The organism is Actinoplanes philippinensis (assembly GCF_900113015.1).
GTDB lineage: Bacteria > Actinomycetota > Actinomycetes > Mycobacteriales > Micromonosporaceae > Actinoplanes > Actinoplanes philippinensis.
The window spans coordinates 626,894-684,564 of sequence record NZ_FONV01000001.1 but is presented as its reverse complement, the minus strand read 5'-3'; the positions used below and the strand labels follow the sequence as shown (position 1 = coordinate 684,564).

Sequence of the window (57,671 nt, the reverse complement as noted above, 5' to 3'; positions counted from 1 at the left end):
TGCCTCATCGGCCCATCGCGCGACCACGGCGACCGGCCCGAAGCACTCCTCGGTCGCCTCGGGCGGCAGCGCCGCGGCGGATGCGGTGAACAACAGAGGCGTGGCCCGACCCGGCTGCTCCTCTGCGGTTGCGCCAGGGGCGCTCGCTGTCTCGGGTCCCGAATCGCCGCCGACGCCCGTGAGTGCGGATCCGCCGGTCTCGGCCGCGAACGGGGAGGCTCCGGCTGCCGACAACTCCCCGGCGGCTGCGAGTGTGGAGGTTCCTCGCTGGTAGGCGGCGGCGATACCCGAGTTCAGCATCACCATGGGGTCCAGGCCGGCGATTGCCTGCTGGACGGCGGTGACCAGGCGGTCGCCGTCGGCCCCGGCCGGGACGAAGAGCAGGCCCGGCTTGGTGCAGAACTGGCCGGCGCCCAGGGTGAACGATGCCGCGAACTCGGCACCGATCTTCTCGGCCCGGTCGGCGGCGGCCCCGGGAGTGATGACGACCGGGTTGAGGCTGCTCAGTTCCCCGTAGAAGGGAATGGGCTCGGGACGCTGTTCGATGATCGCGAGCAGGGCACGGCCACCGGTGACCGAGCCGGTGAAGCCGACCGCACGGATCGCCGGGTGGGCGACCAGGTCGGCGCCTGCCTGGAGACCGTGCACGATGCCGAACGTGCCGTCGGGGGCGCCCGCTTTCCGGGCGGCCTCGGCGAGGATCTCGTAGCAGAGCTGCGACGTCGCCGGATGTGAGTGGTGGGCCTTGAGGACGACCGGGCTGCCCGCGGCGATGGCCGACGCGGTGTCACCGCCGGGAACCGAGAAGGCGAGCGGGAAGTTGCTGGCGCCGAAGACCGCGACCGGCCCGATCGGCACGAGCATCCGCCGCAGGTCAGGGCGCGGCCCCATCGGAGTGTCCCCGGGACGGTCGATCGTCGCTTCCAGGTAACCGCCGTCGCGCAGCACGTCGCCGAAGAGTCGCAGCTGATAGCAGGTCCGGCTCAGTTCCCCGTTGAGCCGGGCGGTCCCGAGCGCGGTCTCCCGGTCGGCGATCTCGACGATGCGGTCCCGGTGCGACTCCAGCGCTGCCGCCAGGTCGTCGAGCAGGGCCGCCCGCCCGTCGCGGCCCAGATCCTCGAGTGGCCCGGCGGCGGTCAGAGCGGCCGAGCAGATCGCGTCGACCTGTTCGGCCGTCGTCTCCTCGGTGACGATCTCCACGGTCGCGCCGCTGCGCGGATCGATGCTGGGAACACCGGTCATTCTGTGCCCTCCATTAACTGGGGTTCGAGGCCGGGCCCGGTGCCCCGACACGTCGGAGTTGCCGTTGCTCGCACCAGTCTCGTCCGAAGACGGTGCCATGCGCCACGCGAGCACCTGGCCACCGGGCAGCAGGGTCCGCGATCGGTGGGCTTGCGGGTGGCTTCGGTGCACGGATCGGTTGTCACCACAGCATCGAGGACAGCCCCGCGAGGTGCGGTGATGGGTGACGGCCCGGCGGTCATACCGGGGCGCCGAGGTCGGCCCGGTCGACGGTCCACTTGCGGGCCTGGTCGCTGATGGTCACGCCGAGGCCGGGACGGTCGGAGAGGTGAATACGGCCGTCGCGGATCTCCAGACGCTCGTCGAAGAGCGGGTGCAGCCAGTCGAAGTGCTCGATCCACGGCTCGTGTGGGTAGGCGGCGGCCAGATGGGCGTGGATCTCCATGGCGAAGTGTGGCGCCATGATGAGGTTGGCGTGCTCGGCCAGGCCGGCCAGCCGCAGGAACTGGGTGATCCCACCGATCCGCGGCGCGTCGGGCTGGATGATGTCGACGGCGCCGTGCCGGATCAGCTCGTGATGCTCGGCCACGCTGGTCAGCATCTCACCGGACGCGATCGCGGTGTCCAGGCTGCGGGCCAGTGCCGCGTGGCCCTCCGCGTCATACGCGTCCAGCGGCTCCTCGATCCAGACCAGCCCGAACTCCTCCAGCGCCCGCCCGATCCGCTGGGCCGTCGGCCGGTCCCACTGCTGATTGGCGTCGACCATGAGCGGTGTCTCGGCGCCGATGTGCTCGCGGACCGCTCGTACCCGGGCCAGGTCGACGGCCGCCGAGGGATGACCCACCTTGATCTTGATGCCGCCGATGCCGGACGCCAGGGACGCGGTGGCGTTGGCCAGCACCTGCTCGATCGGCTCGTGCAGGAACCCGCCCGACGTGTCGTAGCACCGCACCGAGTCGCGATGGGCGCCGAGCAGCTTGGCCAGGGAAAGCCCGGCCCGTTTCGCCTTGAGGTCCCACAGGGCCACGTCGATCGCCGCGATGGCCTGGGTGGACGCGCCGCTCCGGCCGACCGAGGCGCCTGCCCAGACGAGTTTGGTCCAGAGACGCTGGATGTCGTTCGGGTCCTCGCCGATCAGGTCGGGTGCGACCTCGCGGGCGTGCGCGAACTGGGCCGGCCCGCCGGCGCGCTTGCTGTAGCCGAACCCGACACCCTCCAGACCGGACTCGGTACGGACCTCGGCGAACAGGAAGGCGACCTCGGTCATCGGTCGTTGCCGCCCGGTGAACACCTTGGCGTCACTGATCGCGTGCTTCAGCGGCAGCGTGACGGAGGAGAGCGTGAGACCGGTGATTCGGTCAGTCATGGGTCACCGCACCAGACAGGGGCGCTTGGGGTCGAAGCGCCAACCGGGAAGGAGATACTGCATGGCCGTCGCGTCGTCACGCCCGCCGAGCCCGTGCTCGCGGAAGAGCTCATGGGCGGCGGCGAGGGCGTCACGGTCGAGCTCGACACCGAGGCCGGGCGCGGACGGCACGGTGATGGCGCCGTCCCGGATCGGGAACGGCTCGCGGGTGAGCCGCTGACCGTCCTGCCAGATCCAGTGCGTGTCGAGGGCGGTGATCTCGCCGGGCGCGGCCGCACCGACGTGCGTGAACATCGCCAGCGAGATGTCGAAGTGGTTGTTGGAGTGCGAGCCCCAGGTGAGGCCGAAGTCGTGGCACAGCTGCGCGACCCGGACCGAACCCCGCATCGTCCAGAAATGCGGGTCGGCGAGCGGGATGTCGACGGCGTGGGCGCGCACCGCGTGGGCCATCTGCCGCCAGTCGGTCGCGATCATGTTCGTCGCTGTCCGCAACCCGGTGGCGCGCCGGAACTCGGCCATCGTCTCCCGCCCGGACAGGTCGCCCTCGGCGCCGACCGGGTCCTCGGCGTAGGCGAGCACCCCCTGCAGGTCACGGCAGAGCGCGATGGCGTCGTCGAGAAGCCAGCCACCGTTCGGATCGAGGGTGATCCGGGCGTCGGGGAATCGCCCGGCCAGCGCATGCACCGCCTCGATCTCCCGCTCGCCGGCGAACACACCACCCTTGAGCTTGAAGTCGCGGAAACCGTAACGGGCCTGGGCCGCCTCGGCGAGCGCGACGATCGACGACGGAGTCAGAGCGGGCGCGCGGCGCAACCGCTCCCAGTCGTCGGCCGGGGCGGCCTCGTGCCGGTAGGGCAGCTCGGTGCGGGCGGTGTCACCGACGTAGAAGAGGTATCCGAGCACGGGCACGCTGTCCCGCTGCTTCCCCTCGCCGAGCAACTCGGCGACCGGCACCCCGAGCTGCTGGCCGAGCAGGTCGAGCAGCGCCGACTCCAGAGCGGTCACCGCGTGGACCGTGACGCGCAGATCGTACGTCTGAAGGCCCCGGCCCCCGGAATCCTGGCCGGCATGGATCTCGGCGAAGCTGCGCAGCAGCGAGGCGAACTCCGCGACCGGCCTGCCGAGCAGCAGCTCACCGGCGCTCTCGAGAGTCTGGCGGATCGCTGCGCTCCCGGGCGCCTCGCCGAGGCCGGTGCGGCCCTCGCTGTCAGTGAGGACCACGACGGTACGGGTGAAGAACGGCCCATGAGCACCACTGAGGTTGAGCAGCATGCTGTCGTGGCCGGCGACCGGCACCACCTCGACGCGCTCGACGGTGGGCTTCATGGCCGCACCTTGTCGATCAGCCGCCCGAGATCGGAGCGCTCGTCCGCGGTGAGGTCGGTGAGCGGTGGCCGGACCCGCCCGCCGTCACGCCCGACCGCTGTCAGCCCGGCCTTGATGATCGACACGGCGTAACCGCGGGCCCGGTCGCGGATGTCGAGGTAGGGGATCACGAAGTCGTTGAGCATCCCGTAGACGGCGGCCCGGTCCTGGGCGCGCACCGCCGCATAGAAGCGCAGCGCGAACTCGGGCAGGAAGTTGTAGAGCGCCGACGAGTAGGTGCTGACCCCGAGCTGCAGCAGCGGCAGCGCGAACGTCTCCGCCGTGGGCAGCCCGCCCACGTAGATCAGCCGGTCACCCACCTTGGCGTAGGTGCGGGTCATCCGCTCGATGTCGCCGACGCCGTCCTTGAGGCCGATGAGTGTCGGGTTGCGGTCGGCGAGCTCGGCGACCGTCACGTCCTCCAGGACGGCGTTGGCCCGGCTGTAGACGATCACGCCCAGGCCGGTGGCGCGGCACACCGCGTCGACGTGCGCGATCAGGCCCGATTGGCTGGCCTCGGTCAGGTAGGGCGGGAAGAGCAGCAGACCGGCGGCGCCCGCGGCCTCGGCGGCCTGCGCCTGCGCGACCGCCTGCGCGGTGCTGCCGGTGGCCGGGGCGATGACCGGAACACGTGCCCCGACCTCGTCCACCGCAGCCCGGACCACGGTGTCGATCTCGGAGCTGGTGAGCGAGAAGCCCTCGCCGGTGCCGCCGGCGGCGAACAGGCCGGCGACGCCGAAACTCGCCTGCCACGCCAGATGCTCGCGGTAGCGGCTCTCGTCGAAGGCGAGGCGGTCGTCGAAGTGGGTGACGGGGAACGACAGCAGGCCCGAGGCCAGGCGGGCGGCCAGGTCGAGAGGGGGAATCGCGTTCACGAAGCAACCGTAGGAAGCGACGACGATGCCTGTCCAAGATTGTTTCGGCATCGATTGATACTGTCAGTGCATCATGAAGCTGAGGGCGGAGATCGCTCGCGGTAGCGCCGGGTTGTCGGACTTCCGCGGCCAGAGCACGTGCAGCTCGACCGGCTCGGGGATGGGTGTGTCGATCCGCAGGTACTCGACGTGCGGCACCGCGATCATGCCCGCGGACTCGGGCACGAAGGCCACCCCCCGGCCGCGGGACACCAGCCAGAGCATGGTCATCACCTGGCTGACGGTGTGGATGATCCGCTCCTGCGCCAGCGGCACCATGCTGACGACCAGGTCGTAGAAGTACCGCGCCTTCTGCTGGGAGTGGAAGATCAGCGGCTCACGCACCAGGTCGGCGGGCACCACGGCACGGCGCAGATCGGCCAGCGGATGATCCTCGTGCACCGCCAGGAGCAGCGCCTCCCGGTGCAGCAGCCGGGACTCGAAGAGCTCGGGGTCGAACGGCGGCCGGGCCAGGCCCAGATCGATGTCCCCGGCGGTCAGCGCGTCGATCTGCTCCCGGGTGACCATCTCGAACAGCTCGATGTGCACCTCCGGCAGCTCCAGATTGAGATAGTCGAGGATCCGGCCCAGGTGACCGAACGTCGAGGCCGAGGTGAAGCCCAGTTTGAGCACGCCGCGCATGCCCGACGAGACCCGCTGGGCCAGGGCGGGAGCGGCCTCGGCGATCGCCAGGATCCGGCGGGCCTCGTTGAGGAACGCGTGGCCGGCCGGCGTGAGGCGGACCCGCCGGTTGTCCCGCTCCAGCAACTGCACCCCGACGGCCGCCTCCAGTTTCTGGATCTGCCTGCTCAGCGGGGGCTGCGTCATCCGCAGCCGGACGGCTGCCCGGCCGAAGTGCAGTTCCTCCGCGACCGCGATGAAACCCCGAAGCTGTTCGAGGGAGTACGTCATGCCGCCAAGGTATCAATCGATGCACTAATTGGCTTGGACATGCATTACTGCAGGGTCATAGGCTCGCGGCACCAGTGACCCCCCTCACAAGCGGGAGATTCCCGATGAAAATAACGCTCCCCGCACTCGGCCTGGCCGGCCTGCTCGTGCTCGCCGGCTGCGGCGGCAACCTCGGCTCCGACGGCGACAGCGGCTCCACCGCCGCCTACCCGGAACGTGCCGTCACCCTGCTGATCGGCCAGGACGCCGGCGGCAGCACCGACCTCATCGGCCGCGCCCTCGCCGATCCCGCGAGCAAGGACCTCGGCAAGCCGATCACCGTGCAGAACCGGCCCGGCGCCAACGGGGCGGTCGCCGCCAAGGAGCTCGCCGCCGCCAAACCCGACGGGTACACGATCATGGTCTTCGTCGGGTCGCTCGCCTACATCACGCCCCTGGCGGTGCCCGCCGACCAGGCCGTCGACGTCAACAACTACGAGGTCGTCACCGGGATCTCCCAGGACGACTTCGTCCTCGTCGCCAACCCCCGGACCGGGTTCAAGACCGTTCAGGGCATCGTCGCCGCGAAACGGCCGATCACCTTCGCCACCACCGGCGTCGGCACCGGCAGCCAGCTCACCCAGACCCTGCTGTTCGCTCAGGCCGGTGTGCAGGCCACCGCCGTGCCGTTCAACGGCGGCGCCCCAGCCCTGACCGCCGTCCTCGGCGGGCAGGTCGACGTGGCGGCGGTGCAACTCGGCGAGGCCAAGGAGCAGATCGAGGCCGGCAAGGCGGTCCCGCTGGTCACCTTCGCGACCCAGCGGCCCAGCTACATGCCGGACATCCCGACCGCCACCGAGGCCGGGTTCAACGTGCCGGTCCAGCAGTCCCGAGCCGTCGTCGCGCCGAAGGGCACCCCCAAGGAGGTGGTGGACCGGCTGCGGACGGCCTTCCAGAAGGGGTTCGCGGATCAGGCCTACAAAGACTTCAACGCCAAGCGGCTGCTCACCGCCAACGAGGTGGACGGAGCCGCGCTGCTCCAGCAGTGGAACGGCTCGCTCCAGACATACCGTGGCCTCGTCGCCCAGCACAAGATCGATCTGAGCGCCAAGTGACCACCGAGCCCGCCGACGACCGGCCGCCCGCGGCCGGTCCGTCCGCGAACCTGATCGCCGCCGGCGTCGTGATCGCCCTCGGCGCCGTGGCGGTCACCGGCGCCGCCGGCCTCGGGTCCGGCCCCGGCACCTGGCCGATGGTCATCGGTGTCGCCCTCGTGATCCTCGGCCTGATCCTCGCCGTGCAGTCCCGTCGCGCCGAGCCCCCCGAGCGGTTCACCCGCAGCAGCCTCCTGGTCGTCGCCGCCGTCGCCAGCATGATCGCCTACGTCGCGGTGATCGCCACCATCGGCTTCGAGATCCCCACCCTGCTGCTCGCCTTCGTCTGGCTGCGTTTCCTCGGCCGGGAGAGCTGGCGTACGTCCATCGCCGTCAGCGCCGGCATCGTCGTCGTCTTCTACGCGCTGTTCGTCGGCGCGCTCGACGTCACCATCCCCCACCTGTTCTGATCCTCTGGAGGACCGTTGTCCTCGGTCATCGACGGCTTCGCGGTCGTCCTCGAACCGACGAACCTGCTCTACTGCCTCGTCGGCGTCGTCATCGGCATGCTCATCGGCGTCCTGCCCGGCCTCGGCCCGGCCGCCACCATCGCGATCCTGCTCCCCGTCACCTTCGGCCTCGAACCGGTCACCGCCGTGATCATGCTGGCCGGCATCTTCTACGGTGCCCAGTACGGCGGCACCATCACCTCGGTCCTGCTGCGACTGCCCGGCGAGGCCTCCTCCGTCGTCACCGTCTTCGACGGCCACGCCCTCGCCCGCCAGGGCAGAGCCGGCGCCGCCCTCGGCATCGCCGCCATCGGCTCCTTCGTCGGCGGCACCCTTTCGATCATCGCGCTCACCCTCGTCGCTCCGGTCGTCGCCGGGTTCGCCCTCGACTTCGGCCCACCCGAGTACACCGTGCTCGCCCTGCTCGGCATCATGCTGGTCAGCACGATCAGCAGCGGCGGCCGGATCCGCGCGCTCACCGCCGCCGCGATCGGCCTGCTGCTCGCCACCGTCGGCCGCGACGACTTCACCAGCGCCGAACGCTTCACCTTCGGCAACCTCTCCCTGGCCGACGGCATCGACTTCGTACCCATCGCGATGGGCCTTTTCGGTCTCGGTGAGATCCTTTACAACCTGGAGGAGCGCCATCGCGCCGTTCAGGCGCCGACCAAGGTCACCAACGTCTGGCCCAGCCGCGCCGACCTCAGGCAGTCGTCCGGCGCGATCGGGCGGGGCTCGGTCATCGGCTTCGTTCTCGGCATCCTGCCCGGCGGCGGCGCGGTCCTCTCCTCCCTGGCCGCCTACGCCCTGGAGAAACGCCGTTCCAAGCACCCGGAACGCTTCGGCCAGGGCGCCATCGAGGGCGTCGCCGCACCGGAGACCGCCAACAACGCGGCCGCCACCTCGTCGTTCATCCCCCTGCTGTCGCTCGGCATCCCGGCCAACGCGACCATGGCGGTGATCTTCGGGGCGCTGCTCATCCAGGGCGTCACCCCCGGGCCGCAACTGGTCACCGAGCACCCGGAGCTCTTCTGGGGCGTGGTCAACTCGATGTACCTCGGCAACGTCCTGCTGCTGATCATGAGCATCCCGCTGCTCGGCGTCTTCGTGCGAATCCTGCGGGTTCGCGCCGCCGTCCTGGCGCCGATCACCGTGCTGATCACCCTGGTCGGCGCGTACACGGTCAACAACAGCGTCTTCGACATCGGCCTGGTGATCGGATTCGGCGTGCTCGGCTACCTGATGAAGAAAGCCGGCTTCGACCCGGGTCCGATGGTGCTGGCGTTCGTCCTGGGCAGCCTGCTGGAGACGTCCCTGCGACGCTCACTGCTCCTGTTCGACGGCGACCTCACCGGCTTCCTGAGCCGCCCGATCTCCGGCGTCCTCGCCGCCGCCTTCCTCGCCGTGATCCTGCTTCCCCTGGCTCGAACCCTGCTACGCCGACGTCACCCCGACCCAGCCGGTTCTGCCGTGACCGAGCCAGGTGACCCTGCAGTCACGGCAGTTGCTTCCCGCCCGTCGGCCTCGGCCGAGATCGTCGGCTCAGGAGCCGCCGCAGACCCGTTCGGTCCAGCGTCGCCTGAGGCCGGTGACACGGGAGCCGCAGTCGCCCCCGGTCCTTCGGCTGCGACGTCAGGCGAGCGGCAGGGGCCTGGAACAGCCTCAGCTGAGTCGCCTGGAACAGCCTCAGCTGAGTCGTCGGGCGAGGCGGCCGGGGAACACGCCGTTCGCGACAAGACCGCCACCACGAGCACGGAGGCGGCCGGTCGTCCTCATGACGAGCCGGGGCAGTCCGGTGCTCCCGTCACCCAGCCCGTCCACCGTGACCGCCATACTGAGGAGCCGGAATGACCGTCCTGGTCGGATATCTCCCTACCCCGGAAGGCGACGCGGCCTTCGCTGCCGCTCTCGATGAGGCGGTTCGCCGATCCGAGTCGCTACTGCTGATCAACTCACCACGCGGCGGCGCGCCGATCAGCGCGGACGTCGCCGCGCCCGACGACCTCGCCCACCTCAGCGCCAAGGCGGTCGAAGCGGGCGTGCCGCTGGAGATCCGCCAGATCTCACACAGCGGGGAGTTCTCGGACACCCTGCTGGCCGCCGCGGACGAAGCCGGGGCCTCGGTGATCGTCATCGGTCTCCGCCGCCGGAGTCCGGTGGGCAAGCTGTTCCTCGGCAGCACCGCACAGCAGATCCTGCTCAACGCCGGCCGCCCGGTCCTGGCGGTCAAGCCACCACATCGCTGACGAATCGGCCGATGAAGAACGGACAACCCCGGCCTCCCGGCGGAGAGGACAGTTCATTCGGTACGGCTGGAAGCAATCCCCATCACTGTCACGCAGGCGGATGTCCCGACTTCGCCGAAGCGGGCGCCCGGGGGAGTTGAAGAGGCCAGCCGAAAGTCGACGTGAAGCCGGCTGGCTTCGACGGGGCGACGCGGATTTGAACTCGAGGCAAAAGGCCGAAGCGTGGGCGGGCTTCGGGAGTCGGGTGTGGCCTGTTTGCGGGGGTGAAGGTGTAACTCGGTTCGTGGGCCCGATTCGGCACGGTTCGCAGTGGGCCGATCCGAATGCAGGGCTGTGCGGACCGGCGGCGCAACCGCTTCCTGCCGCGCCAGGCGCCCACCCGGCGATGGCGGGAGATTCCGGGCGCGGCAGGAGACCCGAACTCAAGGGAGGAAGAGCGGCATCGCCTTGGTGAGCATGCCGCGCCATTCCGGAAGCGGCGCCACACCCGTGCCGGCCCAGCGGTCATGGCCGAGCACACTGTAGGCCGGCCGCCGGGCAGGTCGCGGGAAACGGTCGCTCGTCGTGGGCCGGACCCGGTCGGGATCGAGGCCGGCCTCGATGAACACGGCCCGCGCCAGACCGAACCAGCTCGTCGACCCGGCCGCGGTGCCGTGGTAGGCGCCCGGAGCCGCCCGTCCCGCGATCGATGCGTGGGACAGGTCGACCAGGAGTTGGGCGAGGGCGTACGACCAGGTGGGTGGGCCGATCTGGTCGTCGACGACGTCGAGGGTGTCGCGATCGGCGGCCAGGCGCAGCATGGTGCGGACGAAGTTGGGTCCGTGTTCGCCGTAGAGCCACGCGGTCCGGACGATGTAGCCGCCGGTGGCCAGCACCGCCCGCTCGCCGATCGCCTTGCCCCGGCCGTAGGCGTTGAGCGGGGCGTGCGGGGTGTCCTCGGGGTACGGCGTGGTAGCGGCGCCGTCGAAGACGTAGTCGGTGGAGACGTGGATGAGACGGCGTCCGGCCTCGGCGGCGAGCACGCTCACACCGTGACCGTTGATGGCGGTGGCCGCCTCCTCGTCGCTCTCCGCGCCGTCCACGTTCGTCCAGGCGGCCGCGTTCAGGACGATGTCGGCGCCGGCGACCGCCTCACGAACCTGTGCCGGTGAGGTGATGTCGAGGTCGCCCCGGGTGGCGGCGACCACGTCGGTCTCACCGTTCTCAGCGAGAACGCGCTGCAGATCCCGCCCCAGCATTCCCCCGGCCCCGGTGATGAGCCAGCGCAGCCGCCCGGAAGCCGCCGAGGCGGGCGCCGCCGAGGAGGCGGGCGAGAGGAGGACGGAAGGCGACGAGGACGGCGATGGAGCGGAAGCGGAGGACGGGGAGGTCATCAAAGGCCGGCCCGGGACTTCAGCGGCTCCCACCAGGCGCGGTTGTCGCGGTACCACGCGACGGTCGACGCGAGTCCCTGGTCGAGGGTGACCTGTGGCGCGTACCCCAGCTCCTCGCTGATTTTGGTTATGTCGAGCGAATAGCGGCGATCGTGGCCTTTGCGGTCGGTGACCGGCCGCACCATGTCCCAGCCGGCCCCGCATGCCTCGAGGAGGCGCTCGGTGAGTTCCCGGTTGGTGAGCTCGGTCCCGCCGCCGATGTTGTAGACCTCGCCGGCCCGGCCCTTCTCGAGGACCGCCTGGATGCCGCGGCAGTGATCGGACACGTGCAGCCAGTCACGGATGTTGCCGCCGTCGCCGTAGAGCGGGATCTGCTTGCCGTCCATCAGGTTCGTCACGAAGAGGGGGATCACCTTCTCCGGGAACTGGTGCGGACCGTAGTTGTTGGAGCACCGGGTGACGACGACGTCCATGCCGTGGGTGCGGTGCGCGGCCAGTGCCATCAGGTCGGAGCCGGCCTTGGAGGCGGCGTACGGCGAGTTCGGCGCGAGCGGCCACGTCTCGGTCCACGAGCCGGAGTCGATGGAGCCGTACACCTCGTCGGTGGAGACGTGCACGAATCGCCCGACTCCCGCGAATCGGGCCGCGTCGAGAAGGGCCTGGGTGCCCAGCACATTCGTGGTGACGAACGGCATAGCGCCCGAAATGGACCGGTCCACGTGTGATTCGGCCGCGAAATGCACCACGGCGTCGTGTCCCGGAAGTAGTTCCCGCAACAGGTCGGAATCGGAAATGTCGCCCTGCACGAATCGCAGTCGGGGATCGGACAGTGGGAGGTTGTCACGATTCCCCGAATAGGACAACAGATCCAGAACGGTCACCGAGGCACCCGCCGCACCTGCGTACTCGTCCTGCAAGAGGGCCCTGACGTAGGCCGATCCGATGAACCCGGCACCACCGGTTACGAAAATCTGCACGGGTGGCGAGTGTAGACGTAGGCGGCGACTGTTTAGGGTCAGCCGGTGCGCGGAATTCTTCTCGCCGGTGGTACCGGTTCCCGGCTCTGGCCGATCACCATGGCCATGTCCAAACAGCTCATGCCCATCTTCGACAAGCCGATGGTGTACTACCCGTTGACCACGCTGGTGTCCGCCGGGATCAGGGAGATCCTGGTGATCACCACGCCGGAGGATCAGCCGCACTTCGAGCGGCTGCTCGGCGACGGAAGCCGGTTCGGGCTCGACCTTCAGTACGCGGTGCAGCCCAAGCCCGACGGGATCGCCCAGGCATTCCGGATCGGTGCCGACTTCATCGGCGATGAGCCGGTTGCCCTGATTCTCGGCGACAACATCTTCCACGGGGTGGGCCTGGGCCGGCAGCTCGCGCGGTTCGGCGACGTGGACGGCGGGCGGGTCTTCGCGTACCCGGTGGCCGACCCGGAGCGGTACGGCGTCGTCGAGTTCGACGAATCGGGCAAAGTGCTCTCGATCGAGGAGAAGCCGGAGCATCCCAAGTCGACGTACGTGGTCCCCGGCCTGTACTTCTATGATGCCGACGTGGTGAAGATCGCCGAGAATCTCGAGCCCAGCGCCCGGGGCGAGCTGGAGATCACCGCGGTGAACGAGGAGTATCGACGCCAGGGACGGCTCGAGGTGACGGTTCTCGACCGGGGAACCGTCTGGCTGGACACCGGGACCTTCCAGTCCATGGTCCAGGCCTCGGAGTACGTCCGGGTGATCGAGGAGCGGCAGGGTTTGAAGATCGGTTGTGTGGAGGAAGCGGCCTGGCGGCTCGGCTTCATCTCCGACGACGAGCTGCGCGAGCTGGCGCAGCCGTTGCTGAAGAGCGGTTACGGGCAGTATCTGGTGCGCCTGCTGGACGGTGGTCTCCGGTGAAGATCCGCCCGCTGGGCATCAAGGGCGCCTTCGAGGTGACCCCGGTGCAGCACGGTGACAGCCGCGGCCGGTTCCTCGAGTGGTATCGGTTCGACGCCCTGGCCGAGGCGGTCGGGCACCGGCTCGATCTGGCGCAGGCCAACCTGTCGACGTCGGCGAAGGGCGTGGTGCGCGGCATTCATTTCGCCGATGTCCCGCCGGGGCAGGCCAAGTACGTGACATGTGTCTCGGGCGCGGTGCTCGACGTCATCGTGGACATCCGGGTCGGGTCGCCCACGTTCGGCACGTGGGAGGCGGTGCGTCTGGACGACGAGGACCGCCGGGCCGTCTACCTGGGCGAGGGGCTGGGGCACGGGTTCTGCGCTCTGACCGAGGGCGCGACCGTGGCGTACCTCTGCTCCTCGACCTATCGCCCCGGTCATGAACACGGAGTGCATCCGCTCGACCGCGAACTCGGGATTGCATGGCCGGTATCAGACCCCGTACTGTCCGGCAAGGATGCCGAGGCCCCGAGTCTCGCCGACGCCGGCGCGAAAGGTTTGCTGCCGCGTTACGACGCTGTTCACAGCTTTGTCGAATCATTGCGTCAGATTGACGACAGTCGATAGAGCTGTTGCTCCGGCGGTCCTACTTGGACACTCTCGCAATCCTGGATCCGGCATCATCCGAATCGCCATGGCTGTCGAACGGAAAGATGTAGCGCGATCGGGGTCGCATTGACAGTCTGTCTGTTGTGTCTCGGTGGTTTCCGGCATGGGGCGTTCGTGGTCGGGTGTGTCCGAGCACACCACAGATCTGGATCATCATGAGTCGGTCGCAGCCGATGTTGGGGGCCTGGCGTGCAGACAATTGAATCCGTGGAGACCGTTGACCTGGCGGCGACGGCCGCGCAGCTCAAGGCGCGCTCCCGGGCGACGAAGGCGCGAGCGGGCTGGCAGAGCCGCTATGCGCTGACGCTCTATCTCCTAGACTTCGTGGTCGGCCTGAGCGCCGCCTCGTGGGCGCTGCTGATCCGCTTCGGCAGCGAGGGCATCGCGCCCTATCAGCGTGACTACCTGCTCCTCACCCTGCTGTTGCCGGTCGCGTGGATCGCCTGCCTGGCGTTCAACCGCGCATATGAGCCCCGTCACCTCTTCGTCGGCACCGAGGAGTATGCGCGGGTATTCCGTGCCGGATTGGCCCTGACCGCCGGTCTCGCCATTGTGTCCTTCGCTTTCGACCTCCGTTTGGCCCGCGGTTATGTGAGCATCGTGATGCCGCTGGCGATCCTCGTCGACCTCGGCGCACGATTCTTCTTCCGGCAGCGCCTGCACCGGGCCTGGGCCCGCGGCCGGCGGCTGCACCGGGTGGTCCTGGTCGGTCACGAGCGGGCCGTCCTCGACATGACCCGCCGGCTCAGCCGGGAGCGCTTCCACGGTCTCGGCGTCATCGGCGCGTGCCTGCCGCCCGGCATGGTCCGCAGCCACGCGGTCACCGGCATGCCACCGATCTACGGCACCTTCGACGACGTGGCCACCGCGGTCGCGAGGTCCGATGCCGACACCGTGATCGTGCTCTCCTGCCCGGAGATCGACGGCCCCGCCGTCCGCCGCCTCGCCTGGCAGCTGGAACGCGACGACATCGACCTCATCGTGGCCAGCACCCTGGTCGACGTGGCCGGCGACCGCACCACCATCCGCCCCGTCGACGGCCTGCCGATGCTGCACGTCGAGCACCCACGCCTCAAGGGCAGCGCCCGCGTGGTCAAGGAGATCTTCGACCGGGTCGGCGCGATCCTGCTGATCATGCTGCTGTCACCGGTGCTCGCGGTGGTGGCGCTGCTCGTCCGGTACGGCAAGGGCGGCCGCGGCCCGGCGATCTTCACCCAGGAGCGCGTCGGCCGCGACGGCAAGCCGTTCACGCTCTACAAGTTCCGGACCATGACGGTCGACGCCGAGGCCCGCCTCTTCGAGCTCGGCAACCTCAACGACACCGACGGCGCGCTGTTCAAGATGCGCGAGGACCCGCGGATCACCCCCGTCGGCAAGTGGCTGCGCCGCCTGAGCATCGACGAGTTGCCCCAGCTGATCAACGTGGTCAAAGGGGACATGTCGCTGGTCGGCCCGCGCCCGCCGCTGGCCAAGGAGGTCGCCGACTACCCGGCCGACATGCTGCGCCGCCTGGTCGTCAAGCCCGGCCTGACCGGCCTGTGGCAGGTCTCCGGCCGCTCCGACCTGTCCTGGGAGGAGTCGATCCGCCTCGACCTCACCTACGTCGAGAACTGGTCACTCGCCATGGACCTGGCCATCCTCTTCCGCACGGTCAGCGCGGTGGTCCGCAGCTCAGGCGCCTACTGACCCACCTGTACCGGTGGCCCAGGGAGTCTCTCCCTGGGCCACTGTGCGTTCCCGGTCCAGCTCAATTCCTTTCACGGGTACGGCCACGCGCCCCCACCCACACGGCCTCAGAGCCCCGTCCCACCTCTCACACCAGCCCCCGGCACCACCCCGCTCACCCACCCTCCAGTGCTGTCTCCGGGCTCTTGATACCGCGCTGACCGCCGGCCGATCCGCCCGTGCTGTTGCGGCGCTGGTTTCCGGCCGGGGTGGGGCACGGCGGGGCGCGGCTGGGGCGGGGCGGGAACGGGGACCGCCCCGGCGCCCGTGGGGACGGGCGCCGGGGCGGCTGGGGGAGGGGTGTTACTTCTCGGTCGGGTGGTGCAGGGAACGGCCGTCGGAGGTGATGCCCACGCCCCGCAGGACGGGGCTGTCGCCGGCGGCGGTGCGGGTCAGTTCGGCCCGGTACTGGATGTATCGGGATCCGCCGGGCACCTTGCCGTTCTGGCCGACGGCGGTCCACCCGCTCCAGGTGCCGTCCGGTACCGCGGTGCTGCCGGTGCGCACGTACACCGTGAGGGTCGCCCCCGCAGGCACTCTGCCCTGATAGGTGAGCCGGTCCCAGCGGACCATCTGCTGGGCGTCCATCACCCGGGACACCAGGGTGCCGCTGCGGGCGGACCCGGCGAGCCGCACCCCGTCGTCGCCGACGGTGACTCCGGACTCGACACCGGTCCGCTGCTGCGGGGCGGTGTGGTCGGCGACACCGGTGGCGGACGACACGAACGTCGCCGCCGGCTTGTCCAGCGCCGGCCAGGTGGAGACGTTGCCTGCCGCGTCGACGCTGCGGACCCGGTAGTGGTACGTGGTGCGCGGCTCCAGACCCGTCACCACGGCGCTGAGCCGGGTCGCGTCGCGGGTTCCGGGCCACTTGGCCAGCGACTTCGCCGAGGCGCCGACGAGCAGGGTGGCGTCGGCGGGTTCGCTGGACTTCCACTGCACCTGGGCGGTGCCGTCCGGGCGGGCGGTGACGGTGACCCCGGACGTGGCCGGGCCGGTGCGGTCGCGGGCGCCGGTGGTGACCTTCTGCAGCGGGCCGGTGGTGGTCCGGCCGTCCGGGGTGGTCACCTTCGCCCGGTACCAGTAGGTGGTGGCGGGCTCGAGTCCGGACAGGGTGACGGTGCGTTTGCCGGTCTGCGAGCCGTCGACTGCCTTTTGCGTGAGTTCGGTCGCGCGGAGCCCGTACTCGATGATGGTTTTCGTCGCCGTGCTGGTCGCGACCGTGACCGATGCGCTGGTCCCGCCGGCCTCGGCCGCGGCCGAAGCGGTGAGCGTCGCGGTGGCCGCGGCGGCGTAACCGGCCGTGTACGCACCGGGCGCGGCGGTGAAGAACGCGTACTCGACGCCCTTGATCGTGGTCCGGGTGAACGGGACCGCGACTCCGGCCCGGGTCAGGGTGGACAGTGTCCGCCCGCCCGGTCCGGCGGTGGGCACCATGCCGGTGAGGCCGTTGGCGCCGGTGCCGACGTTGACCGCGAACGTCAGGTCGTTCCCGGTCCAGGCGATGTTCGAGTACGACGACGCGTTGCGCCCGTCCAGCCAGGTGAGCAGCTGGTGGCCGCTGATCAGCGGCACGTTGTGGCGCTGCGCCGACGCCAGCACCTGGTCGCTGTCGTAGGTGGTCGCGTAGTCGGTGTGCATGTTGGCGGTGAACGCCCCGTAGTAGCCCGGCGTGCCGAGGGCCGCGTCGAGTAGAGCGTCCGGGGTGTACGGGTAGCTCTGTCCCGACTCGTCGGTCATCTGGGTGGCGGCCTGGTAGATGTCGATGAGCCCGCCGTTGGTGTCGGCGAACCGCATCGGCATGCCGGAGCCGGTCATGAAGCCCGGCCGGTCGGCGACCCAGGTCTCCGGCCAGTAGTAGTAGTTGGTGTCGAGCCGGATCCCGTTGGCGTTCTGCAGGCTGGCCTGCGTGGACCAGTCGGACCAGACGATGCAGTGGGTGCGGTTGGTGTCCGGGGCGCGCACCGAGCCGTACTTGGCGCGGAACGCCGCGAGCTGGTCGGTGAGGTTGGCCGCGAGCGACGCCGCCGTCCAGTTGGCGCATCCGGTGTTGAGGTGCAGCCCGACCTCGAAACCGCGGTTCTGGTACGTGGTGGCCTGGCTGTTGGTGAGCGGCGTGTCCGGGAAGATGTACGAGGTGAACCGCGGGCACTGCCAGTCGTCGACCACACACCCGGCCGGGCTGTTGGCGAGGTACTGGTCGAAGCGTCCCGCGGTGCCGCCGGTGGCGTGGTCGTCACCGGTGGCGACGACGACCGCCTTGAGGCTGCGCGGGAAGTACCAGAACCGGGGCAGCGGCTTGCGGTCGGCGTTCATCGTCCCGATCAGGTTGGCGAGCAGGCGCTGCTGCTCGTCGGCCTGTGGCACGGCGACCTTGGTGAGGTCGACCCAGTCGGTGGCGGCGCCGCCGAAGTACAGGTCGTCGGAGCGGATCGGCGCGCGGCCGTCCCGGTCCTGCTTCTCCCACGCCGGGTTGCCCTGACGGGTGTAGACCAGCGACCGCGGCAGGTCGAAGGTGAACGCCGCGGCCTGCCCGCCGGATGAGCCGACGTCGGCCAGCGACACCGCCGGGTTGACGGTGGCCGTCGTGCCGGTGGAGTAGAGCGTGGCCACCGAACGGGCGCCGGAGAGCGTGTAGCGGTCGGCGGTGCTGTGGTACTGGATGGTCTGCCCGGTGATGCCGGCGCCCGGCGCGGTCGTGGTGTCGACCCGCAGGTAGCCCTCGGCCAGGGTGCCGGTGGTGGCGGTCAGGCCGAGCAGGCTCGCGAGCTGCTTGTCCGGCCGGAAGGCGATCAGGTTGCCGCCGCCGGTGACCCAGGTGGTGAACGTGCTGACCTGGGCCGCGGTGAGCGGCGTGGAGCCGAGCAGGACCACGTCGTACTGGGCGAGCAGCGCCGGGGTGACCGCGGACAGGTCGACGGTGGCGAACTCGTTGAGGCCTTCGGCGCGCAGCACCTCGGCGGCGAACGACGTGAACCCGCTGGCGCCGGAGACCGCCGACTTGATCACCAGGACGGGGCCGCCCGGGCCCTGGTCCGGTGGCGGCGGAGGTGGCGCCGACGTGGTGAACGACCAGGTCACCGGCGTCATCACGTTGCCCGCGGCGTCCCGGGCCCCGCTCACCGTGGCGGTGTACGAGGTGGAGTTGGCGAGCGCCGTGGACGGGGTGAGGACCGCCGTGGCGGTGGTCGCGTCGTAGGTGGTGGAGCCGGCCACGGTCCCGGACGGGCCGGTCAGCACGATCGAGGCCGCGGTGACCTGCTCGGTGAACGCCGCTGTCACAGCGGTCGTGGTGGCCACCCCGGAGGCTCCGGCGGCCGGGGCGCGGCCGGCCAGGGACGGCGCCTGGGTGTCCGCCGCGGTGGTGTCGAAGACGACGTCGACCCAGTAGTTGGTGGACTGGTAGCTGCTGGTGGGGAAGCCGCTCGCGCCGTACCGGTAGACGCCGTTGCCGCCGTCCGTGCCGTTGGCCAGGGCGGTCAGCGGAGAACGGGTGACCGCCGAGGAGAAGCCGCCGGCCGTCACCGAGTAGAAGCCGGTGTCGGTGTGGTACGACGCAACGTAGGTGGTGTTCGCGGTGACCGGGACCGGCCCGGGGAGCGTGACGGTCTGCCAGCCGGAGCCGGACTCGCCGGTGAAGGTCACGTTCGCCAGCCGGGTGCCGGCGCTCGACCAGAGCGAGCCGGTGTGCGTGCCGGTGTTCTGGCTGCCCTTGTAGAACTTGAGCCCGGTGATGTAGCCGGCCGTCGTGGTGCGGAACTTGACGCCCAGCTCGACCGCCGAGTTGTCGTTGACCGTGCCGGTGGCCGGGGTGGCCGTGGCCGGCCAGATCGAGCAGGGGCAGCCGGATCCGCCGCCGGCGCCCGTGGTGAACGACCAGGACAGCGGGCTCATCAGGTTGCCCGCGGTGTCGCGGGCGCCGGAGACGGTGGCGGTGTAGCTCGTGGACGCGGCGAGCGCCCCGGGCGTGAACGTCACCGTCCGGGTGGCGGCGTTGTAGGCGGTCGTGCCGGTGACCCCGGCGACGGTGAGGGCCGGGGTGCCGGTCTGCACCGCCTCGCTGAACACGGCGCTGACCGCCGCCGTGGTGGCCACCCCGGTCGCGCCGGCGGCGGGGCTGGTGCTGGTCACGGTCGGCGGCGTGGTGTCGGTGACGCCGGAGGTGAACACCACGTCGACCCAGTAGTTGGCGCCCTGCCAGGTGCTGTCGGGGAAGCCGCCGCCGGTGCCGTACCGGTAGACGCCGTTGCCGCCGTCCTCACCGCTGCGCAGCGCGTGCAGTGGCGCGTTGTCCACGCCGGCCGACAGCAGCGCGCCGCTGTCCCCGGCGTAGCGGCCGTTCGGCGCGTAGTAGGACGCGACGTACGTGGTGCCGGCGCTGATCGTGATCGGGCTGGCGAACGTGGCGGTCTGCCAGCCGGACGCGGTCTCGTTGGTGAACGTGACGGTGCCCAGGTTGCCGCCGGCCGAGTTCCACAGGTTGCCGACGTGGGTGCCGGTGTTCGCCGCGCCCTTGTAGAACCGGACACCGGTGATCTGCCCGGCGACGTCGGACCGGAACTTGACGCCGACCTCTACCGCGCTGGTGTCGGAGTCGGACGGGCTGGCCGGCACCGACGACGCGCTGAAGATGGTGCACGGACAGGTCGCGGCCGCGGCCGGAGCCGCGGGCGCGACGATGAGCACGGTCGCCGCCAGCACCAGGCACAACAGGAACGACCGGAGTTTCGGTAGGGTCAAGACGCGCTCCTAGCTCGCCGGGGTGAACACGACGTCCACCCAGTAGTTGCTCGACTGCCAGCTGTCGGTGGGGAAGACGCCGCCGGTTCCGTATCGGTAGACGCCGTTGACCCCGTCCACGCCGTCACGCAGCGCGTGCAGCGGGCCGTTGTCGACGCCGGAGGATGCGAAGAACCCGCCGTTGAAGGCGTAGCGGCCGTTCGGCGCGTGGTATGACACGACGTACGTGGCGCCGGCGCTGATCGTGACCGGGGTGGCCAGCGTCGCCTGCTGCCAGCCGGTCGCGGTCTCGCCGCTGAAGGTCACGCTGCCCAGCAGGGTCCCGGCCGACGACCAGAGCCGCCCGACGTGGGTGCCGCTGTTGCCGCTGCCCTTGTAGAACCGGATCCCGGTGATCCGGCCGGCGACGTCGGAGCGGAACTTCATGCCGAGCTCCACGGCGGCGGTCTCGCTGTCGGCGGGGGATGCGGGTGTCGCCGAAGCGGGCCACACCGAGCACGGGCAGTTCGGCCCGGTCGTCGCGGCGGCGGTGGTGAACGTCCAGGATGTGCTGGTCATCGTGTTGCCGGCGGCGTCGCGCGCCCCGCTGACGGTGGCCGTGTACGTGGTGGACGCGGCCAGCGCGGCCGACGGGGTGAACGTGACGGTGTTCGTGCCGGCGCTCGTGCTGCCGGCCACCGCGCCGGACGGGCCGCTCACGCTGACCTCCGCCGCCGAGACGGCCTCGCTGAACGTCGCCGACACGGTGCTCGCGGCGGCCACCCCGGTCGCCCCGGCGGCGGGGGAGCGGGTGGTGACGGTCGGCGCGGTGGTGTCCGGCCCGGTCGCGTCGGTGGTGAAGACGACGTCGACCCAGTAGTTGGCGGACTCCCAGGACGTGGTCGGGAAACCGGCGCCGAACCGGTAGACGCCGTTGGCGCCGTCGACCCCGTCGCGCAGCGCGTGCAGCGGGCCGCTGTCCACGCCGTTCGCCGCGAAGTAGCCGACGTCCCCGGCGTAGTGGCCGTTCGGCGCGTAGTAGGAGGCGACGTAGGTGGCGCCGGCGGTCAGCGACACCGGGGTGGCGAACGTGGCGGTCTGCCAGCCGGTGCCGCTCTCCCCGGTGAAGGTGACCGAGGCCAGCTGGGTGCCGGCCGCGTTCCAGAGCTTGCCGACGTGGGTGCCGGTGTTGCCGGAGCCCTTGTAGAAGCGCAGTGCGGTGACCTTGCCGGCCACGTCGGCGCGGAACTTCACGCCGACCTCGGTGCCGGTGCTGTCCGGGTCGCTGGGGGTGGCGGGCACGTCGTCGACGGTCCACAGGCTGCACGGGCAGGTCTGCTGGCCGACAGTGATCGACCGGCTGACGGCCGCGCCGATCCGGCCGCTGTCGTCGATCGCGCGGGCCCGGATGTCGACGGCGCCCGGCGCGTTCGGGGTGGTGAACGAGTACGTCCACGTGCCCCGTCCGCCGGCCGGCTTCCAGGTGGCTCCGCCGTCGGTGGAGACCTCGACGCCGCCGACCACGCCGCCGGTGTCGGTGGCGGTGCCGGAGACGGTGACCCGGGTGCCGGCCGAGACGGTGGCGCCCGCGGCGGGCGCGGTGATCACCGCGGTCGGCGCGACGGTGTCGGTGGAGGCGGTCGCCGCGGTCAGGCCGGACTGGAGGGTGGCCGGCTGGGCGCCCATGTCGGCGAACAGGTTGACGGTGGCCTGCTTCATCGGGGTGCTGGCGGCGCCGGAGCCCCGGTCGTGATTGCTGTCCAGGCCCCACGACCACTGCACGGTGCCGGCGCCGAAGACCAGCGCGCCGCTCGCCGTCCGGTACAGGGTGAGGTTGTGGGTGGCGGTGCCGGAGGCGTAGGTGGAGCCGTTGTCGGTGAGGATCTCGACGCCGCTCGCGGTGGTGGTGGAGAGCCGGATCAGCCCCTGCGGGCGGGCCGCGTTGACCAGGTCCTCGTCCCACTCGTACCCCAGTGTGCCGGTGCCGAGGGTGGCGGTGGCATTGGACGCCTGGCTCGCGACGGTGGTGCCGCGCCACAGCCGCATCTTGCCGTCGGCCGCCGGGACCTGCAGGTTGACGGTGCCCGAGTTGACCTCGAAGGAGGTGCCGGTCAGGCCGTTCTCCGGCCGGCCGCCGTTCTTCGGCGGGCTGAACCGCGCGTCGCGCCAGGTGCCGGTCCATTCGGTGCTCGGGTCGATGGCCGCGTTGGCGTGGGTCTCCTTGTAGCAGACCAGGGTCCGGTACGGGGTGCCCGATCCGTCCACGCTGGTCTCCCAGCGGGTCTTCCAGAACACCTCGTTGCCGCTGAAGAACGCCAGGTGCAGGCCGGCGTCGCGGGCCGACTCGATGTTGGCGCGCTGCTGCCCGGACCAGTACTCGTCGTGCCCGACCGACAGGAACGACTTGTGGTTGCGCAGCAGGGACCCGCGCCGGTCGGTGTCGATGCCGGAGATGTAGCTGACGTCGTACCCGTTGGCCTCCAGGAACCGGACCATCGGGTATTCGGCGTTGAAGACGAAGTCCTCGGGCCCGGTGCCGCGGGTGGTGATCGGCCGGTTGTAGGAGATCTTGTACGCGCGGCCGGCCGGCGACCCGACGTAGAAGCTGTTGCCGCCGTACGTGTTGTACGCCTGCCACGTCGTGTCGGAGGTCTGGAACACCAGGTCGGAGCGGCTCGCGTCGTCCCGGACCACGAACATCACGTGGCTGGCGCCGGCGGTGCCGTCGGTACGCACGAGGCGCGCGAAGTAGATGCCGGACACCGCTGTCGCCGGCACCGGCCACGAGGCGGAGACCGCCCAGTTGCCGCAGTCGACGAGCCCGGTGGTGGGCGCGCTGATGCAGGCCGGCTGGGTCTGCCGCCCGACCGGGTTGACCGTGGTGATGAACCGCGCCCCGTTGCCGCCGTAGTAGCCCATCCGGTAGATGTCCAGCCGGTACGACGTGGCCGTGGAGTCGATCTTGAAGTTGACCGTCTCGCCGACGTTGACGCTCATCTCGGTGGCGAAGCCCTGCAGCGCCGCGCTGCCCGACCCGCTGACGTCCCAGGTGGTCTTCGGTGTGCCGGTCCTGGTGTTCTCGCAGGCGATCGGATTGACCACCGGGGCGCACGGGTCGGCCGCGCTGGCCGGGCCGGCGGACGGCAGGAACAGCGCCGCCGCGACCAGAGTGAGAACCAGCAGCGACCGCTGCCGGAAGAGCCTGAGATCTCGCAAGGGAATCGCCTCCCCGCCGCGCGCCCGGCGCTGCGGCCGTAGACAGAAAGAGCCGGCCCCGGCCGGCGCAGCTTAGGGCGATCATCTAGATAGAGGGCTGAACATATCTATCGCTTTGCCGACACCGAAGGGCCTCTCGGCCTGATCGATCCTGTCGGCGGATGACGTCTCGCACTGACCTGTTTCGACTGTTCACCGAACGGATCGAAGCCCCCGCCCGTTCGGGTATCCGGGTCCGTCCGGGCCGTACCGGGATGACGGATTCCGACACTCCCGATGGCCGACCGGCGGTACCGGCGCTTCCGTGCGGACGGCAGGATGATCGGCGTCCGGAAGACCTGGGGAGGACAAGTTGGACAGCACGCCCGAAACTGTGGCGGTCGTCGCGGTGACGTACAACAGCGAGCGATTGATCCCGGATCTGATCGCGTCGCTCGGGCCGGGCCTGGAGGGCGTCGACTGGCAGTTGATCGTGGCGGACAACGCGTCCGCGGACGACTCGGTGGGCGCGGTGCGGCGGCTCGCGCCGGACGCCACCGTGGTCGAGATGGGACGCAACGCGGGTTACGCCGCGGGCATCAACGCGGCCGTGGCGAAGGCCGGGCCGTTCACCGCGGTCCTGGTGCTCAACCCGGACGTGCGGCTCACACCGGGCTGCGTGCGCACCCTGCTCGGGGTGCTGCGCACCGAGGGCACCGGCATCGCGGTGCCGCTGCTGGAGGACGGCGACGGGGAGCTCATCCACACGATGCGCCGGGAGCCGTCGGTCCGGCGGGTGATCGGGGACGCGCTGATGGGCGCGGTCCGGGCCGGCCGCTACCCGGCGTTCGGCGAGATGGTGACCGATGAGCGGCTCTACACCGCCGAGCGGGTCGCCGACTGGGCCGAGGGCTCGACGGTGCTGATCAGCGCCGACTGCTGGAACCGGATCGCGCCGTGGGACGAGTCCTTCTTCCTCTACTCGGAGGAGACCGACTTCGCGTTGCGGGCCGGTGACGCCGGCCTGGCGACCCGGTTCACCCCGGCCGCCAGGGCGGTGCACCTGGAGGGCGACTCGAAGGTGTCGCCGGCGCTGTGGACGCTGCTGACGCTGAACAAGGTGCGGCTCTACCGGCGGCGGCACAACGCGCTGCTCGGGGCCGCGTTCTGGGCCGCGCTGCTGGTGCGCGAGGGCAGCCGGGCGCTGCTCGGCAAGGGCCCGAGCAAGCTCGCGGCCCGCGCCCTGCTCAGCCCGGCGCGGCTGCGGGAGACGCCGGGACCGGACACCGTCCAGCGCGACGCCGCCCGTGCCGCCGGGCGGTAGGGGAGCTACCGGAGCCGCTTGACGACTCCGACCGCCTCCAGCTTGAGGCGGGTCAGCGCGCCGGGGCCGACCAGGGCCTCGGCGCGCAGCCCGTCCACGGTGTCCTCGCGGCGCAGGCTGTAGCGCGGCTGCAGCCAGTCCTCCGCGCGGGCCCGGCGCCGGTCGCTGGTGAAGACCCGCCGGTAGCCGAGCGCGCGCATCCGGCTGAGCAGCCGCCGGTCGTAGCGGCCGAGCGGGCAGGCCGCCTGGTCGACCGGCACGCCGACCGCGTCCTCGATCTGCCGGCGGGCCGTCTCCAGCTCGTCCCGGCTGGTCGCGGCGTCCATGCCGCGCCAGGGCCGGTGCCACATGCCGTGTGTGCCGATCGTCATGCCCGCGCCGTGCAGCTTCCGCACGTCCTCCTCGCTGAGGCTGCCCGGCTTGCCGAACCGGGACGCCAGCACGTAGAACTCGCCGGTCAGCCCGCGCTCCAGCAGCGCCGGCAGGCCGATCTCCAGGTCCGAGGAGTTGCCGTCGTCGAAGCTGACCCGGACCGACGGCCAGGTGCGGATCTCGTCGAGCACCGCGTGGAACAGCTCGACGCTGATCCAGTAACGGTCCTCGCCCGGCTCCATCTCACGCTGCGGCGTGCCGATGCCGTGGAAGCAGATGTTGATGACGTCGCTCATGACTTCCTATCGCTGTGCCGCGGACTCGCCGTCGGCGATCCGGGAGGACTCGTCGCGTCCCCAGGCGGCCCCGCCGTCACCGGCCCGCTTCGCGGCCAGCGCGGCCCACACGGTGATGCCGACGTAGCAGGCCGCCGCGGGGGCCAGCCAGGGCCGGGGCAGGACCACGTCACGCAGCCAGGAGCTGCGCGCGGCCGGGCGTACCGGAACGGTGATCTCGCCGCGGGCGGCGGCCGCCCGCATGGCGGCGTTGCCGCCGCGGACCCGGATCAGGCGGCGGATCAGGTCACCGGTGCGCCGTGGGGTGGCGACCTTGGCGGCGTACGCGTTCACGTGCGCCTTCTCCTCGGGAGCGAACTGCGAGTCGAGGAACAGGTCGTCGGCGACCAGCTCGGGGAACCGGCCGAACCGCGCCCGCCCCTGCCGGGACAGCGCCACCACGCCGCGCCCGAACAGCCCGTCGCGCATCACCGGCAGCCGCCCGTGCACCGCGAAGTAGGCCCGCACCAGCAGCGGCCGCCCGCTGACGTCCAGCTCGCGCCCGACCGTCGCCGACGGCGTCCCGGACTCCAGCACCTCGGTGAGGGCCCGGACCGCGGCGGTGCTCAGCACGATGTCGGCGTCCAGATAGATCCGCGGGAAACCGGTGGCGGCGTCGTCGCCGGCGTTGAGGGCGCCGGCTTTGCCCGGTGTGGGGAGATCCAGCACGCGTACGCCCGGACGCGCCCCGGCGACGGCCACGGTGTCGTCGGTGCATCCGTTGGCGACCACGGTGACGTCGAGCTCACCGGGCTTCGCGTCGGCGAGCAGCGCGTCCAGGCAGCGTCCGATGACGGCGCCCTCGTTGTGGGCCGCGATGACGATGCTGGTCACGGCTGCTCCACCCGGGAGGGCGTGTCCGATCCGGTGCGCTGGCGGGGGATCCGCGGCGCCTCGGCCGGGGGCGCGGGCAGGCGCTTGGCCAGCAGCCGCTGGAACACCGCTGCGTACGGCCCGGCCTGGTGCTCCCAGGAGAGCAGGTTGAGGAACCGGTCGCGGCCCAGCTTGCGCATCTGCTGCCGCCGCGCCGGGTCGTCGAGCAGCTCGTCGATGACCGCGGCGAACTCCTCCGGGGCGCCGGTCGGCACGTACGCGCCGGCCTCGTCCAGGGTGCGCCGGGTCTCGATCCCGTCGGCGGCGACGACCGGCAGGCCACGGCCCACGTACTCGACCGTCTTCGCCATCGTGGACAGCTGGTTCATCCGGGTCGGCAGGTCGGGCTGGATCGCGATGGTGGCCGAGCGCAGCACCTCGTCGACCTGCGTGCCGTTGAGCCAGCCGGTGAGCTCCACCACGTCCGAAAGGTTCTTCTCCGCGACCAGGGCACGAACCGACGGCATGCTCTCGCCGTCACCGGCCAGCACGACCTTCCAGCCGGCGCGGCCGCGCCGCTTGATCAGCTCGTCGGCGGCGCGCACCACCCCCTCGACGTTGTCCTGCGGGCCGAAGACGCCGAGGTAGACGATCCGGTGCAGGCCGTCGGCCGCGACCGGCTCCTGCGGGTCGCCGTCGACGGCGATCTCCGCCGGCGACGGCCCGTTGCGGACCACGGTCACCTTGTCCGGGTGCACACCCTTGCGGACCGCGTTGTCCTTGAACGACTGATTGGTGGCGACCACCTCGGTCGCGGTGCGCAGGGTCAGCCACTCCAGGGCGTTGAGCACCCGCAGCACCCACCGGTTGGGCTCGCCGCCGCCGCGGGAGATGTAGACCTCCGGGCACAGGTCGTGGTGGTCGAAGACCCACGGCCGGCCGAGGGCACGCAGCAGCAGGGCGAGCGGCCAGTACACGTCCGGCGGGTTGCAGACCTGCACGGCGTGGGCGCGGCCGGCCAGGATCTCGCCGATCAGGCGGACCGCGATGCAGAGGAAGGACCAGCCGAACTCGACAGCGAAGGTGAGCAGGCCGCTGCCGTAGACCTTGACCGGGTACGGCTTGAGGCGGGTGCTCCGGCTGCCGGGGAGGGTCTTCAGGGTCTTGTCGCCCCGTGGCGCGATGACCGTGACCTCGAAGCCCTTCTCCTCCAGCGTGAGGCATTCGCGGATGACGCGGCGGTCACGTTCGGCCGGCAGGTTGGCGATGAGGATGGTGACATGGGTGTTACGGGCCATCGTTGCGGTCCGTCTCCTTCGGTTACTCCGGACCGTGAAGACACTGCTGGATGACATGACCTGACAGCAACCGGCCATTAGGGCAACCTAAGGGTCATCCGTTATATCCAGGGCGGTAATTGTGTTGAATGTACCGTTAAGATTTTCTGAAGCATTTACCCGGATCGAGAGGTATGTCCGTTCAAATTGAGATGATCTTGGGGTTATAGTCCATTTTGTTCAGCCCGTAGAACGGACATGCACCCGAGCGAAACTGCATGTCGGTTTTATGACAGGCTCTGCGAAGGCACGCGATTCAGTACGGACGGCGGCGTGCCTAAGATCGATGGCGGATGGACGGCTCGCGCTGAGTCGTGCAGGGTCGTGCAGGCCCGTTTTCAACGAGAGGGAAACCGTGGACCTCTGGGACCTCACCAGGCTGCTGCTCCGCCGGTGGTACTTCGCCGTGCCGATGCTGCTGGTCACGGTCGGCGTGGTGGTGCTTGCCGCCAAATCGGTGGCGCCCGATTACAAGGCCATGGGCTACATGCAGCTGATCCCGGCGCCCAGCGCCGGCAAGCAGCCGGACCCCAAGGCCAAGCCCAAGCCGGCCAACCCCTGGCTGGACCTGGGCTATGCCGCGCTGGGCAATGCCGCCGCCATCACCGTGACCGACCCGACGAACATCGAGAAGCTCGACAAGGAGGGTCTGTCCGACAGCGTCACCGTCGTGCTCAGCGAGCGGACCCCCCTCTTCGAGATCGAGGTCATCGGCGACAGTGAGCAGCAGGCCACGGCGACGGTCCAGCGGGTCATCAAGATGCTCAAGGACGACATCGCCGCCAAGCAGAGCCAGTACGGCGCCCTCGAAGAGGACACCATCTCGACGCTGGTGATCAACGACGGCAGTGCTCCGCTGCAGGACACCGGCATGCGCAAGCGGGTGCTCATCGTCGCCGCCGGCCTCGGGGTGCTGGTGACCACCGCCTCCACGATCATCCTGGACTACTGGCTGCGCCGGCGGTCCAAGTCCAGGAACGACGGCGACGACAAGGACTCGTCCGGCGCGCCGCCCGCGGAGCCGGTGGCGACCGCCAAGTCGCAGCCGGTCCGCACCAGCCCGCCCGACGACACGGAGCGGACGCAGGTCCTGCGGCCGCAGCCGCGGCAGACCAACGGCTTCCCGGCCGAGCGCAACGGATCCGGCGCCAAGCCCCAGGGAGCTGCCCGCCCGTCCGGGCGGGCGCCGAAGGTCGCGCCACCGGTCGCGCGTCAGGAGGAGTCCCTGGACGCCACCATCGTCATTCCGTCACCGTCCTATCCGAACCGTCACGGCAAGCGGGCCTGACCGGCTGCTTCTCGTCCGTTCGGCTGACCGCGGGCCCGATCCTCGGGTCGTCCGGCGCCTCCTACGGCCATTCCTGTCTGGATTGGCGGACCACGTCGCGTAACCGACAGGCTCCTGTGTGGAAATCCGGCTACACGCTACGTTCGTCCTGATCTTTCGGCTATTCGTGCCCACCGATGGCGGCACCGTGAAAGGGGTAACGGGTGACCCCAGCACCCATGGCGATGGCATCGCAGATGCTGCGCGCCGCGCGCGACCGTCGTGACCTGGCCGGCCGCCGTCCGCCCCGCTTCGGCGCCGCCGAGGACACCGGCGGGCCGCCGCGGGTCTACTACCTGTCGCCCGATCTGGACAAGCCGAGCGGCGGCGTGCGCACCATCTACCGCCACGCCGACGTGCTCGACTCCCTCGGCATCGAGGCCGCGGTGGTGCACTCGCGCAGCGGGTTCCGGTGCACCTGGTTCGCCAACGACACCCGCGTCGAGGCGGCCGCCGACGTCCGGCTGCGGGCCAGCGACGTGCTCGTCGTCACCGAGTGGCACGGCCCGTGGCTGCACACGCTGCCCGCCGCGGTCCGGAAGATCGTGTTCAACCAGGGGCCGTACTGCACGTTCGACGCGACGCCGTACGAGGAGAGCGGAGCGGGCGCGCCGTACGCCGGGGTGGCGGGCCTGGAGGGCCTGCTGACCGTCTCGGAGGACGGCGAGCGGCTGCTGCGCTGGACCTTCCCGTCGCTGCCGGTCCACCGGGCGCGCCCGGTCGTCGACCGGGCGGTCTTCCACCCGGGCACCGGGCCGCGCCCGCGCCGGATCGGCTACCTGTCCCGCGGGCGCCGGGCGGAGGAGCGCGAGATGCTCCTGCACATGCTCCGCTCGCGGGGCGTGCCGGCCGGCTGGGAGCTGACCCCGATCAGCGGCTCGGAGGCGGAGGTCGCCGCCGCGATGCGGGAGTGCGCGATCTTCCTCTCCTTCGGGTTCCGGGAGGGGTTCGGCCTGCCACCGGCCGAGGCGATGGCCAGCGGCTGCTACGTGGTGGGCTACAGCTCGCTGGGCGGCGCCGAGTTCTTCGACCCGGCGTACTGCACACCGGTCCCGGAGTGCGACCTGTACGCCTACGGCGTGGCCGTCGAGGACGCGATCCGGCGGTACCAGGAGAGTCCCGGCGAGATGGACGCGGTACGCCTCAAGGCGTCCGCCGCCGTCCTCGGCCGCTACGACGTCGAGGGCCTGACCGGTGACCTGTCCACCTTCTACTCCGCGCTGCTGACGCCGGCCGCCTAGAAGTTCGACCGATATGAGCCAATCGACGATGCCGGCGGAGCATCCCGTCGACTTCGAACCGTCCCTGATCGCCCCGAACCTGTACTCCTCGCGCCGGGCGTCCCTGCGCGTCGACGTCGCCGCGATCTGCAGCGTGGTCATCATCCTGCTGTACTGCATCCCGGCGCCGCTGATCGTCCCGCAGATGACCTTTGCCGGGCGGCCGGCGCTGCTGCTCTCGCTCGGCCTGTTCGCCTGGTGGTTCATCGCCCGGCTGAGCCCGTCGCTGCTGATGGTCGGACGGCAGCCGCTGCGCTGGGTGGCGCTGATCTACCTGATGTCGATCCTGCTGTCGTACGTCGCCGGCCTGGTGCGGGGACTGCCCACCCTGGAGGCGAACCGGCAGGACTTCACGGTGCTGATGACCTTCGAGTTCCTCGGGCTCATGCTGATGGTCGCGGACGGCATCCCCAACTGGCGCCGGCTGCGCATGGTGCTGAAGATCCTGGTCTGCGCGGCCGCGTTCATGGCGTTCCTCGGCATCCTGCAGTCGATCTTCGCGTACGACGTCACCCAGTGGCTGGTCGTGCCGGGACTGGAGCTGAAGGGCACCCTCACCGACTTCCAGGCACGTGGTGAGGGAGGCCGGTTCCGGGTCGCCTCGACGACGGTGCACTCCATCGAGTTCAGCGCCGTGCTGGCGATGGTGATGCCCTACGCCATCCACTTCGCCCGCTACGCCCGGAGCAAGGCGGCCCGCCGTTTCTACGGCCTGCTGACCTTCGTCATCGCCGGGGCCGTGCCGATGGCGATCTCGCGTACCGGCATCCTCGCCCTGGGCGTCTCGATGGCCATCATGTTCGCGCTGGCCTGGAACTGGCGCTTCCGCTACAACTTCCTGATCCTGGCGGCCGGTCTCACCGGTGTGCTCGTGGTGGGCCGCCCCGGTCTGCTCGGCACGCTGCGCTCGATGTTCCTCTGGGCTGACGCCGACCCCAGCGTCGACGGCCGTACCGAGGACTACGCCCACGTCTCCGCCTGGTTCGCCCAGCGGCCGTGGCTGGGCCGCGGCCCCGGCACCCTGATCCCCGACCTCTACATGATCCTGGACAACCAGTGGCTGCTCACGCTGGTCACCGGCGGGATCGTCGGCGTCGTCGCGCTGGCGGCGCTGCATCTGACGTCCCTGTGGCTCGCGGTGGTCGGGTTCCGGCGGTCCACCTCGGAGGAGGACCGTCATCTCGGCGCGGCCCTCATCTCCACCCAGATCCTCGCGATCCTCGTGGCGCTGACCTTCGACTCGCTGGGCTTCACCACCTTCTCGTTCACCCTCGCCCTGCTCACCGGGGTGAGCGGAGCGGTCTGGCGTCTGACCCATCCGGCTCGAACAGTCCGGACGTCCACGGTGCGACGTCTCCTCGAGTAACACGACTTTGGAAGGCTGATGGAAGTTCGATGGTGACGAGAACCCGACCGCAACCCCTCCGCGGGCGGCCACGGGTCTCCGTGGTGGTTCCCTGTTACAACTACGGCCACTTCCTGCCGGATTGCGTGCAGGGCGTGCTGAGCCAGGACGGCGTGGACGTCGACGTGCTGATCGTCGACGACTGCTCGCCGGACGGCAGCGCCGAGGTGGCCCGCCGGCTCGCCGCCGAGGACCCACGGGTCCGCGTGATCGTGCACGAGGTCAACGCGGGTCACATCGCCACCTACAACGAGGGCCTGGCCGCCGTCGACGGCGACTACGTGGTGCTGCTCTCCGCCGACGACCTGGTCACGCCCGGCTCGTTCCAGCGGGCGACGGCGCTGCTGGAGGCGCACCCCGAGGTGGTCATGGTGCACGGCTTCGCGCGTACGTTCACCGACGTGCCGCCACCGGCGCGCACCGAGGTCCGGTCGTGGACGGTGTGGCCCGGCGCGGAGTGGATCGGCCGGGTGTGCCGGGCCGGTGGCAACCCGGTGGCCACACCCGAGGTGATGCTGCGCAACGAGACGATGCGCAAGCTCGGCGGGTACGACACTCGCGCCCCGCACGCCGGTGACTTCCTGATGTGGCTGCGTGCCGCGGCGCTCGGCGGCATCGGCCGGGTCAACGGGGTGGACCAGGCGTACTACCGGGTGCACGGCAACAACATGCACACGTCCCAGTTCGCCGGCGCGGACACCGATCTGCGCAAGCGGCACGAGGCTTTCGAGATCTTCTTCGACGAGGACGCCGGCTCGGTGCCGGACGTCGACGGGCTCCGCAGCGCCGCGAGCCTCGCCGTGGCCCGGGAGGCGCTGGCCATCGCCTGCTCCCTCATCGAGGCCGGGCCGTCGGAGGACGATCGGGCACTGGCCGGGCGCCTGGTCGCGCTGGCCGAGGAGATCTATCCGCCGGCGGCTTCGAGCCGGCTGCGGCAACGGTACGGGCGACTGGCCCAGCGCGACGCGGAGGGCAAGGGTCCTCTCGTCCCGCGCGGTGTCAGCGCCTTCAATAAGCGGGTACGCGATCACGTCGAGTGGCGGCGCTGGCGGCGTAACGGAGTAGAGAGCGCGGTGAAGCTGCCATGAGCGGCCCCGAACACGACGAGGACGACGTCATCGTCCTGTCCGGTCTGACGAAACTGTACGAACCGACCCCCAAGTGGATGCGCGTCTTCGCACGGTCGCACCTCACCCAGCCGATCAAGGCGCTCGACGGCATCGACCTGGTCGTCCGGGCCGGCGAGATCTGCGCCGTGGTCGGCCCGAACGGCGCCGGCAAGACCACCCTCTTCCGGATCATCATCGGGCTCACCGAGGCGACCTCCGGGCACGGCAGCGTGCTCGGCCTCGACGTGGCCCGTGAGTCCGAGCAGATCCGCCAGGTGGTGGGCTGGATGCCCGCCGAGGACCGCAGCCTGCTGATGCGCGCCACGGTCCGGGAGAACCTGCAGTTGCACGGCCGGCTCCAGGGGATGACCCCGAAGGAGCTCGAGGCGCGGATCCCGTACGTGCTGGAGACGGTCAACCTGACCCCGCAGACGGACGTGGTCATCGCCAGCCTCTCGGCCGGCATGAAGGCGCGGGTCCGCCTCGCCCGCGCCCTCCTGCCCGGCCCCCGCGCGCTGATCCTGGACGAGCCGACCGGCGCCGTCGACCCGATCGCCGCACACGGCCTGCTCAACCTGATCATGGATCTGGTCAAGCAGGAGCGCCTCGCGGTCCTGATCTCCTCGCACCGCCTGGAGGAGATCGAGGCGCTGCAGTCCAAGGCGCTGCTCATGGACGGCGGCCGGATCAAGTACTCCGGCGACCTGGACAGCCTGCGCCGGCAGTGGGACCGGCCCCAGCTGGAGCTGGTCCTGGCCACCGAGGCGGACGCCCGCCTGGTCGCCGACGGCCTGCACGCGCAGGGCCTGGAGGTCACCGTGGACGGCCTCACCCTCACCTGCCAGCTGGTCGGCGACCTGACCATCGGCGCCGTCCTCGGCCGCCTCGGCGGCGCGGCCGCGTCGATCCAGCACATCCGGGAGACACCCATGCCCCTGCGGGACCTCATCGCCCACGTCTACCGGCTGAACCCGGCCGCCGGGGGTGCCGCGTGACGACGGCGCACGTCTACCCCAGCGCGGTGCGCAACCGCAGCCGGGGCCGCAAGGTGGTCGACACCCTCGGCGCCTACATCCGGCTCGACCTGGTCGAGGAGCGGATGTTCCCGGCGACCAGCATCATGCGTTACATCGCCGTGGTCTTCCCGGTGCTGCTGTACTTCTACCAGAGCTCGTTCCTGGGCGCCGGGCCCGAGGTCTTCGCGGTGATGCTGATCGGCACCGCGGTGACGGCCGGCCTGCAGGACGCGCTCACCCAGCTGACCGCGCGCCTCAACTTCGCCATGGAGCGCGGCACCCTGGAGACCTATCTGGTCGAGCCGGTGCCGTGGGTGCTGATCCCGATCGCCATGAACCTGTGGCGCAGCTTCACCGGCGGCCTGCTGGCCTGCTTCATGATCTTCGTGGGCTGGCTGCTGGGCATGCCGGTCGACCCGGCCGGCATCCCGCTGGGCGTGGTCGTGCTCTTCCTCGGCATCCTGGCCTGCAACGCCCTCGGCACGCTCGCCGCCAGCTTCCTGGTGCTCTTCAAGCGCGGCGACCCGGTGGTCATGCTGTTCCATCTGGCGGCCAGTGTGCTCGGTGGCGCGCTGTTCCCGGTGAGCACGCTGCCGGACTGGATCCGGTGGGCCAGTTATCTGATTCCGCACACCTACGTGATCAGCGCCGAACGTCAGCTGCTGATGCCCGCGCCGCCCGCCGGCGAGCTGAGCGTCAGCCTCTCGATCATCGTGCTGGCCGTCATGTGCACGGTGATGCTCGGCGGCGGTCTGTTCATTTTCGACAGGTCGCTGAGGCTGGCCCGCAAGCTCGGCATCCTCAGCATTTGAGGAATCCCTGAAGAAATGGCCCCGGCGGATGCCGGGGCCATTTCTGGTGGTGTGCCGATCAGCAATTGTTGAGCTTCTTGGTCTCCTTGAGGACCACACCGCGGTCGAAGTCGAAGGTGACCTCCGCGTTGCCCGACCAGGTGCCGATCTTCGAGCAGTCGACGTCGATCGGCCCGTACTCCGCGCTCTTGGTGACGATCTTGTTGCCGGTCACCGTGGGGAACGAGCCACCGGACAGGCGCAGCGCGTAGCCGCCGCCGGCCAGCACGTTGTCGGTGACCGTGCCGCCCGCGTTGTCCTGGTCCGGGATGAAGATCGGCGAGGTCGGGCAGTCGTCGCCGCGCTGGTCGATCGTGTTGTGCCGGATCGTCGCGGTGGGGCCGCCGTAGCCCTGGATGCCGTCCCCGTGCGGGTCGGACGACGCGCACATGCCGGCCGGCACGGCGAGCTGCGCATACGAGTCCTCGATGACGACCTGCCCGGCGCCGGCGAAGCTGCCCGCGCCGACCCGCCAGCCCTCCATGCGGTTCATCACCTTGCAGCGGCGGCACGTGTAGTTGGCGACGCCGAACGCGTACTGCTGGACGCTGGAGATGCCCTCGCCCGGTTTCGGCACGACCTCGGTGTCCTCGATGGTGAGGTGCCCGTAGATCTTGTCGCCGATGAAGTTGTCGATGGTGCCGTAGACCCGGGTGCGGCGGATCGTCACGTCCGCGGCCCGCACCAGGATGCTGCCGGTGACGAGCTGGTCCGAGACGACCGTGCCGGCCTTGGTGACGGTCAGGTCGCCCTGGACCGTCTTCTGCGGCAACCAGCCGGCCGGGACGCCGGTGCAGGACGCGGTGGGGTACGCCGGGAGGGCGCAGCCGCCCTTCGACACGGCCTTCGTGGTCGCCCCGTTCTCCGGCTTCTTCGACGGAGGGGCAGACGCGGACGCCGAGACCGGCGCGGAGGCGGTGGCCGCGGAGGGCGGGATCGACCGGACGGACGGGAGCTGCCCGTCCGGCGCGGGCAGCGTGGTGTCGGCCTGCGCCGCGTTCTCCGGCGTGGCGTCGTCGCGTCCGGTCGAATACCAGGTGAATCCGACGGCAATCAGAATTACCATGCCGAACGCCGCGCTAACGGTGACGGCCCGGCGCAATCGGGTCCCGGTGAACAGGCTGCGGCGGTGCTTCATTTCGGGGTGCTCCTCGAGTCAGTCAGCCGACCGGCTCGGACGATAATACGTTTCGGGGTGGCCGATGGAGCAACCTGCTCGAGTCAATGTGGAATGCGGGCGCGGATAGTTCGTGTCAAATAGGGATCCGACCTGCGGCGCAATGACCGGAATCTGACACATGTCGTCTCCGCGCAGACCGCCGAACGCGGTGTCAAGCGGCTGTTCGGGTCGGAGTGCGCGTCCGGTCAGGACGGCCCGAGCGGATATCGGTTCAAACCCTATGACAATATCTGCCACAACGGCCTGTCCCGCGGGCACGGACGTTATCGTCGTGCGGCAGGTTCCACGGTAAATGTCAGGGAGTACAAGTGACCGACCGCGTCGGCTTTGTCCGATGGGCCGTCTGATGGCAGTCCGGGTCGAGCCCATCACCACCGTCGACGTTCCCGCGGTGGCCCGGTTTCTGCACACCAACCTCAACAGCCGTGTCCCGGCGGACGCCTGGGAGCGGGCGGTGCAGGTGCCCTGGAAGGCGCCCGCGCCCAACCACGGCTTCCTGCTGCGTGACGAGCACGGCGCGGTCGTCGGGGCGTACCTGGCGTTCTACTCCGAGCGCACGATCCGCGGCGAGACACGCCGGTTCTGCAACCTCGGCGCCTGGTGCGTGCTGCCGGAGCAGCGGTTCCACAGCCTCAAGCTGCTGAAGGCGCTGCTCAAGCAGGAGGGTTACGAGTTCACCGACCTGTCGCCGAGCGGCAACGTGGTGCCGATGAACACCCGCCTGGGATTCACCTTCCTGGACACCGCCACCGCTGTCGCCCCCAACCTGCCGTGGCCCGCCGTGCCCGGCCGGGGCCGGGTCAGCGCCGACCCGGCGGTGCTGGAGCGCACGCTGACCGGCGAGGACCTGCAGATCTACCGGGACCACGCCGGCACCGCCGCCGCGCGGCACGTCGTGCTCACCCGCGGCGACCGGTACTGCTACGTGATCTTCCGCACCGACCGCCGCAAGGACCTGCCGTTCTTCGCCTCGGTGCTGTACGTCAGCGACCCCGGGCTGTTCCGCGCGATGCGGCGCCGCTTCCAGAGCCACCTGCTGACCCGGCACGGGATCCTCGCCATGCTGGCCGAGCTGCGGGTGGTCGGTCACCGTCCCGCACTGTCGCGGATGCTCGGGACCCCGCGCCGGAAGATGTTCCTCAGCGCCGACCTGACCGAGCGCGACATCGACTACCTCTACAGCGAGCTGACCTGCCTGAGCTGGTGACGGCAGCCCGGCGTACCACCGACACACCGATGGGGGAAACCCGACAGATGCGCATCCGATTGCACGACCTGCTGGCCGGCGCCGCCGGCCGGTCCGGCGACGCCCCGGCTGTGACGTACCGCGACGACACCCTGTCCTACGCCGACCTCTGGCGCGACGTGCGGTCCGCCGGCGCCGGGCTGCGGGAGCTGGGCCTCGCGCGCGGCGAGCGGGTCGCGGTCTATCTCGACAAGCGGGTCGAGACGGTCACCGCGATCTTCGCCACGTCGGCCGCGGGCGGCGTGTTCGTCCCGGTCAACCCGGTGCTGCGGGCCCGGCAGGTGGCCTACATCCTCGCCGACTGCGACGTGCGTGTGCTGGTCACCACGGCCGAGCGGCTGGAGGCCCTGGGCGAGGAGCTGGAGCAGGTCAAGTCGCTCGAGCGGATCATCCTGGTCGGCGGCGGAGAGGCCGGCGGCCGGCTCCCGGTGACCGCCTGGGACGACCTGCTCGGCGGTGGCGACCTGCCGGAGAGCCCGGCGATCGACGTCGACATGGCGGCGATCCTCTACACCTCGGGCAGCACCGGCAAGCCGAAGGGCGTGGTGCTCTCGCACCGCAACATGCTGGCCGGGGCGGAGAGCGTCAGCTCGTACCTGGAGATGACCGCGGACGACGTCGTGCTGGCCGCCCTGCCGCTCAGCTTCGACGCCGGGTTCAGCCAGCTCACCACGTCGTTCGCGGTCGGCGCGCACGTCGTGCTGGTCAACTACCTGCTGCCGCGCGACGTGGTCCGGCTCTGCACGAAGCACGGCGTCACCGGTCTGACCTGCGTGCCGCCGCTGTGGCTGCAGATCGCCGACCAGACGTGGCCGGAGGAGACCGGGCGCCGGCTGCGCTACTTCGCCAACACCGGCGGGCGCATGCCCAAGACCACCCTGGACCGGTTGCGGTCGATCTTCCCCGAGGCCAGGCCCTTCCTGATGTACGGGTTGACCGAGGCCTTCCGCTCCACCTACCTCGACCCGTCCGAGGTGGACCGGCGTCCCGACTCGATCGGCAAGGCCATCCCGAACGCGGAGATCCTGGTGCTCCGGCCGGACGGCAGTGTCTGCGACCCGGGCGAGGAGGGCGAGCTGGTGCACCGGGGCGCCCTGGTGGCTCTGGGCTACTGGAACGACCCGGCCCGTACCGCCGAGCGGTTCAAGCCGCTGCCCGGCGCCGAGGGCGCGCTCAACCCGGAGCTGGCGGTCTTCTCCGGCGACTCGGTGGTCCGTGACGAGGAGGGCTTCCTCTACTTCGTGGGCCGCACCGACGAGATGATCAAGACCTCCGGGTACCGGGTGAGCCCGACCGAGATCGAGGAGGTCGCGTACGCCACCGGCCTGGTCCGGGACGCTGTCGCGCTGGGCGTGCCGGACCCGAAGCTGGGCCAGCGGATCGTGCTGATCGTCAGCCCGGCCGGCGAGGGCGAGTTCGACGTCGACGCGGTCAGGGCCGCGTTCAAGCGGGAGGTCCCGCTCTACATGCTGCCCAAGGACGTGCTGGTCCGCCCGGAGCTGCCCCGCTCGCCCAACGGCAAGTTCGACCGCAATCTGCTACGTCAGGAGTTGGGCGCGTGACCCGGGGTTTCGAGGAGATCGACGGCGAGCTGGCGGTCGGCGGGGTGCCGGTGTCCCGCCTCGCCGCCCGGGTCGGCAGCACCCCGTTCTTCGCCTACGACCGGCGGCTGCTCACCGAGCGGGTCGCCCTGCTGCGCCGCCACCTGCCGGCGGATCTTCAGCTCAGCTACGCGATCAAGGCGAACCCGATGCCGGCCGTCGTGCAGCACATGAGCGGCCTGGTCGACTCGTTCGACGTCGCCTCGTCGATCGAGATGGGCGTCGCGCTGGACACCACGATGCCGTCGAACCGGATCAGCTTCGCCGGGCCCGGCAAGACCGACGCGGAGTTGCGGCAGGCGGTCGCGGCCGGGGTGACGATCGAGCTGGAGTCGGAGAACGAGGCGGCCCGGGTCGCCCGGATCGGCTCCGAGCTGAGCATCCGGCCGCGGGTCGCGGTGCGCGTCAACCCGGACTTCTCGGTCAAGGGCTCGGGCATGCGGATGGGCGGCGGCCCGCAGCAGTTCGGGGTCGACGCGGAACGGGTTCCCGCGCTGCTCAAGGAGTTGGCGAGCACCGACCTCGACGTGCTCGGCTTCCACTGCTTCGCCGGCTCGCAGAACCTGAAGGCGGACATCATCGCCGAGGCGCAACGGCGCACCGTCGAGCTGCTGCTGCGGCTCGCCGAGGACGCGGTGGCGCCCGTGCGGTACCTCAACCTCGGTGGCGGGTTCGGTATCCCGTACACCGAGAAGGACGTTGCTCTTGATCTCGAGGTGATCGGCGAGAACCTCGCCACGCTGATGCGCGACGAGGTGCGGCCCCGTCTGCCGGAGACGCGGGTGGTGACCGAGCTGGGCCGGTTCCTGGTCGGCGAGGCCGGGGTGTATGTGACCCGTGTCGTCGACCGCAAGGAGTCGCGCGGCAAGACGTACCTGGTCGTCGACGGCGGCCTGCACCACCAGCTCGCCGCGTCCGGCAACTTCGGACAGGTGATCCGCCGCAACTACCCGATCGCGGTCGCCAACCGGATCGACCGGGAGCCGGCCGAACAGGTCACCGTGGTCGGCTGTCTCTGCACCCCGCTCGACCTGCTGGGCGACAACGTGACCCTGCCCGAGGCCGGTGTGGGGGACCTGGTCGTCCTTTACCAGGCCGGGGCGTACGGTCTGACCGCCAGCCCCACCGCTTTCCTGAGCCACCCGGCGCCCGCCGAGGTGCTCCTGTGACACTCCCCGGAGGTAAGTAGATGGCCCCGACCGGTACCACGATCGACGACGTCAAGGCGGTGCTGGTGTCCGTCCTCGGCATCGAGGACCGCGCCGCGACGATCGACGCCGGCACCCAGCTCCTCGGCAACCTGCCCGAGCTGGACTCGATGGCGGTGCTGGAGCTGGTCGCCGCCCTCGAGGAGCGGTTCGGCGTGACGATCGACGACGACGAGGTGACCGCCGACGTGTTCGACACCCTCAAGTCCCTCGCGGCGCTGATCGACTCCAAGCTCTGAGCCACCGGCAACGAGAGAAGGCCCTCACCGCAAGGTGAGGGCCTTCTCTCGTGTCAGCCGGTCAGCTGTTCGGCTTGAACTTCACGTCCACCCAGAAGTTGTGGTTCGTCGCGGTCTGCGGGAACCCGTCGCCCGGCCGGTACACCCCGCCGCGGGTCTCGACGTGCAGCGGCGGCGCGTCGAGGCCCTGCGAGGCGAACTGGTTGAGGTTCACCGCGTACCGGCCCGCGGAGGACCAGTAGGCCACCGTGTACGTCTCACCCGGGGTGACGTCGATCGCCGGGCTGAACGTCACGCTCTGCCAGCCGGACGCCGTCTCGCTGGTGAACGGCGCGCTGGCGATGGGTGACCCCGCGCTGTTGTAGAGCGTGCCGGTGTGGATGCCGGTGTTCTGCGGGCCCTTGTAGAACCGCATCCCGGTCACCTTGCCGGCGACGTCCGCGGTGAACTTGACACCCACCGTGATGGAGTCGTTGTCGTCCCAGTTGGCGTGGTCCGGCGTGGCGTCGGCCGCGAAGATCCCGACCGTGCTGCCGTCCGGCGGTGTGGTCGGGTCCGGATCGGGGTCCGGGTCCGCACCGGCGTTCGCCACGAACAGCGCGTCCACCCAGTAGTTGGTCGAGCCGTACGAGTTGGTCGGGTAGCCGTTCGTCCCGTACCGGTAGACGCCGTTGGCGGTCGTCGCCGGTGTGGTCAGCGGCCCCCGGGTCCACAGCGAGTTGAAGAACCCCGGTGTGGCCGAGTAGTGGCCGTTGGGCGCGAAGTACGACACCGTGTACGTCGTCCCGGCGGTCACCGTGACCGCCGAGTCGAACCGGACGCTCTGCCACCCGGACCCGCTCTCCCCGGAGAACGTGGCGCGCGCCATGATGCCGCCGGTCGGTGACCACAGGGTGCCGGTGTGCGTGCCGCCGTTGCCCGGTCCCTGCCAGAAGCGCACCCCGACGACCTTGCCGTTCTTGGTGGGGACGAACTTCACGCCCAGCTCGATCGCGCTGTTGTCGCTGTCGGCCGCCACCTGCGGGGTGGCGTCGTCGGCGAACAGCGTGTCGATCTGCGCGGTGGCGTCCGTGGTGAACGACCACACCGTCGGCTCGTCGCTCGGCGTGCCTCCGGTGTCGCTGGCCAGCACCGTCGCGGTGTACTTGGTGGAGGCCTCCAGCGGGACGCTCGGCGAGAACGTGACCCGCCGCTCGTCGGCGTCGTAGGAGAACCCGCCCGGCACCGCGACGCCCGCGGCCGTCTTCAGCCCGAACTCGATCGAGTCGTGGTCGAGCGCCCGGCTGAACTTCACCGACGGCTCCGCGCTGAGCGGGACGACGGTGGCGTTCGCCACGGGCGACAGCGACACCGGCGACGGCGCGCCCTTGTCGCTGGAGATGAACATGACGTCCACGTAGTAATTGGTGTCGTTGTACGAGTGGGTCGGGAAACCCGCGTTGTACGCGAACACGCCGTTGCCCTGCGTGAGCGTCGACTTCGGCACGTTCAGCGGCGACGAGTCCACCCCGGTCAGGCTGAACGCCGAGCCGTCGGCCGCGTAGTGCCCGTTGGGGGCGGTGTACGACGCCACGTACACCTTGTTCTTCTGGATCGGCTCGGGGTCCGCGAAGGTCAGCTTCTGCCAGCCCGCGCTCGACTCGTTGGCGAAGGTGCCGGTGGCGAGCCGGTCGCCGTCGGCCGACCAGAGGCTGCCGGTGTGCGAGCCGGTGTTGCCGGCGCCCTTGTAGAACCGGATGCCGGTGATGTAGCCGTCGTCGGTGGCCTTGAACCGGATGCCCGGCTCGATCGCGGCCGTGTCGTCGACCGCCGCGTTCTCCGGCGTCTTGTTGCCGAAGATCGTGGTGGGGCCGGTCAGCTTCAGGTTCACGACCGTCGACGGCTCCTGGATGTTGGCGCTGTCGTCGATGCCGCGCACCCGGACCGCCTGCAGCCCGGCGCCGCTCGTGTAGAAGCTGTACGACCAGGACGTGGTCCCGTCGGCCGGGTGCCAGGTGGAGCCCGAGTCGGTGGAGACCTCGACGCCCGCGACCTTGCCGCCGCCGGCGTCGGTGGCGGTGCCCTGCAGGGTGACCTGCGAGCCGTTGGCCACCTTCGTGTTGTTGGCCGGGCTCGTGACGGTCACGGTCGGCGCCTGCGTGTCGGTGGACTTGGTGGCCGCGTCCAGGGTGCTCATCCGGGTCGCCGGCTGGACGTCCATGTCGGCGAGCAGGTTGACGGTCGCCTGCTGCATCCGCTCGTCGGCGGGCTGCGGGTCCACGCCGTCGTGCTTCTGGTCCAGGCCCCAGGCCCACTGCACGGTGCCCGCGCCGAAGACCAGGGCGCCGCTGGCGGCCTTGTACATCGTCAGGTGGTGCGTGGTGGTGCCGGCCAGCGTGACGTTGCCGAAGTCCTGCAGGTACTCCGGGGTCGGTCCGGTCGTGGTGGAGAGCCGGATCAGGCCCGCCGGCCGGAAGCCGTTGTCCAGGTCCTCGTCCGACTCGTAACCGATGGTGTGCGGCGCCAGGGTGGCCGTGGTGTTGCCGGCCAGGTCCTCCAGCCCGGTGTTGCGCCACAGCCGCAGCTTGCCCTGGGCGGCCGGGACCTGCAGTGCCAGGTCGGTGTAGTTGGCCATGTAGAGCGTGCCGGTCAGCGCGTTCTCCGGCAGGCCGGCGCCCTGCTCCTGAGTGGCGAACCGCGGGTCACGCCAGGTGCCGGTCCACTCCGGGGAGGTGTCGTCGATCTTGTCCTTGCCCCAGGTCTCCTTGTAGCAGACCAGCGTCCGGTACGGCGTGCCCGAGCCGTCCTTGCTGGTCTCCCAGCGGGTCCGCCAGTAGACCTCGTTGCCGCTGAAGAACGCCAGGTTCACGCCGGCGTCACGGGCGGCCTCGACGTTGGCGCGCTGGGCGCCCGACCAGTACTCGTCGTGCCCGACGGAGAGGAACGTCTTGTGGTTCTTGATCAGCTCGCCGTGCCGGTCGGTGTCGACGTCGGTGGTGTAGCTCATGTCGTACCCGTTGCGTTCCAGGAACCGCAGCATCGGGTACTCGTTGCTGAACAGGAAGTCGCGGCCGTAGTCGGAGCCGCGGGTCGCGAACGGCCGGTTGTAGCTGAGCTTCAGGGCGCGGCCGTTGACCGGCGCCTGGTAGAAGTCGGCGCCGCCGTACAGGTTGTACGCCTGCCAGGTCGCGTCGGACGTCTTGAAGTACAGGTCCGAGTGGCTGCTGTCGTTGCGTACCACGAAGGTGATGTGGCTGGCCTCGGTGGTGGCGATGTCGGTGCGCTTGAGCCGGGCGATGTAGACACCGGACACCTGCGTGGTCGGGACGTTCCAGTGCGCCGACACGTGCCAGTTGCCGCAGTCGAGCAGCTGGAGGTCGTCGTCGGTGATGCAGTTCGGCGGTTGCGGCGCGAACGTGGTCGGGTCGACCTCGGTGATGAACCGGGCGCCGTCGCCGTCGTACCAGCCGAGGCGGTACACCTTGATCGAGTAGGAGGAGCCCTCAGACTTGATCTTGAAGTCGATCCGCTGGCCCGCGTTGACGCTGATGTCGGTGGCGAAGCCCTGCAGCGTCGGGTCGCCGGCGCCGTCGATCTCCCACTCGGCGGACGGGTTGCCGTCCAAAGCGTTCTCGCAGACGATCGGGTTCTCGCCGCAGGTGTTCGCCGCGGCGGGTGTCGAGCCGCCGACCAGCGAGGCCGCGACGACCGTCACGGCGACGAGAGCGGCGAGCAGAGGGCGCCGGTGCCGTCGGCTGACTCTGCGTAATCTGTATGGCATCGGGGCGCCGGCTCCCCCTGGTGCCACCGGTTCCGCCCCCTGTTTGTCCATTTCTGCCGGACACCAACCTTTCCAAAGGGAATCAACGCGCACGATTCGCCGGTGAGAGCCCGGATGTGCAGTGTGAAAATAGGAGATCCAGCGCTGCTCAGACATCGGTGAGGGCTTTCGATGTGGACGCCGCCCGGCCGTTGTTGATCATCCGTTCGGCTGTACCGCATCACACGAAGAGCCCCTCACCTCATCGGACGACCGCCGGTGACCACGCGTCGCTGATCAGCACTTCCGGCTTTCCGGACCCGTCCGCGGGCACCTTCCAGACATCACTGGATGCCGAGCCGTCAGCGGTGTGTGACAGGCCGTACAGGACTGTCGCATCATCCAGCCACTCGGCCTGGTCGTCGATGCTGCGCGTTTCGGCCAGTTCGATCTCCGTTCCGGTCCGGAGATTGTAAACAGCCAGCCGCCACTTACCGGCGGGCAGGTCGCCGTGCTTCTTGAAGGCGATCCTCGTCCCGTCGGGGGAAAGCGACGGACACTCCACATCGCCCCGGATCGAGGTCACTGTCCGTGTGCTCAGGTTGCCCTCGGCGAGCCACGTCTTCCCGCCGGACGCGGCGGTGACGAAGAAGCGGTCGTCGTCGGCGAACGTCACGCCCCACAGGTTCCGGTCCGCCGCGGTGATCACCCGGCCGTCCACGACCAGCTTGAACTTCTCGATGTCGCCGACGACCGCGCCGTCGGTACGGGTCACCAGCGTCCTCGTGGAGAACTGGCCCGGGTTGGCGTAGGAGTCGCCGTAGACGAACGTCGTGGTGGCGACCAGCGAGCCGTCCCGGGACAGCCGGGCGCGGCTCGGCAGGCCGGTCAGAGGCAGCTCCCGGGACTCGTTCCAGCTCGGATCGAGCAGGCGCGACTGATATGTCGTGACGAGTCCACGCTGGGCGGAGAGGCAGATCGTGTCGGCGGCGGTGGCGTACACCCGCTCGCAGGAGGCCGGGGTGAACGCCCGCGGCCCGTTCGGCGCGGTCAGCGGGACCACCGCCACCCGGCCGTAGTTCTCCCCGAGGGCGTTGCTGCGGAACACGATGTGCGGCTGGGCGCGCAGCGACTGCAGATCACCGCCCTGGGCCACCTCCGGCGCCGCGGCGAGCGTCTCGGCCTGGCTCTTGCGGACGTTCCAGACATATCCTCCGGCGCCGGCCAGAGCCGCCAGCAGGACGGCGACGAGCATGATGACCCGATTACGGGCGCTCACGCGGTCTCCTCCGCGTCGACGCCACGCAGCAGCCACGCCACCGCGGGGATCGCCGCGGTCAGCAGGCCGGCGAAGAGCATCAGCGACCAGCCCGGCCCCTGCAGGCTCCAGAGCAGACCGAAGGTCAGCGACGAGACGAACCGGGCCAGCGCCACGACGGTCTGCGCCGCGGCGATGCCGCTGCCCCGCGCCTCACCCGGCACCAGGCGGCTGATCAGGGCCGGCAGGACGCCGTCGGTGGCCGCGTAGAAGACGCCGAGCAGCAGCAGGACCACGAGGGTCAGCCCGAGCCCGCCGGCCGGCACCGCGGCGATCAGGTAGCAGGCGAGCAGCGCGCCGTGCCCGGCGACGAGCACCCGGGCCCGGCCCACCCGGTCCGCGAGCCGGCCCAGGGGCACCGCGAGAGCGAGGTACGCGATGTTCGTGCCGACGTAGAGCAGCGGGAAGTAGACGGCGGCGAAGTCGTCGCGCTCCTGCAGGGACAGGTAGAGGAAGCCGTCCCCGACCGTCAGCAGGCCGAGCAGCCCGGCGGCGATCAGCGGGCGGCGCAGCCGGCGGCCGGCCACCGCCCGGAACGTACGTCGCAGGCCGATCCGCGCGGCGCCGGCGGCGGTGCGCAGATTGGGTACGAACAGGACCAGCACCGCCACACCGACGATGGCGAACGCGAACGACACCACCCAGATCGAGTCGTAGCTGCCGGGCACTGCGGCGAGCAGCGCGAACGCCACCAGAGGGCCGAGGGCGGCGCCGATCGTGTCGAGGGTGCGGTGCACACCGAACGCGCGGCCGAGCATCCTCGGGTCGGACGCCTCGGCGATCAGCGCGTCACGCGGCGCGGTGCGCAGCCCCTTGCCGAGACGGTCGACGGTCACCACGGCGGTGATGGCGGCGAAACCGGTCGCCACGAGCATAGCGATGCGGCTGACGGCGGACGCGCCGTACCCGAGAACCGCGACCCACTTGGGCTGGCCCCCGCGGTCCCCGGCGTAGCCGCCCGCGATCCGCAGGAAGGCGCTGACGCCCTGATACATGCCGTCCAGGAAGCCGTACGCGACTGGGCTCAGCCCGACCGCCGCGGTGAGATACAGCGGGAGGACCGACGCCACCATCTCCGACGACACGTCGGTCAGCAGGCTCACCACGCCGAGCAGCACGACGGTCGACGAGACCCGCCGGACGGCCGCCCCGGACTTTCCGTCGTCGGCGCCGGGCCGGTCCCGCAAACTCACATACATGGTGCTTTCTTCCTGATCAGTGCGTGATGGTGCTCGGTGCCGGGGTCCGCACCGGGTGGCTCCTGCTGCCGGAGAACCACCGCATCGCGGGCTTCTCCACGATCTGGTACAGCGCCCATGCTCCCACCATGGACAGCGCCAGCATGGCGATTGCGACCAGCATCCCGGCGGGTTGCGACCAGCCCTGGCCGCCGAGCGCGCGCTCCACCAGGCGGATCGCGAGCTGATGGACCAGGTAGAAGGCGAAGGACACCTCACCGAGCCAGACCATCGTGCGGCGGCGCAGGAACGAGCTGGTGCCGCGCAGGTCGCTGACCGCGACGGCGGGGATCAGCAGCGCGAGCGGCACGACGGTGCCGGCCACGTAGGCGAAGCCGAGCGGCAGGAAACCGGAGGCGAAGTACGCGACGACGGCGAGCACGGCGGCCGGCGCCACGGTGAGCCGGATCCAGAGATCGTCGCGCACGATCCGGGCCAGCAGGATGCCGACGACGAACTCCAGCATCCGCACCGGCGGGCTGACGTAGATGAACCAGTAGCGCAGATCCTCCGGCAGGCCCAGCGCCACGGCCGGCATCAGGCAGACCGCGGCCAGCACGACGCCGGTCAGCGGCCACAGCCACCGCCGGGGCAGCCGGTCGACGGCGCGCAGGATCAGCGGGAAGCACAGGTAGAAGAAGGCCTCGCAGGAGAGCGACCAGCTCGGGGTGTTCAGCCCGTAGAAGACCGCCTCGTCCGGCACCCAGGCCTGCAGCAGCAGCAGGTTGGCCACCACCGGCCAGACCGAGACGGCGGTGCCCGCGACGGCCACGACCAGCAGCGCGAACAACGCCGTCGCCAGGTGGTTCGGGTACACCTTCGCCGCGCGGCGGCGCCAGAAGCGCCGCATGGTGTCACCGGGCCGGGCCGACCAGCAGAGCACGAAACCGCTCAGGACGAAGAAGAACGACACCCCCGTCGCGCCCTGCCGGAAGATCTCGTCCAGCACCCCCGGCACGCCGCCGTCCTCCGCGAAGAGGTCGGCGACGGACACGTGGAAACCGAAGACGGCGAACGCCGCGATGAACCGCAGGCCGGTCAGCGAGGGGAGCCGGCGGTCACCGCCGCGGGCGACGACCGCAGCGTCTGCCATCTGATGATCCTCCTCAGGCCGCGCTCAGCGCCTTGGCCAGCTCCTCGGCCACCCGGGCCTGCTGGTCGGCGGTGATCTGCGGGTAGATCGGCAGTGACAGGATCTGCGGCGCGGCCGCCTCGGCGTTCGGGAACGAGCCGCCCAGGTCCGCGAACGCGCCGGTCCGGTGCACCGGGATCGGGTAGTGGATGGCGGCGCCGACGCCGGCGGCGTTGAGCCGGGCCAGCACGTCGTCGCGGTTCGGCACCCGGACGCAGTAGATGTGCCACACGTGGACGTTGCCGTCCAGCGTCACCGGGCGGACCACCTGCTCCAGGCCGGCCAGCAGCTCGTGGTAGCGGGCCGCGGCGGCGCGGCGCTGCTCGTTCCACCCGGCCAGACGGGCCAGCTTGGCGCGCAGCACGACCGCCTGCAGGCCGTCGAGGCGGCTGTTCACCCCGACCAGGTCGTGGTGGTACTTGCGCAGGCCACCGTGGCTGCCCAGGGTCCGGACCGTGGTGGCCCACTCCTCGACGGCGGTGGTCACGGCGCCCGCGTCACCGTAGGCGCCCAGGTTCTTGCCGGGGTAGAAGCTGGTCGCGGCGATGCCGTCCACGCCGGAGCCGAGCCCGTGCCGGGTGGCGCCCTGCGACTGCGCGGCGTCCTCGACGATCACGATGTCCCGGCCGGCGAGGCCCTTGCGCAGCTCGTCGACCGGCGCCAGCTGGCCGTACAGGTGGACCGGCGCGATCGCCCGGGTCCGCGGCGTGATCGCGGCGAGCGCGGCGTCCACGTCGATCAGGTACGTGGCCGGGTCGCAGTCCACCAGCACGACCCGCGCGCCGGTACGGGCGACCGCCTCGGCCGTGGCGATGAACGTGTTCGCCGGCAGGATCACCTCGGTGCCCGGCCCCACGCCGACGGCCCGGAACGCCAGCTCCAGGGCGTCGGTGCCGTTCGCCACGCCGATCGCGTGCGGCAGCCCGGAGAACGCGGCGTACTCGCTCTCGAACGCGGCCACCTCCGCGCCGCCGATGAAGGCCGTCTCGGCGATGATGCGCTTGAAGCCGGCCTCGACCTCCTCGGCCACCTCCGCGTGGGCGGCGGCGAGATCGACGAGCGGGATGCGGGTCATGAGGTCTGCCTTTCCAGGACGGACGGGACCGGCGGGGCGGCCGGGAGGGTCGGGACGTTCTTCAGGAAGCGGGCCGGGCTGCCCGCCCAGACCTCACCGGACGGGACGTCGTGCAGGACCACCGAGCCCATCCCGACCAGGGCCCAGGCGCCGACCGTCACGCCCTCGCGGATCAGGGCGCCGGAGCCGGCGTACGCGCCGGTCTCGAGGACCGCCCCGCCGCCGAGCCGGACCCCGGAGGCGATCGTGGCGTAGGAGCCCACCAGGTCGTCGTGGGTGAGCACGACCTGTGGCATGACCGCCACGTGCGCGCCCACCGTCACGTCGGCGGTCAGCACCGTGCCGGCCAGCAGCACGGTGCCCGCGCCGACGGTGCTGCCCGCGCCGACCGACACCGACGGGTGCAGGACCGTGGCGTACCGCTCGGTGGGCAGACCGAGCCGTTCCACGATCCGCTGCCGCACGGTGTAGTCGCGCGGGTTGCCGACGCAGACCACCACGTCGGCGTCGAGGCCGGTCACGTGGTCGACCGGGCCGAGGACGGGCAGGCCGGAGCGGACGGTCCCGTGCAGGTCCGGGTTGTCGTCGACGAACCCGAGGACCCGCCGGCCGCCCGCGAGAGCGGCCGCGGCCGTCTCCCGGGCGAACCCGCCCGCCCCGACGATGACCAGGTCTTTCACCGGGTGGCCAGCTCGCGCAGCACGCCGATGATGTGGTCCTGGTCCGTTTCGGTGAGCCGGTGGTGCAGCGGCAGGATCAGCGACTCGCGGGTGATCCGCTCGGTGACCGGCAGCGGCCCCGGGGTGGCGTCGGCGTAGGCGGGCTCCAGGTGGGCCGCCATGATGCCGCGCCGCGCCGACACCCCGCGGGCGGCCAGCTCGGTCAGCACCTCGTCCCGGCTCGCCCGGAAGCCGTCGAGCAGCACCCAGAACGACTGGTAGTTGGTCTGCCCGTAGGCCGGGTCACGCACCGGGACCAGGCCGTCGATGTCCGCCAGCAGCTCCTGGTAGCGGGCCGCGAGCTGCCGCCGCTGAGCGACCAGCCCGGCGAGCTTGCCGAGCTGGACCAGGCCGACGGCGGCCTGGATGTCGGTCATCCGGTAGTTGTAGGCGGTCTCCAGGTACGCCTCCAGCACCGGCTGCTTCGACGCGTGCCGGTCGGCGGCGGACACGTTCATGCCGTGCTCACGAAGACGCTTGAGCCGCGTGGCCGAGGCGGCGTCGTCGACCGTCACCATGCCGCCCTCACCGGTGGTGATGAGCTTGCGCGGGTGGAACGACCACGCGGCGACCCGGGCCCCGGTGCCGGCCGGCGCCCCGTAGGCGGTCGACCCGGCCGCGCACGCGGCGTCCTCGACCAGGCCGACGCCCCAGCCGTCGGCCGCCTTGCGCAGCGCCGCGGTGTCGAACGGCACACCGCCCTGGTGCACCGCGACGACCGCCCGGGTCCGCTCGGTACGCACCGCGTCCACCGTCTCCACGGTGACGTTGCCGGTGGCCAGCTCGACGTCGGCGAAGACCGGCGTGGCGCCCACGTAGCGGACCGCGTTCGCGGTGGCGATGAACGACAGCGACGGCACGATGACCTCGTCGCCGGGCTTGATGTCGAGCAGCACCAGCGCCAGGTGCAGGCCGGTCGTGCAGGACGACACGGCGACACCGTGCCCGGCGCCGACGGCGGCCGCGAACTCCTGCTCGAACCGCGCGACCCGCGGGCCCTGGGCGACCCAGCCGGAGCGGATCGCCTCGGCCGCGGCCTGGGCCTCCTCTTCCCCCAGGTCGGGGATCATCACCGGGATCACTTGGACGACCGCCACCAGTCGACGAGACCCTGCAGGCCCTCGTGCAGGCTGAGCTGCGGCTTCCAGCCGAGCTTCTGCTCGGCCTGGGTGATGTCGGCCAGGCGCCGGGTGACGCCGTTGACCGCGCGGGCCGGGCCGTGTTCCGGGACGAGGTCCGACTTCATCACGGCGCTGAGCGCGGCGGCCAGGTCCTTGAGGCTGGTCTCCTCGCCGGCGGCGATGTTGAAGACCTCGTCGGTGACGTCCGCCCGGGCGGCCAGGATGTTGGCGCGGGCGATGTCGGCCACGTGCACGAAGTCCATGGTGGCCAGGCCGTCGCCGAGGATCAGCGGGGGAGTGCCCGACTCGATGCGCTCCATCCAGCGGATCAGCACCTCGGTGTAGAGGCCGTAGATGTCCATCCGCGGGCCGTACACGTTGAAGTAGCGCAGCGCGACGTAGTCGAGGTCCTTCATCGCCTTGAAGCTGCGCAGGGTGGCCTCGTTGAACGCCTTCGCCGCGCCGTAGAACGTGTCGTTGTTGTACGGGTGGTGGCGCTCGGTGGTCGGGAACTCCTCGGCCAGGCCGTAGACCGACGCCGACGACGACGCGACGACCTTCTTCACACCGGCCTCGGCGGCCGCCTCGATCACGTTGAAGGTGCCGTCGACGAGCACCTCGTTGGCGAGCCGGGGCTCCTCCGCGCACTGGGTGATGCGGATCGCCGCCAGGTGGAAGACCAGGTCCTTACCCTCGGTGACGGAGCGGACCAGCTCCCGGTCGCGGATGTCGCCCTCGACCAGCTGCACGGTGTCGCCCTGCGACAGTGCCCACGCCAGGTTCTCGCGCCGGCCGCGCACGAAGTTGTCCAGTACGACGATCTCCGCGGCCCCGCCACGGACCAGCTCGTCGACGACGTGCGAGCCGATCGTGCCCGCCCCGCCGGTGACCAGGGCTTTGCTGCCCTCGATCGATACGCCAGTCACGCCATGTGCCCTTCGTTCAGCTTGATCATGGTCCCGCCCTCGGCGAGGCTACGCGAGGCGGCCTGCAGGATCTCCAGGACCCGGAGGCCGGAACGACCGTCGGTCAGGGCCGGAGCGCCCGTGGTGATGGCCCGCGCGTACTCGTCCACCATGGTCCGCAGCGCCTCACGCTCGGTGAGCGCCGGGGACACCACGTCACCGGAGCGGTACGACACCAGGATGTCCCGCCGCTGCTCGTCGCCGAGCTCCTCCGGGGAGGCCACGTCCACCCCACGGTCGTAGATCGACAGTCGCTGGCTCGGGTTCAGGTCGTCCCACACCAGGGTCCGCTTCGACCCGCCGAAGATAGCGGTCCGGACCTTCACCGGGGAGAGCCAGTTGACATGGATGTGGGCGATCGCACCGGTGTTCAGCTGGAGCGTGAGATAGGCCACGCAGGCCCGGCCCGCGCCGATCCCGTCGGCCCCGTGGGCGGCGACCGCGACCGGGCGCACCGACGGCGGCAGCACGAAGTCCAGGATCGACAGGTCGTGCGGGGCCAGGTCCCAGATCACGTCGATGTCCCGCTGGACCAGGCCCAGGTTGATCCGTACCGAATCCAGGAAGTGCAGCTCGCCCAGCTCGCCCGCCGCGAGCAGATCGCGGATCCGGAGCACCGCCGGGGTGTAGCAGTAGGTGTGGTCGCACATCAGCGTCAGGCCGCGCTTGTCGGCCTCCTCGACCAGCTGCAGACCCTCCTCGTGGGTGGCCGCGAGGGGCTTCTCGACCAGCACGTGCTTGCCGGCGCGCAGGGCGGCCATCGCGACCGGCAGGTGGGTGCCGGCCGGAGTGGCGATCGCCACCGCGTCCACCGACGGGTCGGCGAGGACCTCGTCGAGATCGGCCGACACCTGGACCGTCGAGTATCCGCCGAGGACCCGCTGGGCCCGCTCGACGTCGAGGTCACAGAGCCAGCGCAACCGGAAGTTCGGGCTGCTCTGGAAGTTGCGGACGAGGTTGGGGCCCCAGTAACCGGCGCCGACGACGGCCACACCGATGGGAGCGGGGAGCGGAGAAGTCACGAGCATCCGTTTCGTCGGAGATTGGGCGGGAACACGTCCGCGCAGAGTGGACGGACGGTGCCGACGCAGTCCGTCGGGAAAGCTATCGATCCGCCGCAACCGAGCGCCAGTCGGTGAGTGGATTTCCGACGGAGCTGCGGGGTCATCGCGTCCCTTCGGCCAATCGGGGTACGCCTGTCGGTCAGCGATCACGCAACCCAACGGTCAGAACGTCGCGGATCGTCGTTTTGCTGACATCGGATCGGAGTCTCAGCAGCTAGCCTGTGCCCGATTCTCGCCGATCATCCGGAAGGCTCCCCATGACCGTCAATGTCGCCCCGACCGCCGATGTGGACGAGAGGGCCTCGATCGGCGCCGGCACGCGGATCTGGCATCTCGCCCAGATCCGGGAGAATGCCACACTCGGCACGGATTGCAACGTCGGCCGCGGCGCCTACGTCGGCCCCGGCGTGGTCATCGGCGACAACGTGAAACTGCAGAACCACGCGCTCGTCTACGAGCCGGCCCGCCTCGGCGACGGCGTCTTCATCGGCCCGGCCGCGGTGCTCACCAACGACGAGTACCCGCGCGCCGTCACCCCCGACGGCCGCCTCAAGACCGGTGACGACTGGACCGCCGTCGGCGTCACCATCGGTGAGGGCGCGGCGATCGGTGCGCGGGCGGTCTGCGTCGCGCCGGTCACCGTCGGACGGTGGGCGCTGGTCGCCGCCGGCGCGGTGGTCACGAAGGACATTCCGGACTTCGCCCTGGTCGTCGGAGTCCCGGCCCGCCGCGTCGGCTGGGTCGGCCGAGCCGGCCGCCCGCTGGTCGCCAAAGACGGAAACCTCTGGGTCTGCCCCGAGACGTCCGCCGAATACGTCGAGGAAGACGGCATCCTCACCGAGCGTTGACGGGGTACGGCTACAAAGAGCACTGTCCCCTACCTCCGCGACGCCGGCGTCACTCCCGGCCTCCACCGCGCCCGCCGGGCGTATGCGGTGGCCGGACGGCTGCGCCGCCCGACACCCGGGTGGGCCGCGCCGTCGCTGGCCGGCTCACCGCCCGCGGCCGGACCGGGCGGCTGCGCCGCCCGGCAACCCCGGCTGGTCGCCGGTGCTGTCCCGCGACCCGCGGGACAGCACCGCGAGCCAGCCGGGTTCACTGGCGGGCCAGGCGGCGGGCCAGGACTCGTTCGGTGAGGGCCACCAGGACGGTCTTCACCGAGTCCCGCCGGCGGGCGTCGCACTCCAGTAGCGGCATGCCCTCCGCGACCCCCAGCGCGTCGCGGATCTCGGCCGGTTCGAAGCGGCGCGCCCCCTCGAAGGAGTTGATCCCGATGATGAACGGGATGTCGTGCTCCTCGAAGTAGTCGATGGCCGGGAAACAGTCCTCGATGCGGCGGGTGTCGACCAGGACGATCGCGCCGAGGGCCCCGTGGACCAGGTCGTCCCAGAGGAACGCGAAACGGTCCTGGCCGGGCGTCCCGAAGAGGTAGAGCAGCAGCGACTCGTCCAGGGTGATCCGGCCGAAGTCCAGGGCGACCGTCGTGGTGGTCTTCGCGGCGACCGCCGACGTGTCGTCGACACCGATCGACCGCTCGGTCATCTCGGCCTCGGTCACCAGCGGCTCGATCTCCGAGATCGCGCCGACGAACGTGGTCTTGCCGACCCCGAACCCGCCGCTGATCACAATCTTGACGGCGACCGGTGACGGCGCCGCCACCGTGCTAGAGCGCCCGAACACGATCCCTGATCCTCTCGATCAACGCGGTGGTCAGCTCACCGGGCATCTCACCGGCCTGCAACAAGCCCTGCGTCATCAGATCCGCGACGATCACCCGGACCACGCCGAGCGGGGCCCGCAGCGCCGACGACAGGTCGGCCACCGACTGGGGGCGCTGGCAGAGCTCGACGATCCGCCGGGCCTCGAAACGTAGTGGCGCGGACAGGGCGGCCGGGGCGGCGTACAGCTGGGTCTCGATCCTCAGATCGTCGTGCAGTGGCTGGGTGCGCCCGCCGGTCAGCATGAACGGGCGCACCACGGGTTCCTCGGCTTCGTGGCTCATCGAAGGAGGACTCATCGGGGGAGCTGCTGCCGCGATTCGGCGATCAGGGCCGGGGTCAGCAGGTCGCCGAACCGTTCGGCGAGCATCGAGATCTCGTATCCGACTAGGCCGAGATCGCTGTCGCCGGCGGCCACCACCCCCAGGCAGCTGCCGCCGGGGATCACCGAGATCACCAGGAAGCCCCGGAGCATCTCGATCATGATGAGTTTGAGGCCGTCGAAGTCGTACCGGCGGGAGGCGCTGCGGGCCAGGCTGGCCATGCTGGAGACGATCGCCCCGAGCTGGTCGGCCTCGGCCCGGGCCAGCCCGTCGGACGCGGCGATCAGCAGGCCGTCGGAGGAGACCGCCACGGCGTCGCGTACGCCGTCGGTCTGATGGACGAAGTTGCCGAGCAGCCAGTTGAACTGGTGCCGATCGGCCGGGGCCTCGACGCTCACAGAATCTCCTCAGTGACTGAGCTCATGTCCCGGTGGCGGGGCCGGGACGGGGGCTCGCTCTCGGGTTGGAACAGCCGGCCGTGGCCGGCGCCGCGCTGGATGCCGGCGCGCAGAGCGGTCAGCCGGTCGCGGACCGCCTCGGGCGAGTCGGCGATCGGGACGGTCGGCTCGGCCGGGATCCGGGGGAACTGCTCGGTCCGGTCGGCCCGTTGCGACCGGGGTGTGCGCCGGCGCAGCCCGTTGACGGTGTGCCCGGCGGTGGCCGGGATGGCCTCGGCGGGCAGGCGGGGGGCGGGGACGGCCGGCTGCTCGTCCAGGACCACGTAGTCGACCTGCAGCGGCCGGGACCGGTTCGCCGGGGGCTGCAGCGACGGCAGCTCGACCGGCTTCGGGCCGGGCACGGCCGGCACGCCCGCCACGACGGCCGTGCTCCGGACCGTGCCGTCGGCGCCGGCCGGGCCCGGGGCGGCCTCGGCGGGCGCGGCCGGGCGGTCCAGGGACGGGGCCGGCGTGGCCAGCATCTCGGGTGGCAGGGTGACACGGGCGGTCACCCCGGTCACCGGCGACCGGGCCAGCTGCACGCCCACGCCCATCTCGGCGGCGAGCCGCCCGACCACGTAGTGGCCGAGGAACCGGGCCGGCGCGGTGAGGAAGTCGCCCTCGCCCCGCAGCCGCCGGTTGGCGACCTCCAGCTCGTCCTCGCTCATCCCGACGCCCTGGTCGCAGACCGCGATCAGGTAGCCGTCGTCGACGACCCGGCCGTGCAGCTCGACGTCGAGGTCCGGTGGGGAGAACGCAAGACCGTTCTCGATCAGCTCGGCGAGCATGTGGGCCAGGCCGCTGGCCGTCGCGCCGGACACCATCGCCTCGTCGAGCCGGCGTAGCGACACCCGCCGGTACTCCTCGACTTCGGAGACCGCGGCCCGGATCACGTCGGTCAGCGGCAGCGGCCGGGACCACTGACGCGGGCTGGCCGCGCCGACGAGCACCAGCAGGCTCTCCGCGTTGCGCCGCATGCGGGTGGCCAGGTGGTCGAGCTCGAACAGGTTGGCCAGGCCGGTCGGGCTGGACTCCTCCTGTTCCAGGCGGGTGATGAAGCCGAGCTGGCGGCGCAGCAGGTTCTGGTTGCGGCGGCCCAGGTTGGCCAGCGACTCGGCGCCGGCCCGGCGCAGCTGCGCCTGTTCGGTGGCGAGGGCGTACGCGGTGGTCTGCACCCGGTCGAACGCGTCGGCGACCCGGCGCACCTCGGCGCTGGCGCCGGCGGTCACCGGCACCGGGTCGGGTGGGCCGGTGTCGTCGCCGGCCGCGGCCCGCAGCACCGCCTCGGGCAGGCGCGCGCCGGCCAGCCGGTCAGCCTCCCCGGCCAGCGCGGCCAGGGGCTCGGCGAGCGAGCGGGTGGCGGCGGTCGCCAGGTAGGCGGAGCCGGCCAGGCAGAGCAGCACCACACCGGAGAGCAGGCCGAGCCGCAGCGTGGCCTCCTCGCGCAGCTTTTGCGCCCGGCTCAGCGTGTCGGCGCCGATCTGCCGGCCCAGCCCGGTCATGTCGTCGAGCATCGTGGCGACCGCGGCCCACCACTCGCCGGCGTTGGCGGTCAGCGGCTGCCGGTCGCCGGCGTGCAGGGCGGTGCGCTCCACGAGGCGGGCCTTGGCCGCGGCGGCGCTGCCCAGCAGCTTGGTCTTGGCGGCCGCCGCGGACTCGTCGGCGAACTCGTCGAACTCGCCGAGCGCCAGGTCCCGGAACGCGACGATGTTCAGCAGCTCGGAGAACTCGCCGGCGGCGAACTTGCCGTTGTTGATCACGCCGTCCAGGAACACCCACTCCTGCGCGGTCGCCTCCTTGACCTCGGTGAGCATCTCCAGCGACTCGGCGCCGCGCCGCAGGTCCAGGTCGTCGATGATCTCCAGGTGCCGGGTGTCGTCGCTGAGCTTCTCGATCAGGCCGGTGTAGAACTCGAACGTCTCGTCCGGGTCGGCGTCGCCGACGTCCACGCCGGCCCGGACCGCGGCGAGCCCGTCGACCTCCTCCAGCGACCGGGCCGCGTCGGCGGCGAGGTCGCCGTCGGCCAGCGCGGTCTGTGCGGCGGTCCGTTCGGCGTCGACCCGGGCGCGGGCGGGTTCGATGCGCCCGCGGAACGCGGAGTTGCCGCCGAGCACCGCGACGGTCAGGCCACGTTCGTTCTGCAGCTCCTGGACCAGGTTCTGCAGCGCGAGGATGACGGTGATCCGCTGCTCGGTGCCGCTGGCGGTCCGGTAGCGCCCGATCTCGTTGCCGTAGATCACGGCGAGCAGCACCAGCATGGCAGCCAGGGGCAGGGCGAGCATCCGGACGATGCGACCCCGGATCGTTCGACCGCTCCGAGCCATCCGTCCTCCTCCGTCGATGCGGCCCCGTCGATCGGGGCTCTTCGCAACGCGGGTCAGGATTGACGGACGCCAACATCGGGTCAACACCTCTAACGAGCGACAACATCGCCGCGGGCGCGCCACCTCAGGTTCGGCCCCGGCCCGTTCGGAACAGGTACTACGAACGGGTGGTCAGGTGGTGAGGGTGGTGATCGCGCGTTCGAGCAACTCGGCGAGCTGCTTGCGCTCGGTGTCGGTGTAGGCGGCGGCGAGTGACCGCTCGACCCGGACGGCGGCGGCGTCGGCGCCGGTGAGGAGCGCGGCGCCGGCCGGGGTGACCCGGTTGACCACGACTTTCTGGTGCAGCGGGGACTGGTCGCGCTCGATCAGGCCCTTGGTCTCCAGGTTGGTCAGCACGGTGGCCATCGTCTGCGGCGTGACCAGCGACTCGCGGGCCAGCTGGGCGGCGGACATGCCGTCGCCGCCGGAGAGCAGCAGGAGCGCCGCGTACTGCGGGACGGTCAGGCCGAACTCGCGCAGCACGGCCGTCTTGCGGGCGATCAGCGCCTGTTCGGCACGCTTGATGACCAGGCCCAGCCGGTCGTCGATCGCGCTCATGTGACGCATTCTGCCACGGCGGCGGGTTGTCGTCGTGCACTGTCCTATGACAGAGTTCTGTCACATGAGCATCA

General features: G+C 70.7%; 47 protein-coding genes (2 of these 47 running past the window's edge). 20 read left to right on the top strand and 27 right to left on the bottom strand.

The genetic code is table 11. The features are described from left to right. From BM290_RS03020 to BM290_RS03000, 5 genes are all read right to left on the bottom strand, one after another. Positions 1–1,242 carry the 5' portion of an aldehyde dehydrogenase (NADP(+)) gene (locus BM290_RS03020; RefSeq protein ID WP_093609618.1) on the bottom strand. 354 nt of this gene lie to the left of the window's left edge, so 1,242 of the gene's 1,596 nt are visible here — the first part of the coding sequence; the start codon lies at positions 1,240–1,242; its stop codon lies beyond the left edge, outside the window. A 238-nt stretch (positions 1,243–1,480) separates the two neighbouring features. After that, positions 1,481–2,608: an L-talarate/galactarate dehydratase gene (locus BM290_RS03015; RefSeq protein WP_093609616.1), complete on the bottom strand. Its 1,128-nt coding sequence runs from the start codon at positions 2,606–2,608 to the stop codon at positions 1,481–1,483. 3 nt (positions 2,609–2,611) lie between these two features. Further along, the gene (locus tag BM290_RS03010) at positions 2,612–3,934 is read right to left on the bottom strand and encodes an enolase C-terminal domain-like protein (protein ID WP_093609614.1); all 1,323 of its coding nucleotides are present in this window, start codon (positions 3,932–3,934) and stop codon (positions 2,612–2,614) included. Then, positions 3,931–4,848 (bottom strand): 5-dehydro-4-deoxyglucarate dehydratase, encoded by a 918-nt coding sequence (gene kdgD, locus BM290_RS03005; RefSeq protein WP_203779079.1) that lies wholly within the window; start codon positions 4,846–4,848, stop codon positions 3,931–3,933. The genes BM290_RS03010 and kdgD overlap by 4 nt, the downstream gene beginning before the upstream one ends. A 63-nt stretch (positions 4,849–4,911) precedes the next feature. Further along, positions 4,912–5,799: a LysR family transcriptional regulator gene (locus tag BM290_RS03000; RefSeq protein WP_093609610.1), complete on the bottom strand. Its 888-nt coding sequence runs from the start codon at positions 5,797–5,799 to the stop codon at positions 4,912–4,914. A 104-nt stretch (positions 5,800–5,903) separates the two neighbouring features. Here BM290_RS03000 and BM290_RS02995 point away from each other — a divergent pair, with 104 nt between their 5' ends. The 4 genes from BM290_RS02995 to BM290_RS02980 are packed head-to-tail and all read left to right on the top strand — an operon-like array spanning position 5,904 to position 9,627. Then, on the top strand, positions 5,904–6,893 hold the full coding sequence (locus tag BM290_RS02995; RefSeq protein ID WP_093609608.1) for a tripartite tricarboxylate transporter substrate binding protein: 990 nt from the start codon (positions 5,904–5,906) through the stop codon (positions 6,891–6,893). Beyond that, on the top strand, positions 6,890–7,342 hold the full coding sequence (locus tag BM290_RS02990) for a tripartite tricarboxylate transporter TctB family protein (RefSeq protein ID WP_177319553.1): 453 nt from the start codon (positions 6,890–6,892) through the stop codon (positions 7,340–7,342). The genes BM290_RS02995 and BM290_RS02990 overlap by 4 nt, the downstream gene beginning before the upstream one ends. A 15-nt stretch (positions 7,343–7,357) precedes the next feature. Continuing rightward, a complete protein-coding gene (locus tag BM290_RS02985; RefSeq protein WP_093609604.1) occupies positions 7,358–9,232 on the top strand; it encodes a tripartite tricarboxylate transporter permease in 1,875 nt (624 codons plus the stop codon). Then, positions 9,229–9,627, top strand: a complete 399-nt coding sequence (locus BM290_RS02980; protein WP_093609602.1) for a universal stress protein — start codon at positions 9,229–9,231, stop codon at positions 9,625–9,627. Before BM290_RS02985 ends, BM290_RS02980 begins: the two co-directional genes overlap by 4 nt. Before the next feature lie 422 nt (positions 9,628–10,049). On the opposite strand, the gene rfbD is transcribed toward BM290_RS02980, so the two are convergent. Beyond that, positions 10,050–10,895: a dTDP-4-dehydrorhamnose reductase gene (rfbD, locus tag BM290_RS02975; RefSeq protein WP_275413113.1), complete on the bottom strand. Its 846-nt coding sequence runs from the start codon at positions 10,893–10,895 to the stop codon at positions 10,050–10,052. 104 nt (positions 10,896–10,999) lie between these two features. Then, positions 11,000–11,977 carry a dTDP-glucose 4,6-dehydratase gene (gene rfbB / locus BM290_RS02970; protein ID WP_093609598.1) on the bottom strand — a complete coding sequence of 326 codons (978 nt, stop codon included), beginning with the start codon at positions 11,975–11,977 and terminating at the stop codon, positions 11,000–11,002. A gap of 45 nt (positions 11,978–12,022) precedes the next feature. Between rfbB and rfbA the strand changes: the two genes are divergently transcribed. The 3 genes from rfbA (at position 12,023) to BM290_RS02955 (ending at position 15,231) form a co-directional block, all read left to right on the top strand. After that, positions 12,023–12,895, top strand: a complete 873-nt coding sequence (rfbA, locus tag BM290_RS02965; protein WP_093609596.1) for a glucose-1-phosphate thymidylyltransferase RfbA — start codon at positions 12,023–12,025, stop codon at positions 12,893–12,895. Then, positions 12,892–13,503, top strand: a complete 612-nt coding sequence (locus BM290_RS02960) for a dTDP-4-dehydrorhamnose 3,5-epimerase family protein (RefSeq protein ID WP_093609594.1) — start codon at positions 12,892–12,894, stop codon at positions 13,501–13,503. Before rfbA ends, BM290_RS02960 begins: the two co-directional genes overlap by 4 nt. Before the next feature lie 249 nt (positions 13,504–13,752). Further along, positions 13,753–15,231: a sugar transferase gene (locus BM290_RS02955; protein WP_239143279.1), complete on the top strand. Its 1,479-nt coding sequence runs from the start codon at positions 13,753–13,755 to the stop codon at positions 15,229–15,231. Positions 15,232–15,573: 342 nt separating this feature from the next. Here the strand turns inward: BM290_RS02955 and BM290_RS02950 are convergent, their stop codons facing one another. Both BM290_RS02950 and BM290_RS02945 read right to left on the bottom strand, forming a co-directional pair. After that, positions 15,574–20,010: a DUF4082 domain-containing protein gene (locus tag BM290_RS02950; RefSeq protein ID WP_093609590.1), complete on the bottom strand. Its 4,437-nt coding sequence runs from the start codon at positions 20,008–20,010 to the stop codon at positions 15,574–15,576. A gap of 9 nt (positions 20,011–20,019) precedes the next feature. Then, positions 20,020–23,205 carry a DUF4082 domain-containing protein gene (locus BM290_RS02945; protein WP_203779082.1) on the bottom strand — a complete coding sequence of 1,062 codons (3,186 nt, stop codon included), beginning with the start codon at positions 23,203–23,205 and terminating at the stop codon, positions 20,020–20,022. 352 nt (positions 23,206–23,557) lie between these two features. On the opposite strand from BM290_RS02945, the gene BM290_RS02940 reads away from it, so the two are divergent. Beyond that, a complete protein-coding gene (locus BM290_RS02940; protein WP_093609588.1) occupies positions 23,558–24,508 on the top strand; it encodes a glycosyltransferase in 951 nt (316 codons plus the stop codon). A gap of 5 nt (positions 24,509–24,513) precedes the next feature. On the opposite strand, the gene BM290_RS02935 is transcribed toward BM290_RS02940, so the two are convergent. From BM290_RS02935 to BM290_RS02925, 3 genes are read right to left on the bottom strand one after another with little or no spacing between them, the layout of a single operon-like run. Continuing rightward, positions 24,514–25,176, bottom strand: a complete 663-nt coding sequence (locus BM290_RS02935; protein ID WP_093609586.1) for a polysaccharide deacetylase family protein — start codon at positions 25,174–25,176, stop codon at positions 24,514–24,516. Between the two features lie 6 nt (positions 25,177–25,182). After that, positions 25,183–26,049, bottom strand: a complete 867-nt coding sequence (locus BM290_RS02930; RefSeq protein ID WP_093609584.1) for a glycosyltransferase family 2 protein — start codon at positions 26,047–26,049, stop codon at positions 25,183–25,185. Next, positions 26,046–27,326, bottom strand: coding sequence for a glycosyltransferase family 4 protein (locus BM290_RS02925; RefSeq protein WP_093609582.1), 1,281 nt, complete (start codon positions 27,324–27,326; stop codon positions 26,046–26,048). The genes BM290_RS02930 and BM290_RS02925 overlap by 4 nt, the downstream gene beginning before the upstream one ends. Before the next feature lie 394 nt (positions 27,327–27,720). Here BM290_RS02925 and BM290_RS02920 point away from each other — a divergent pair, with 394 nt between their 5' ends. The 6 genes from BM290_RS02920 (at position 27,721) to BM290_RS02895 (ending at position 34,314) form a co-directional block, all read left to right on the top strand. After that, on the top strand, positions 27,721–28,653 hold the full coding sequence (locus tag BM290_RS02920) for a hypothetical protein (RefSeq protein WP_093609580.1): 933 nt from the start codon (positions 27,721–27,723) through the stop codon (positions 28,651–28,653). A 203-nt stretch (positions 28,654–28,856) separates the two neighbouring features. Beyond that, complete coding sequence (locus tag BM290_RS02915) at positions 28,857–29,933, top strand: glycosyltransferase family protein (RefSeq protein WP_143133586.1); 1,077 nt, start codon at positions 28,857–28,859, stop codon at positions 29,931–29,933. A gap of 13 nt (positions 29,934–29,946) precedes the next feature. Beyond that, positions 29,947–31,338: an O-antigen ligase family protein gene (locus BM290_RS02910; RefSeq protein WP_093609576.1), complete on the top strand. Its 1,392-nt coding sequence runs from the start codon at positions 29,947–29,949 to the stop codon at positions 31,336–31,338. Positions 31,339–31,418: 80 nt separating this feature from the next. Next, positions 31,419–32,465 (top strand): glycosyltransferase family 2 protein, encoded by a 1,047-nt coding sequence (locus BM290_RS02905; protein WP_177319552.1) that lies wholly within the window; start codon positions 31,419–31,421, stop codon positions 32,463–32,465. After that, positions 32,462–33,481: an ABC transporter ATP-binding protein gene (locus tag BM290_RS02900; protein ID WP_093609572.1), complete on the top strand. Its 1,020-nt coding sequence runs from the start codon at positions 32,462–32,464 to the stop codon at positions 33,479–33,481. Before BM290_RS02905 ends, BM290_RS02900 begins: the two co-directional genes overlap by 4 nt. Next, positions 33,478–34,314, top strand: coding sequence for an ABC transporter permease (locus BM290_RS02895; protein WP_093609570.1), 837 nt, complete (start codon positions 33,478–33,480; stop codon positions 34,312–34,314). The genes BM290_RS02900 and BM290_RS02895 overlap by 4 nt, the downstream gene beginning before the upstream one ends. A gap of 58 nt (positions 34,315–34,372) precedes the next feature. On the opposite strand, the gene BM290_RS02890 is transcribed toward BM290_RS02895, so the two are convergent. Continuing rightward, on the bottom strand, positions 34,373–35,419 hold the full coding sequence (locus BM290_RS02890) for a right-handed parallel beta-helix repeat-containing protein (protein WP_143133585.1): 1,047 nt from the start codon (positions 35,417–35,419) through the stop codon (positions 34,373–34,375). Positions 35,420–35,879: 460 nt separating this feature from the next. Between BM290_RS02890 and BM290_RS02885 the strand changes: the two genes are divergently transcribed. The 4 genes from BM290_RS02885 to BM290_RS02870 are packed head-to-tail and all read left to right on the top strand — an operon-like array spanning position 35,880 to position 39,827. Then, positions 35,880–36,740, top strand: a complete 861-nt coding sequence (locus BM290_RS02885) for a hypothetical protein (RefSeq protein WP_203779084.1) — start codon at positions 35,880–35,882, stop codon at positions 36,738–36,740. Between the two features lie 47 nt (positions 36,741–36,787). After that, positions 36,788–38,341: an acyl-CoA ligase (AMP-forming), exosortase A system-associated gene (locus tag BM290_RS02880; protein WP_093609564.1), complete on the top strand. Its 1,554-nt coding sequence runs from the start codon at positions 36,788–36,790 to the stop codon at positions 38,339–38,341. Beyond that, on the top strand, positions 38,338–39,549 hold the full coding sequence (locus BM290_RS02875; protein WP_093609562.1) for a pyridoxal-dependent decarboxylase, exosortase A system-associated: 1,212 nt from the start codon (positions 38,338–38,340) through the stop codon (positions 39,547–39,549). Before BM290_RS02880 ends, BM290_RS02875 begins: the two co-directional genes overlap by 4 nt. Before the next feature lie 20 nt (positions 39,550–39,569). Further along, on the top strand, positions 39,570–39,827 hold the full coding sequence (locus BM290_RS02870) for an acyl carrier protein (RefSeq protein WP_093609560.1): 258 nt from the start codon (positions 39,570–39,572) through the stop codon (positions 39,825–39,827). Positions 39,828–39,888: 61 nt separating this feature from the next. Here the strand turns inward: BM290_RS02870 and BM290_RS02865 are convergent, their stop codons facing one another. From BM290_RS02865 to BM290_RS02825, 9 genes are all read right to left on the bottom strand, one after another. Beyond that, a complete protein-coding gene (locus BM290_RS02865; RefSeq protein ID WP_177319551.1) occupies positions 39,889–43,521 on the bottom strand; it encodes a DUF4082 domain-containing protein in 3,633 nt (1,210 codons plus the stop codon). A 307-nt stretch (positions 43,522–43,828) separates the two neighbouring features. After that, positions 43,829–44,845, bottom strand: a complete 1,017-nt coding sequence (locus BM290_RS02860; RefSeq protein ID WP_203779086.1) for a TolB family protein — start codon at positions 44,843–44,845, stop codon at positions 43,829–43,831. Further along, on the bottom strand, positions 44,842–46,083 hold the full coding sequence (locus BM290_RS02855; RefSeq protein ID WP_093609556.1) for an MFS transporter: 1,242 nt from the start codon (positions 46,081–46,083) through the stop codon (positions 44,842–44,844). The genes BM290_RS02860 and BM290_RS02855 overlap by 4 nt, the downstream gene beginning before the upstream one ends. 16 nt (positions 46,084–46,099) lie before the next feature. Beyond that, positions 46,100–47,215: an acyltransferase family protein gene (locus BM290_RS02850; RefSeq protein WP_093609554.1), complete on the bottom strand. Its 1,116-nt coding sequence runs from the start codon at positions 47,213–47,215 to the stop codon at positions 46,100–46,102. A 13-nt stretch (positions 47,216–47,228) separates the two neighbouring features. Next, the gene (locus tag BM290_RS02845) at positions 47,229–48,329 is read right to left on the bottom strand and encodes a DegT/DnrJ/EryC1/StrS family aminotransferase (protein WP_093609552.1); all 1,101 of its coding nucleotides are present in this window, start codon (positions 48,327–48,329) and stop codon (positions 47,229–47,231) included. Continuing rightward, entirely contained in the window at positions 48,326–49,009 is a 684-nt protein-coding gene (locus tag BM290_RS02840; RefSeq protein ID WP_093609550.1) for an acetyltransferase, read from the bottom strand. The genes BM290_RS02845 and BM290_RS02840 overlap by 4 nt, the downstream gene beginning before the upstream one ends. Beyond that, the gene (locus BM290_RS02835; protein ID WP_239143280.1) at positions 49,006–50,145 is read right to left on the bottom strand and encodes a DegT/DnrJ/EryC1/StrS family aminotransferase; all 1,140 of its coding nucleotides are present in this window, start codon (positions 50,143–50,145) and stop codon (positions 49,006–49,008) included. Before BM290_RS02835 ends, BM290_RS02840 begins: the two co-directional genes overlap by 4 nt. Continuing rightward, positions 50,127–51,095 (bottom strand): NAD-dependent epimerase/dehydratase family protein, encoded by a 969-nt coding sequence (locus BM290_RS02830; RefSeq protein WP_203779088.1) that lies wholly within the window; start codon positions 51,093–51,095, stop codon positions 50,127–50,129. The genes BM290_RS02835 and BM290_RS02830 overlap by 19 nt, the downstream gene beginning before the upstream one ends. Beyond that, positions 51,092–52,156 (bottom strand): Gfo/Idh/MocA family protein, encoded by a 1,065-nt coding sequence (locus BM290_RS02825; RefSeq protein ID WP_239143281.1) that lies wholly within the window; start codon positions 52,154–52,156, stop codon positions 51,092–51,094. The genes BM290_RS02830 and BM290_RS02825 overlap by 4 nt, the downstream gene beginning before the upstream one ends. A gap of 299 nt (positions 52,157–52,455) precedes the next feature. Here BM290_RS02825 and BM290_RS02820 point away from each other — a divergent pair, with 299 nt between their 5' ends. After that, positions 52,456–53,046 (top strand): acyltransferase, encoded by a 591-nt coding sequence (locus BM290_RS02820; protein WP_093609546.1) that lies wholly within the window; start codon positions 52,456–52,458, stop codon positions 53,044–53,046. Positions 53,047–53,293: 247 nt separating this feature from the next. On the opposite strand, the gene BM290_RS02815 is transcribed toward BM290_RS02820, so the two are convergent. The 5 genes from BM290_RS02815 to BM290_RS02795 form a co-directional block, all read right to left on the bottom strand. Continuing rightward, complete coding sequence (locus BM290_RS02815; RefSeq protein ID WP_373871019.1) at positions 53,294–53,881, bottom strand: GTP-binding protein; 588 nt, start codon at positions 53,879–53,881, stop codon at positions 53,294–53,296. Next, positions 53,862–54,200: a DUF742 domain-containing protein gene (locus tag BM290_RS02810; RefSeq protein ID WP_093609542.1), complete on the bottom strand. Its 339-nt coding sequence runs from the start codon at positions 54,198–54,200 to the stop codon at positions 53,862–53,864. Before BM290_RS02810 ends, BM290_RS02815 begins: the two co-directional genes overlap by 20 nt. A gap of 11 nt (positions 54,201–54,211) precedes the next feature. Beyond that, positions 54,212–54,637, bottom strand: a complete 426-nt coding sequence (locus BM290_RS02805) for a roadblock/LC7 domain-containing protein (RefSeq protein ID WP_093609540.1) — start codon at positions 54,635–54,637, stop codon at positions 54,212–54,214. Further along, the gene (locus BM290_RS02800; protein ID WP_239143282.1) at positions 54,634–56,958 is read right to left on the bottom strand and encodes a sensor histidine kinase; all 2,325 of its coding nucleotides are present in this window, start codon (positions 56,956–56,958) and stop codon (positions 54,634–54,636) included. The genes BM290_RS02805 and BM290_RS02800 overlap by 4 nt, the downstream gene beginning before the upstream one ends. Positions 56,959–57,171: 213 nt before the next feature. Further along, positions 57,172–57,597, bottom strand: a complete 426-nt coding sequence (locus tag BM290_RS02795; protein ID WP_093609536.1) for a MarR family winged helix-turn-helix transcriptional regulator — start codon at positions 57,595–57,597, stop codon at positions 57,172–57,174. A gap of 64 nt (positions 57,598–57,661) precedes the next feature. On the opposite strand from BM290_RS02795, the gene BM290_RS02790 reads away from it, so the two are divergent. Beyond that, on the top strand, positions 57,662–57,671 hold the beginning of the coding sequence (locus BM290_RS02790) for a PPOX class F420-dependent oxidoreductase (RefSeq protein WP_093609534.1). Its footprint extends 383 nt past the window's final position; 10 of the gene's 393 nt are visible here — the first part of the coding sequence; its start codon is at positions 57,662–57,664; the stop codon falls past the right edge of the window.

Bases quoted from the DNA above. Each gene is read 5' to 3' on its own strand.
- BM290_RS02810 (WP_093609542.1), bottom strand. From the start codon at position 54,200: ATGAGCCACGAAGCCGAGGAACCCGTGGTGCGCCCGTTCATGCTGACC.
- BM290_RS02910 (WP_093609576.1), top strand. From the start codon at position 29,947: ATGAGCCAATCGACGATGCCGGCGGAGCATCCCGTCGACTTCGAACCG.
- BM290_RS03010 (WP_093609614.1), bottom strand. From the start codon at position 3,934: ATGAAGCCCACCGTCGAGCGCGTCGAGGTGGTGCCGGTCGCCGGCCAC.
- BM290_RS02850 (WP_093609554.1), bottom strand. From the start codon at position 47,215: ATGGCAGACGCTGCGGTCGTCGCCCGCGGCGGTGACCGCCGGCTCCCC.
- BM290_RS02800 (WP_239143282.1), bottom strand. From the start codon at position 56,958: ATGCTCGCCCTGCCCCTGGCTGCCATGCTGGTGCTGCTCGCCGTGATC.
- BM290_RS02995 (WP_093609608.1), top strand. From the start codon at position 5,904: ATGAAAATAACGCTCCCCGCACTCGGCCTGGCCGGCCTGCTCGTGCTC.
- BM290_RS02935 (WP_093609586.1), bottom strand. From the start codon at position 25,176: ATGAGCGACGTCATCAACATCTGCTTCCACGGCATCGGCACGCCGCAG.
- BM290_RS02925 (WP_093609582.1), bottom strand. From the start codon at position 27,326: ATGGCCCGTAACACCCATGTCACCATCCTCATCGCCAACCTGCCGGCC.
- BM290_RS02855 (WP_093609556.1), bottom strand. From the start codon at position 46,083: ATGTATGTGAGTTTGCGGGACCGGCCCGGCGCCGACGACGGAAAGTCC.
- BM290_RS03015 (WP_093609616.1), bottom strand. From the start codon at position 2,608: ATGACTGACCGAATCACCGGTCTCACGCTCTCCTCCGTCACGCTGCCG.
- BM290_RS02980 (WP_093609602.1), top strand. From the start codon at position 9,229: ATGACCGTCCTGGTCGGATATCTCCCTACCCCGGAAGGCGACGCGGCC.
- BM290_RS02885 (WP_203779084.1), top strand. From the start codon at position 35,880: ATGGCAGTCCGGGTCGAGCCCATCACCACCGTCGACGTTCCCGCGGTG.
- BM290_RS02870 (WP_093609560.1), top strand. From the start codon at position 39,570: ATGGCCCCGACCGGTACCACGATCGACGACGTCAAGGCGGTGCTGGTG.
- BM290_RS02880 (WP_093609564.1), top strand. From the start codon at position 36,788: ATGCGCATCCGATTGCACGACCTGCTGGCCGGCGCCGCCGGCCGGTCC.
- BM290_RS02845 (WP_093609552.1), bottom strand. From the start codon at position 48,329: ATGACCCGCATCCCGCTCGTCGATCTCGCCGCCGCCCACGCGGAGGTG.
- BM290_RS02900 (WP_093609572.1), top strand. From the start codon at position 32,462: ATGAGCGGCCCCGAACACGACGAGGACGACGTCATCGTCCTGTCCGGT.
- BM290_RS02795 (WP_093609536.1), bottom strand. From the start codon at position 57,597: ATGAGCGCGATCGACGACCGGCTGGGCCTGGTCATCAAGCGTGCCGAA.
- BM290_RS02890 (WP_143133585.1), bottom strand. From the start codon at position 35,419: ATGGTAATTCTGATTGCCGTCGGATTCACCTGGTATTCGACCGGACGC.
- BM290_RS03000 (WP_093609610.1), bottom strand. From the start codon at position 5,799: ATGACGTACTCCCTCGAACAGCTTCGGGGTTTCATCGCGGTCGCGGAG.
- BM290_RS02820 (WP_093609546.1), top strand. From the start codon at position 52,456: ATGACCGTCAATGTCGCCCCGACCGCCGATGTGGACGAGAGGGCCTCG.